This is a genomic window from Gordonia sp. NPDC003585, assembly GCF_040610755.1.
In the GTDB taxonomy this organism is placed as follows: domain Bacteria; phylum Actinomycetota; class Actinomycetes; order Mycobacteriales; family Mycobacteriaceae; genus Gordonia.
Genome location: NZ_JBEXMX010000017.1, coordinates 1 through 57,451 on the forward strand (window position 1 = coordinate 1; position 57,451 = coordinate 57,451).

Consider the following 57,451-nt stretch of genomic DNA (forward strand, 5'->3'; position numbering starts at 1 on the left):
GTCCGACGTTCGCCGGCGGGGCTATTCGATGGCCACCACCGCATCGGGGGTGACCGCGGTGGCCGTACCGGTGTTCGACGGCGCTGGCCGGGTATGCGCGTCGATCGGCGTGCAGGCGCGCAGCGCACGGCTCAACCGGGAGTTGATCGGCCGGGTCGTACCGGTGATGAGGTACACGGCTCGCGCCTTGACGCCGGTGCTGGCGTCGGCCGATTCCGGCAGGACACAGATGGAACAAGTACCGGGGGTGAGATGACATGACCGAGCAGACACCGAAATTGGAACTGCGCGGCGTACGCAAGGTGTTTCCGGCACGGGGCAAGCCAGACTTCCTCGCGCTCGCGGATGTGACCGTTGCCGCGCAGCCGGGCGAATTCTTGGTGCTCGTCGGCCCGAGCGGCAGCGGAAAATCGACGTTGCTCGACCTGATCGGCGGCCTGACCCGCCCGACGGCGGGGGAGATCCTGCTCGACGGCACACCGATCACCGGGCCCGGCCTGGATCGGGGCATCGTCTTCCAGCAGTACGCGCTGCTGCCGTGGCGGACTGCCCGGGCCAACATCGAATTCGGGTTGGAGGCCAAGGGGGTGCGGCGGCGGGCGCGACGGCAGATCGCCGACGAATACCTGGCGCTCGTCGGTCTCACGGGTTTCGGTGACCACTACCCGCACGAGCTCTCCGGCGGGATGAAACAGCGGGTCGCGATCGCCCGCAGCCTCGCCTACGAACCCGAGATCCTGTTGATGGACGAGCCTTTCGCCGCACTCGACGCGCAGACCCGGGAGGGTTTGCAGGACGAGCTGCGCAAGATCTGGCGGGCCACCGGCAAGACCATCCTGTTCATCACGCACGGCATCGATGAGGCCGTCTACCTGGGGAACCGGGTGGCCGTGCTGTCGGCGCGGCCCGGCCGGATCACCGAGATCGTCGACATCGACCTTCGTCGGGAGGGGATCGAGGACCTGCGGTCGTCGGCTCAGTTCCGTGAGTACCGCCACCATCTGTGGCTTGCGCTCCGGGCGCAGCGGGATGCCACGCAGCGGGATGCCACACAGCGGGATGCCACACAGCGGGATGCCACACAGCGAGATGCCGCACAGCGAAATGCAAGTGGTCTGGTGGGAGCGTCGAATGTCTAGCGGCGTGCAGTTGGCTCTGTCCGACAAGCACATCGAAGAGGCGACTGCTGTGCCGGAGACCACGGAGGACTCCGCCGCTGTGGTGGCCGAGGCGTCGGACGATCGAGCGGCGTGGTGGCATCGTGTGTCGTCGGTGGCGGGCAAGGGTGTGCGGGTGTCGCTGGTTCTGCTGGTGCTGGCGCTGATCTGGGAGGTTGCACCACGCATCGGCGCGGTCGATCCCACCTTCCTGCCGCCGGCGTCCACCGTTGCCCAGGCCCTGTGGGAGCTCATCGGCAACGGCCAACTGTGGCAGCATGTGTCGGCCAGTCTGAGTCGCGCCCTGGCGGGCTACCTGATCGCGGTGGCGATCGGGATTCCATTGGGCCTGCTCATCGGCTGGTACCGGCTCGTTGCCCAATGGCTCAACCCGGCGCTCGAACTGTTCCGCAACATCGCGCCGCTCGCATTGCTGCCGGTGTTCGTCCTCGTACTGGGGATCGGGGAGACCTCCAAGGTCGCGCTGGTGGTGTACGCGTGCCTGTTCCCGATCCTGCTCAACACCATCTCGGCGGTGCGTGATGTGGACCCGCTGCTCATCAAATCGGCTCGTTCGCTGGGTCTTTCGCCGGCACGTCTCTTCGCCAAAGTCGTGCTGCCGGCCTCGTTGCCGACGATCTTCACCGGGCTGCGCCTCTCGGCCGCGGCGTCGATCCTCGTGCTCATCGCCGCCGAAATGGTCGGGGCGCAATCGGGATTGGGCTTCCTCATCATGGCGTCGCAGCTCAGCTTCCAGATCCCGGAGATGTATGCGGGGATCGTCGCGATCGCGGTGGTGGGCGTCATCTTCAACGCGGTACTGGTGCTCATCGAACGGTACTTCACGCGGTGGCGGGTCGACCCCGGTCACTGAACCATGTCGAAAGGACAACAACACACCATGTCTCGTCAACTGCATCTGAATGCGTTCGTGCTCGGCGTCGGGCACCACGAAGCCGCGTGGCGGCATCCGCTGACAGATGAGCAACGAGTGCTGGACCCGCGGCACTACATCGAGGTCGCCCAGCTCGCCGAACGTGGGCTTCTCGATTCGGTGTTCTTTGCCGACATCCTCGCGGTGGGACCGAATGTCGCGCGCAACTCGCAGCAGGTGTTCGAGCCGATCACCTTGCTGTCGGCCATCGCCGGGTCGACCCAGAGGATCGGTCTCATCGCGACCGCTTCGACGAGCTACAACCATCCGTACACGCTGGCCCGTGCCTTTGCCTCGCTCGAGCACATCAGCGGCGGGCGGGCCGGATGGAACGTCGTCACGTCGGCGACCGCGGACGAGGCACGCAACTTCGGGTTCAACGGAACTCCCGAGCATGCGCAACGGTATTCGCGTGCAGAGGAATTCGTTGATGTCGTCACCGCGCTGTGGCACAGCTGGGAGTCCGACGCATTACGGCTCGACGTCGATGCGGCGTTGTTTGCCGACCCCGACAAGGTGCACACCGTCGACCACGTGGGCCCGCACTTCACCGTCCGCGGTCCGTTGAATTCGCCGCGTTCCCCGCAGGGTCGGCCGGTGCTGGTGCAGGCCGGGTCGTCGGAGTCGGGTAAAGACCTTGCGGCCAGGATCGCGGAAGTGGTGTTCACCGCGCAGCGCTCTGTTGCCGACGGCACCGCGTTCTACGACGACCTCAAGAACCGTGCGTCGCAGTATGGGCGGGGTCGCGACGAGATCGCCATACTGCCGGGGATCGTGCCGTACATCGGTGACACCGAGGCGCAGGCCCGCGAACTCGAGCACGAGTTCACCACGCTCATCTCGCCCGATTACGCGTTGCGACAGCTTTCGGTCTTCTTCGGGCAGGACCTGAGCGGGATCGCGCTCGACGACCGGTTGCCGCCCCTGCCGCAGGAGTCGGAGATCGAGGGCAACAAGAGCCGCTCGAGTCTCGTGCGTGCACTGGCAGAAGGTGAAGATCTCACCGTGCGGGATCTCATCGGCCGGCTCGGCGGCGGCCGCGGGCATCGGACCCTCGCCGGCACGCCGCAACAGATCGCCGACGACCTCATCGAGTGGGTGGATGCGGGTGCCGCGGACGGATTCAACATCATGCCGCCGTACCTGCCCGGTGGACTTGAGGCATTTGTCGACAAGGTGGTGCCGATCCTGCAGGAGCGCGGGCGTTTTCGTACCGAGTACACGGGTTCGACGCTGGCGGGTCACTACGGTCTCGACGCCGCGGCGCGAGGCGAGGTTCGTGCGGCGTCGCCGGTGACCCGGTAATCCCGGCGCCTTTAAATCGTGCTGCGACAAATGCTGTGTGACAATCAAATCCTGCACTACAAAGGCGTGGTAGCCACTGCACAGCAACCGGAGGGAGAGCCGCGAACATGCGCCACCACGCGATGAACTGGTCGGACGGCTCCCATCACGGCTCTCCTCCCGAAGTTCCCGGATTCCGCGCCTGACCTGCACGATCCAACGTCATTTCTGACGACACAAGGGAACTCCGATGACAATCTCCATCTCTGACTCTGCCCTGCCCACACCCGATCGGGGCGCCGCATCCGATCAGAATGCCGGCACCATCACCTCCGGCGTCGAACTCGACGTCGACGAATTCGGGCCCCACTTCGGTGCCGAACTGCGCGGCATCGACGTCGCGAACGCGTCCGACGACGAGGTCCGGGCGATCCGGCGGGCGCTGATCGACTACAAGGTCATCGTCCTGCGTGACCAGCAGCTCGACGACGCGGCCCATATCGATTTCGGGCGCCGCATCGGGGACCTCACCGTCGGACACCCGGTGTGGGACAGCGGTGACGTCCCCGACGAGGTGTACTCGCTCGACTCCGCCGACAACGGATTTGCCGACGTCTGGCACACCGACGTCACGTTCATGCCCCGACCACCACTCGGCTCGATCCTGCGTCCAGTTGTGTTGCCCCGCAACGGCGGTGACACCAACTGGGCCGACGCCGAACTGGCCTATCGGTCGCTGTCGGAGCCCATTCGTACGCTCATCGACGGCCTGACCGCGGTGCACGACGGCAGCCGCGAGTTCGGCTACTACCTCAAGCAGCGCCGTGGCGGTAAGGGCAACGAATGGGACGGTGCCGAGGTCACCGAACTGACCCCGGTCTCGCACCCGGTGGTGCGGGTCCATCCCGAGACCGGTCGCAAATCGTTGTTCGTCAACCCCGGATTCACCTCGCACATCGAAGGGGTGTCCGACGCGGAGAGTCGAGGCATCCTCGACCTGCTCTACGCACACCTGACCAAACCCGAGCACATCGTCCGACATCGTTGGCGCCTGGGCGATCTCGTGCTGTGGGACAACCGCAACACCGTCCACTACGCCAACCGCGACTACGGAGATTCGCGTCGCGTCATGCACCGCATCACGCTGCGTGGAGATGAGCCCGTCGGGCCGGTTGCCTGACTCGAAGGGTTACGTGACGGACCTCCACCGACCGTCGGAAATCTGTACCTGGGAGGTCGACCAGGTCCACAGTGCACGTGGTCAGACTGAGGCGTACAGGTAACTGACGGGGTGCTGGCCCCCTTTCCTCTTTTATTCAACCAAAGGGTTGACAACGACGTCGCGGAGGCGCAGGCTCGTACTCAACCAAACGGTTGAGTAACGGCACCGGGAGCGAAGCGATCGGGCCGAATGTCAGGAGATGACGTGGCAGACGAGTTGTCCAAGGTGTTCGCTGCGCTCGCAGATCCGACCCGACGCGACATGGTCGCCCGGCTCGCGGTCTCCGACGCGACGGTCAGCCAACTCGCCGAGCCGTACGACGTCAGCATCCAGGCGGTGTCCAAGCACCTCAAGGTGCTCGAGGACGCCGGACTGGTGACTCGCAGCCGTGCGGCCCAGACTCGCCCGGTCCATCTGGAAGCGGAGGTGTTCGACCTCATGACCAAGTGGATCGAGCGGTATCGCCGACGTGCGGAGGAGCGCTACCAGCGTCTCGACGTACTGCTGGCCGAACTGAACGAAGGCCCGTCAGGTGCAGCGCCTGGCGACGAACAACCACGAGCGAAAGGACAGGCGTCATGACCACCACCCGATACCCCGAGGCAACAATCGAGGCGGACAAGGAGGTGCCCATCATCCGCATCACCCGCGACTTCCGGGGCACCCCAGCGCAATTGATGAAGGCGCACACCGACCCCGAACTGTTCGTCCGCTGGGTCGGCCCGGATGCGATCAGCAGCCGGATCATCGACTGGGACGTGCGTGACGGCGGGAGTTGGCGTTACGTCTCCGAACACGACGGCCAGGAGTTCGGCTTCCGCGGCTGCTTCCACACGGTGTCGGACGACAAGATCGTCCAGACTTTCACCTTTGAAGGCATGCCCGACCAGGTCGCGCTCGAGACCCTCTGGTTCGAGGACCTCGGCGACGGCATCACCCGCCTGCATGCTCAATCGCTCTGCGACAGCTTCGAAGCCCGCGACGGCTGGCTCGCCTCCGGCATGGAGGTCGGGGTCAACGAAGGTTACACCGCACTGCAGAAGCTCATCGCCGACGGCGTGATCTGATCATGGCACTGGTGGAACTCTCTGCCGCGCAACGCCATCGGCAGGTGAGTGAGCGCTTCGGGGCCGTCGCGGACTCGGTCTCCGACTGGGACGCGCCGAGCCCGGTCGACGGCTGGGCGGCGCGCGACGTCGTCGGACATCTCGTCGAATGGTTCCCCGGCTTCCTCGCCGGCGGCGGTGTGGTGCTCGCCCCAGGGCCTGCCGTCGCCGACGACCCGGTGGCGGCCTGGGTGGCACATGCCGCCGCCGTCCAGGATCTGCTCGACGGTGACCGAGCCGACGAACAGTTCACCCATCCGATGGCCGGCACCCATCGTCTGGCCGACGCGATCGACCGGTTCTACACCGCCGACGTCTTCATGCACACCTGGGATCTCGCCGAGGCGGCCGGTGTCGACGCCGCCCTCGACCCCGCGTTCGCGCAGCAACTCCTCGACGGGATGGCGGGGATCGAGGACATGCTGCGGGCTTCCGGGCAGTACGGGCCGAGGGTCGAGGTGCCCGACGACGCGGACGTCGTCGTCCGCCTTGCCGGTTTCATCGGCCGCGATCCCGGGTGGCGGGAGAAATAGGGTCGGCACCGATCGCCGGTCGCGGAGTACCGTGGACGAGGTGCCAGAGGAGAATCTCATCACCAACACCTCCCAGACCACCGAAACCCGCCATCCGTCGCCCCGAACCGTCGGTGAGCTGCGCGCCAGCGGCCACATCCAGCGCAGCATCCGCGACGAGATCCGCAACAACCTGCTGACCGCCTTGCGGACGGGCGCCGATCCGTGGCCGGGCATCGTCGGCTTCGAGGGGACAGTGATCCCGCAGCTCGAGCGTGCCCTGATCGCCGGTCACGACGTCGTGATGCTGGGCGAACGTGGTCAGGGCAAGACGCGCATCCTGCGCACCCTGACCGGCCTGCTCGACGAATGGACGCCGGTGATCGCCGGCTCCGAACTCGGTGAGCATCCCTACGAGCCGATCACCCCGGCGTCGATCCGCAAGGCCGCCAACCTGCTCGACGATCTGCCGATCGAGTGGCGTCACCGCAGCCAGCGCTACAGCGAGAAGCTGGCCACCCCGGACACCTCGGTGGCCGACCTGGTCGGCGACATCGACCCGATGAAGGTGGCCGAGGGCCGCAGCCTCGGCGACCCCGAGACCATCCACTTCGGGCTCATCCCACGTGCGCACCGCGGCATCGTCGCCATCAACGAGCTGCCCGATCTCGCCGAGCGGATCCAGGTGTCGATGCTCAACGTCATGGAAGAACGCGACATCCAGGTGCGGGGTTACACGCTGCGGCTGCCGCTCGACGTTCTCGTCATGGCCAGCGCCAACCCGGAGGACTACACCAATCGCGGTCGGATCATCACGCCGCTCAAGGACCGTTTCGGCGCCGAGATCCGGACCCACTACCCGATCGAGCTCGACGACGAGATCGCCGTGATCGAGCAGGAAGCCGACCTCACCGCGACCGTCCCGACCTTCATCACGGAGATCCTGGCGCGTTTCACCCGCTATGCGCGTGATCATCCGTCGATCGATCAGCGGTCGGGTGTGTCGGCCCGATTCTCCATCGCCGGCGCGGAAACCGTTGCGGCAGCGGCATTGCACCGCTCCGCGGTGACCGGCGAGGAGCAGGCCGTGGCGCGGGTCGTCGACCTCGAGTCGGTGATCGAGGTGCTGCGCGGCAAGATCGAGTTCGAGTCCGGTGAGGAGGGTCGTGAGCTGGAGATCCTCGAACACCTGATGCGTAAGTCCATCGCCGACACAGTTCGTGCTCATCTCGGCGGCATCGACATGGCGCCACTGGTGGATGCGCTGGAGAGCGGCGAACCCGTCGTCACGGGGGATCGGGTCACGGCCGTCGACTTCCTCGGTTCGATCCCGTCGGCGGAAACCACGTCGGAACTGCTCGACGACATCGCCGAGCGCCTCGACGCCGAGGCCGACGGTGAGCGCGCGAGCGCCGTCGAACTCGCATTGGAAGGCCTCTACCTGGCCCGCCGGATCGGCAAGGAGGCCGACGAATCTGGTCAGACGCTCTACGGGTGAGGGAGTGAGCATGGCGCGCAAGAGCTTTCATCGATCTCGGTATCAGCGCTACAGCGGTGGGCCCGATCCGCTGGCGCCTCCCGTCGACCTGCGTGATGCGCTTGCCGAGATCGGCGACGACGTGATGGCGGGTGCCTCGCCGCAGCGAGCGCTGCGGGAGTTCCTGCGTCGCGGCACCCCGGACATGCGTGGGCTCGACAAACTGCGCGAGCAGATCAATCGTCGGCGGCAGGAATTGCTCAAGCGCCGCAACCTCGACGGGACGTTCAACGAGATCCGCGAACTCCTCGACCATGCAGTTCTGGAGGAACGCAAACAACTCGCCCGTGACCTCGACGACGACGCACGTTTCGCCGAGATGCAGATCGGCAACCTGCCGCCGTCGACCGCGCAGGCCGTCGAAGAACTCTCCGAATACGACTGGCGCTCACCGCAAGCCCGCGAAGACTTCGAGAAGATCAAGGATATCCTGGGGCGCGAAATGCTCGACCAGCGCTTCGCCGGCATGAAGGAAGCCCTCGAAGGCGCGACCGAGCAAGACCGCCAACGTGTTTCGGAGATGCTCAAAGATCTCAACGAACTCCTTGCCGCGCACAACCGCGGCGAGGACACCACGCAGCAGTTCGACGAGTTCATGGACAAACACGGCGACTTCTTCCCGGAGAACCCCCGCAACACCGACGAACTCATCGACTCGCTGGCTCAGCGCGCCGCCGCGGCCCAGCAGTTCTACAACTCGTTGACGCCCGAGCAACGCGCCGAACTCGACCAGCTCGCCCAGCAGGCGTTCGGGTCACCGGAACTGATGAATCAACTGGCGCAGATGGATTCGGCGTTGCGCGAGGCGCGTCCTGGTCTCGGCTGGGATGACGGGCAGTCGTTCTCCGGAGATCAGCCGATGGGGATGGGGGAGGGTGCGGCAGCCTTGCGCGACATCTCCGAACTCGACGCACTCAGCGAACAGTTGTCGCAGCAGTATGCGGGCGCGCAACTCGACGACATCGACCTCGACGCCTTGGCCCGGCAACTCGGCGACGAGGCCGCCGTGGACGCGCGGACACTGCAGGAACTCGAGAAGGCACTCAACGAACAGGGGTTCTTCGACCGCACCTCCGACGGTCAGCTGCGGCTGAGTCCCAAGGCGATGCGGCAACTCGGTCAGACCATCTTCAAGGATGTGGCCGAACAGCTTTCGGGTCGACGCGGAGATCGTCAGACCCGACGCAGCGGCCTTCTCGGCGAGCCGACGGGGGCCACTCGCGAGTGGGTGTTCGGTGACACCGATCCGTGGGACGTCACCCGCACGGTGTCGAATGCCGTGCTGCGCACCGTGTCCGAGACCACCGAGCCCGCGCTGACGACTGCCGAGATGGCGCGTGAGGGCGTACGCATCGACGTGCGCGACGTCGAGGTCGCCGAGACCGAGACCCGCACCCAGGCTGCCGTCGTGCTCCTCGTCGACACATCGTTCTCGATGGAGATGGAGGGCCGCTGGACACCGATGAAGCGCACCGCGATTGCGCTCAACCACCTGATCTCCACCCGATTCCGCAGTGACGAACTGCATCTCATCGCGTTCGGGCGGTACGCGCGGTCGATCGACATCGCCGAACTGACCGGGCTGCAGCCGCGGATGGAGCAGGGCACCAACCTGCATCACGCGCTGCTGCTCGCGCAGCGTCATCTGCGTCGCTTCCCCAACGCGCAGCCGGTGGTGCTCGTGGTGACCGACGGTGAGCCGACCGCTCACCTCGACCCCAGCGGCGAACCGTTCTTCTACTACCCGCCGCACCCGCAGACCATCGCACTCACCGTTCGCGAACTCGACCACGTCGCTCGTCTCGGCGCGCAGGTGACGTTCTTCCGGCTCGGGGAAGACCCGGGACTCGCGCACTTCATGGATCAGATTGCTCGTCGGATCGGCGGCCGGGTGGTGGCCCCCGACGTCGACGGGCTGGGCGCGGCCGTCGTCGGCGACTACCTCCGCTCACGACGGGGTCGCCGGCGCGGCTGACACTCCCGGTTGGCCTGCCCCTGATCCGAAGAGTTTGGTAAATAGTCCCGCTGAACTGCGGAAATGAGCCCCCGTCGTGCCCGCAAATCTAGGGGAAGAACTTCTTCCCCGGGGTTCATAGTCGTCCGCGAGAATTTTCCGGGGGAGGACTCCAAGGGTAGGGGAAGAAGTTTCTTCCCCTACTTTTGTGGTGCCGGTTCGCGCCGCCGACGATGATGCCGCCGCTGCGCACTCATGGCAACCACGTGGACGGATCGTGCGTCCATGCTCGACGATGACGCGCTTCCCACCTCGGCGGTTGGGTCGCTGATCCGAGAGGTTGGGTAACCGCCGCGGCGACCTGCGGAAATCTGTACCTGGGAGGCTGGCCACGTGCACAGTGCACGTGGTCTGGTTGAGGGGTACAGATTCCCGACGGGGTCGCGGTGCGTTCCCGTGGTCGGGCCAACGCGGTCGCGCTACGCCCTCGCCGACCGCGCACCCACCACCCACAGCACGATGCCGACGACGGTCAGAATGAAACCGAATCCGCCGCCGAACACCGCGAGCAGAATGCCGCCGGCGCTCATGGCGACCACGCCTGCGCTGAGCGCGGGTGCGCCGTACGCGGGGCGGTCGCAGGTGATGGTGTAGGAGCCGCTCGCCTTGATCTCGACGGTGCGGAACGATTCGATCTGTTGACCGTCGTAGCCGAAGTTGGTGCTGACCTCCGAACCTCCGGTGACGTCGGCGGGACCGTCGAAGGTGCAGGTCGGGGTAACGCTGTCCTCGGGGGCGAACAGCTGCAACGAATCTCCATCGGAGAACGTGCGGGAGGCCGTCGTGTCGATGGCAAAGATGTCGTCGGCCTGGCCGGCGATCTTGCTGAACCCGATCACCGCGAGCACGATCCCGGTCGCGACGCAGGCCACGAGGATGATGGCGCCGATCCATGTCATCCACTTGCCGATTCGCTTCATCCGCGACCGGTTCTTCTTCGCCGGGACTGGCTGGAACGGTTGGTACGGGTTGGGGGTGTAGGGGGAAGGAGACGGAACCGGTGGGTGGTACGGGCCGTACGGCGGGCCGGGCGTACTCATCTGTCGTCTCCTGGGTAAGGGTTGTCTCGGGGCCTTATTCTGGGGGCCATTCTCCGGGTTTCCACGGTGGTCGTCGGCCGGAATCGACACTAGTGTCGGGATCGTGACCACTCCCGACCTTCCGTCCGACGACCGTCGCGCGCGTCTGCGAGCCGCCGATGCCGATCGCGAACTGGTGCACGAGATCCTGTCGGCCGCGATGGCGGGCGGCAACCTCTCGCCGGCCGAGTACGAGGAACGCGCCGGAAAAGCCGTTATGGCCAAGACTTTTGGTGACCTCGACGAACTCACCGACGATCTTCCGGTGGCCCAGCTCGGCGTCGCGTTGCCCACCTGGCCCGTGGTCGACACGACGCGCGGCACGCGGGTGACCGGCAGATCGGACAGCCCGGCAATCGTTCGTCATCGGCTCGCGATCATGTCCGGCAGCGAACTCAAAGGGACCGCTCCCGTCGGCGGACACCTGAGTGCGACCGCGATCATGGGCGGGGTTGAGATCGACTTGCGCGAGGTCGAGTTCACCGAGCCCGTTCTGACGATCCAATGCGTGGCGATCATGGGCGGCGTCGACATCACCGTCCCGGAGGACGTGACCGTCGACGTCGGTGGTCTGGGCATCATGGGGGGTTTCGGTGGCGCGAACGCGACTGGCGCGCCTGGCGCACCGACGGTGCGCGTCACCGGTCTGGCGCTGATGGGCGGCGTCGACGTCAAACGTAAGCCGGTCGACGAGTAGGCAACTCGACTCGAGTCCTGGGCCGGTCAACCCGTCAGGCAAGCACCAGCGAGATGATCGCGATCGCCGGGATCGACGCGAGGGTGGTGATGAGCGCGGTGTCGCGCGCGAGGATCTGACCGCGCCGATATCGCGTCGCGTAGACCATCACGTTCTGCGCGCTCGGCAGCGCACCGATCACCACCTGCGCGAAGAGTTGATGCCCGGTCTGGCCGAAGCCCCAACGCGCGACGACGTAGACCAGCGCCGGCATGGCGAGCATCTTCAGGACGGTGGCGAGCGCGATGTCGCGTCGTGGGCTCTCGCCCTTCTTGAACACCGTCACACCGGTCAGGGAGAGTCCAAAGGCGAGCAATGCTCCTGGCACCGAGGCGTTTCCGAGCATCTTGAGGGGTTCGAGTACCGGTGCCGGCGGTATCCAGCCAATGAGCGAGACGACAAGTCCGGTCACCCCGCCGATGACGATCGGATTGGTCAGCGGGGTGACGACAGCGTCGCGCCACAGCGAGCGGTGCGCGCCACGATCGAGCGCCGTGAGGTCGAGGGCCAGGAGCGCGATCGGGGAGTAGATGAGGATCTGGAAAAGCAGCAGCGGCGCGATGAACGTCGCGTCGTCGAGCACGAAGATGGCGATCGGGAGCCCGAGATTCACGCTGTTGACGTACGACGACGACAACGCGCCGATGACCAGCTCCGGAACCGCGCGCCGCAGCCAGAATCGGGCGACGACCACGTAGACCAGCCCGATTGCCAGTGCGCTGCCACCCGCGATGACCAGGGTCGAGGAGAAGATGACCGACAGATCCGAGGTAACAAGCGAATAGAAGAGGAGCGCCGGCGTGCAGACGAAGAACACCAGTCGCGACAACACCTCGTGGGCGTGGTCGCCGAGCAGGCGCGTCCGTCCGAGCACATATCCGATGCCCACCACGATGAAGATGACGGTGAACCCGGAAACCACGCCTGACACCAGCCGAGCTTATTCACTACCCTGAAATCCACATCAATCGGGCGATCGTGGAGGAGGTCAGCGTGACCAACACGCCTGGACAGGGATCGGGCCACCAGGACGACGGATGGGTCTCGCTGAACAAGGACGCACCGGTGCAGCCCGCGCCGTATGCACCCACCGAGTTCTCGCCGACCTATCAAGCCCCGCCCACCTATCAAGCGCAGCCGACCTATCAAGACCCGTCGAGCGATCCGTATCTGGCGGGCTACGGGGCCAATCCGCCGCTTCCGCCGGTCGCGGCGCCGGGGTCCGATGGCTATTACGGGGCGGTGTCGCCGAACCCGTACGGCCAGTACCCACCGACACCCGGGTATCCGCAGTACCCGGCACCGGTGCAGTACGGGGCGTACGGACCCGCGCCGTACGGCTACGGACAACCGATGTCGCAGACCAACGGAAAATCCACCGCCGCTCTCATCTGCGGCATCGCAAGCCTGGTCAGTGTCTTCCTGTTCAGCTGCTTCTCCATCCCGATCTCAGGTCCCACCGGCATCGTCGCACTGGTGATGGGAGTCAAGGCGCGACGCGAGATCGACGATTCGGCCGGCGCGCAGAGCGGCAGCGGCAACGCACTGGCCGGTCTCATCACGGGTGGCATCGGGCTTGCGCTCTCGGTGATCTGCACAGTTCTTCTCATCGCGATCATTTTCGGGACCTACTGAACGACTGATTTCGGCTGCTTTCCGAGGGGGATCGGAACGATCTTGACTAGGCTGTATCCGACGTGCCGCGCCTTGCGGTACCGATCCGTCTGCGCGTCTCGGGGAGCCGCGCGTTTCGAAAGGCCAAGCCGATGACGAACCCGACCGGCGACGACGATCCATTCAAGAAGAAGCCCGCGGATCCCGAATCGTACGAGCCACCCGCCACGCCTTCCGGGGACGCGACGCGAGTGATCAAGACCGGACCGGGTGAGGGGTATCCACCGCAGGGCTCGCCGAGCAGCCCGCCCCCGCCGTCGTATGGCACACCGCAGCCACCCGCCGGTGGCTACGACGCCACCCGGGTCTCGCAGACACCGCCGCCGTCTTACGGATCGCCGTCCACGCCTTCGTCGGATCCGTCGCAGTACGGCGCTCCGCCGTCGTACGGTGCACCGGGCTCGACGCCGTCCTACGGCGCCCCCGGTTCGACGCCCTCCTACGGTGCATCGACGCCGTCCTACGGTGCGGACCCCGGCGCGTCGTCCGACCCGAACGTGCCGCCGTCCTATGGCACGCCGTCGTATGGCACCCCGCCCGCCAGCCCGTACGGTCAGCCCGGATACGGCGCTTCGGGTTACCCGGCAGCAGGCGCACCGGGGTACCCGGCGCAGGCGAAGAACAACCCTCTCGCAATCGCATCTTTGGTGTGCTCGATTGTCGGCTTGGTGTGCTGTGGCCTCACCGCCATCGTCGGCCTGGTTCTCGGCATCGTCGCACGCAAGCAGATCAAGGAATCCAACGGCACACAGACCGGCGACGGGATGGCGCTGGCCGGAATCATCATCGGCGCCATTGTGACCGTGCTGTTCATCATCTACTGGATTCTTGTGTTCGCCGGCGTGATCGGTAGCTTCGCCTTCGACACCAGCACCGACTACTGACAAGCCTCGTTTTGGAGGTTGCCGTCCTTGCCGGGTAGTCTGGTGAGGTTGTGTGACGCGCCCACCGGGCTGCAGGCGCACTGACCAGGGATCATCGCGCCAGCTGATCGATCCCAGACAGACCACCGTAGGAGAAGGGCTCAACCATGGCTGTACCGAAGCGCCGGATGTCGCGGGCCAACACCCGTAGCCGTCGTTCGCAGTGGAAGGCGGACAATCCCGCACTGCAAGAGGTGAAGGTGAACGGCGTCGTGCAGCGCATTCCGCGTCGTCTGGTCAAGGCTGCCCGCGCGGGCGTCATCGACCTGGACCGTCGCTGATCTAGAGCTGCCCGACGGTCGCGCCGCCGACCGTCGCGACAAACGAACCACCGACCGCCCCTGGGCCTTGTGCCCGGGGGCGGTCGTTCACGTGCGTGACCAACCGTTCGGATCGGTCATGGGCTGGTTACGATGACCGGGCACCACGTCGGTGCACCAACCAACGGGGGGACCAATCAGAATGCCCAAGTATTACGGCGGTTCGTCCGGTGATGATTCGTCGCAATGGGAGCCGACCCAGCTGAGCCAACGACCGGTGACGCCGCCCCGCTTGGACAAGGGGACCCCGCCGCTCCCGATGCCGATCACGCCTCCGCCGGTGTCGGGATCGCTGCCTCCGTTGCCCCCGCCGTCGGCTGCTGCGCTACCGCCGGTGCCGGCCTACGGCGCGCCGTCCGTGCAACCGTACGGTGCTCCGTACTACGGACAGCCGGCGTACGGGCCGCCGGTAGTCATTGCCCCGGTGCGCCGGACCAACGCGATGGCGATCACCGCGCTCGTGGTGTCGCTCGCCGGGTGTGGGTGTCTCAGCTGGTTGGGGATCGTGTTCGGCCTCATCGCGCGCAATCAGATCAAGAACTCCAACGGAACCGAAGAAGGCGACGGGCTGGCCATCGCCGGGATCATCATCGGTGCGATCGCACTTGTCGGAATCCTGGCGTACTTCGTCATCAACGTGATCTATCTGGGTCTGGTCGTCGGCGCATCGTCGACGTCGACCGACTACTGATGCGAAGTGTTCGGCGACCACCGCGCTGAACTGGGCAAATGCGATAGTGTCGTGCCGCAAAATCTAGGGGAGGAACTTCGTCCCCGGGTTTCATAGTCGTCCGCGAGAATTTTCCGGGGGAGGACTCCAAGGCCAGGGGAGGAAGTTTCGTCCCCTACTTTTCGTGGGGCGCCTGCTTCTGTCGTCGCGTTCGGCGGAACGCGACGACAGGTGACTGAGATCGGGCCCGTGAGCGAGTGCTTCCGGGAAATACCCGGAGGACCACCGTCAGGGGCCCGATCCTGGCCACCGGCCCGACCAACCTTCCTGCCCCCACGATCGCCGCCGCCGGCCGGTTCCTACTGGGCGATGAACTTGTTGACGGCGCGGTTGAGGAAGTTCGGGATGAACTTGGCCGCGTTGCCCAGCACCAGGGTCTGGGTACCGACGCCGTAGCTGGTCCGGTGCAGCAGCTTGTCCTGGCGGGTGGGATGTACTGACTCCCACACCTTGTCGGCGACCTGCTCGGGCGTGATCCGGATGCCCAGGGTCTTGGTCGACTTGGCGTCGGCGGCGGCCAGCGCGGTCTTGGCCCACAGCGGCCAGATGCTGACGACGCGGATGTCGTCGGGCTCCCACTCGAGTTCGAGCGCCTCGGTCAGGCCGGCGACAAAGAACTTGGTGGCGCTGTACACGGCGATGTCGGGCTGCCCGTAGATGGCCGACGCCGAGGCGATGTTGACCAGGTGTGCACCGGGCGTCGCCTTCAGGTACGGGTGCGCGGCCTGAGCCCCGAGCGCGACGCCGAGCGCGTCGATGTCGATCTGGCGCTTGATCGCGTCCGGGGAGATCTCGGTCAGCGGACCCTCGTGCAGGATGCCCGCGTTGTTGTCGAGGACATCGAGCGTGCCACCCGTCGCCTCGGTGAACTCACCGAGCGCGTGCGCCCACTGGGCCTCATCGCGGACGTCGAGTTCGCCGACGATCCAATCGGGGTGGTTCGCCTTGACCTTGTCGAGGGCGTCCTTGTTGACGTCGTAGACACCGATCGTCCATCCCTCCCGGTCGAAACGCTCCGCGGTGGCCAGTCCGATGCCCGCCGCGCCGCCGGTGATGAAAATCGATGACATATCCGTCTCCTGCCTTCTGACCTGCGTCGATGAGGTCCTCGGTCTAACTTACTCGCCAGTATATTCCTGTGTCTGTTTACTCGGTCGCAGCCCGGTGCTATCTTGACAACAAGCATTGTCATAACATCACACGTTGTCACGATTACTGGAGGCGAATCAGATGACTGCCGCTATGGACCGCACCCACGCCGGTGAGCCTGAGGCGCCCATCGACAACGTCGTGAGCATGCATGACCAGGGCACCCAGGAAGTGTCCGAGCGTCTTCTCGCGTCGGCCGCGCGGCTGTCGCGCAATGCGATGACCGAGATCGACTGGTCGCTGCCGATGGACCCCACCAAGTACGGCTGCAGCCCGGAATGGTCGTCGCTGTACGGGACGGCGTATTGGGATGAACTCACCGAGGAGCAGCGGATCTCGGTGACCCGCCACGAGTTCGCGTCGATCATGAACATCGGCATCTGGTTCGAGATGATCCTGCAGGAGATGGTGATCCGCGACCAGTACCTCGGCGCGTATCACAGCCCCGAATTCCAGTTCGCGCTCACCGAGATCGCCGACGAGTGCCGCCACTCGATCATGTTCGCCAAGGCGTCGGAGAAGATGGTCGGAACCTCCTACAAGCCCACCAAATGGGTTGGGCGCCTGGGTAAACTGTTCAAGCGAACCGCAAGGAACGAGGTCGCCTACGCTGGCATCCTGGTCGCCGAGGAAGTGCTCGACGTCTTCCAGCGTGGGTGCATGCGCGACGACCGGGTCCTGCCGTTCATCCGCACCGTCAACGAGATCCACGTGCTCGAGGAATCGCGCCACATGAAGTTCGCGCGCGAGGAAGTGCGCGAGTCGATGCAGGGTGTCGGCTGGTTCCGACGCCAGTTCAGCGCCCTGTATGTTGCGCTCGGCGCCTACTTCATCGTCTCGAGTCTGGTGCAGCGCAAGGCCTTCGAGGATGCGGGACTCGACGCGGACCGTGCGGTCGCGGAGATGAACTCCAACTCGCACTTCCAGTCGATGGTCCGGTCGAGTTGCGTGCATCTCATGGAGTTCCTCGACGAGGTGGGACTCCTGACCCGCCCGGCGATGCGCTACTACCGGAAAGTGCACATGCTCTGATGTTCGTCATCACTCAATCCTGCTGCAGCGACGCAGCATGCGTCTCGGTGTGCCCGGTGAACTGCATCCACCCGACGCCCGAAGAACGCGGGTTCGGCAGCTCCGACATCCTGCACATCGATCCCGAGGCGTGCATCGATTGCGGCGCATGTGCAGATGCCTGCCCGGTCGACGCGATCTACCCGGCCGACCGTCTCGGCGCCCGCGATCAGGTGTTCATCGAGATCAATGCCGACTATTACAAGAACAACGCCGACGTGAAGTCCGGCTGGGGTCCGGTGAGCTACCCAGAGATTCCGAAGCTCCCTGCGGGACTGCGGGTTGCGCTGGTCGGTACCGGGCCGTCGGGTGGCTACGCGCTGCGCACCCTGCTGGACCGGACCGAGGCGCACGTCACCGTCCTCGACAAGCTGCCAACACCGGGTGGACTCGTTCGTGCCGGGGTGGCCCCCGACCATCCCGGCACGAAAGGGGTGTTGCGTGGATTCGACCTGCTCTACCGCGACCCGCGCGTCACCATGCTCACCAATGTGACTGTGGGCAAGGATATCTCGCCCGACGAACTCGCCGACCACTTCGACGCGGTGTTCTACGCGGTCGGTGCGAGCGAGTCACGTCGCCTGGGTATCCCCGGCGAGGATCTGCCCGGCTCGACGTCGGCCACCGAACTCGTGGCCTGGTACAACGCGGTCCCGGGAGCCGAGCAGGGTCCGCCCATTCGTCGTGGTTCCGACGATGATCCGGCCACCGGTCGGGCGGTGGTCGTGGGAACCGGCAACGTCGCGCTCGACGTCGCACGCATTCTGGTGTCGCCGCCGGAGTTGTTGGCCACCACCGACATCGCCGACCGCGCGCTCGACATCCTGCGGGAACAGAACGTCCACGAGGTGGTTCTGCTGGGTCGTCGGGGTCCCGAGGACGCCGCCTACACGGCAGCGGAATACCGTGCGCTGTCGGAGATCCCGGGCGTCGACGTGGTGGTCCACTCCGGAGGTGACGTGCCCGACCTGACCGGTCCGGCCGACCCGAGTCGTCGTCGAATCGTGTTCCTGTTCCATACCACTCCTGAGTCGATTGTCGGGGATGAGCGAGTGGAATCGGTGAACCTGCGGTCGGGCGAACACCGCCATTCCGTTGCCACCGACCTCGTGGTGCGCTCCATCGGATACCGCTCCACACCGATCGAGGGCCTCGCCTTCGACGACAAGCGCGGCATCTTCCCCAACGTCGACGGTCGGATGACCGACGTTTCCGGCGACGTCATCCCCGGCGTCTACGTGCTCGGCTGGGCCAAGCGCGGCCCGAGCGGCGGCATCGGCGCAAACAAGATGTGTGCACAGGCGACGGTCGAGGACTTCATCGCCGACGCCGCGTCGGGCGCCCTGCGCAGGACCACGCGTAATCCGGGCGAGTTCCAGGCGCTCATCCGACGCCGCGTGCGGCGCGTGATCGGCTACCGCGGCATGCGCGCCATCGACCGTTCTGAACGCCGACGCGGCGCCGAACAGGGCCGCCCCCGTGTGAAGTTCACCCAGGTCGCCGACATGGTCGGTGCGGCGGGGTGGCGCAAGCGCTGACAGTTCGCTCCCCGAGGTGCCTCTCCCGCTGTGGTGCCCCCTCCCGCTCCCGGAGGTGCCCGAGGCGCCAGCCGAGGGATCGAAGGGCTGGTGAGACAACGCTCTCAGCTCACCAACGGGCTTCGAGGCTCGCAAGCTCGCGCCTGCGCCAGCGGGGGCTCTACGCACAGTCGACGCGCGGTGCAGTGAGGGCCTGACAACGCCCCCGTAACATCGCCGCAAGTGGCATTTCACGCGTACTCGGGATAGTGGCGGGTATGTCCAGCACTCCGCACTTCCTCCAGGGCGTGTTCGCGTTCGCCGGGTCCGGGCTCACCAAACCCGGCCCCATCGACCCGGCGCTGACGTACACGGTGCCATCTGGCCTGACGGCGCAGCCACTCTACTTTCGTGGCGGCAACAGCTCCGACGACCTCATCTACGTCACGCTCATGCGCGACGGTTCGCCGATGCGGATCTTCCCGATGGGTGCCAAGTCGTCGGTGAACGTGCCGCTGCGCGTCGTGGAGGACGTCGACCCCGACAGTGTCCTGGAACTCGTGCTCGCAGCGCCGGAAGGCACCAGCGGCGAAGTTGTGATCGACTTCGGGATGGTCACCTTCTGATGCAGCCGTCGAACTGGGATCCGGACGCAGCGCCCAAACGCCGGCTGGTGGTGGTCGGAAACGGTATGGCCGGGGCGCGCACCGTCGAAGAGATTCTCGCGCGCGGGGGCGGCGACCAGTTCTTCATCACGATGATCGGCGACGAGCCGTACGGCAACTACAACCGAATCATGTTGTCGCATGTGCTGTCCGGCGAAACCACCACGGATGACGACGACCTGATGCTCAACCCGATGGCGTGGTACTCCGAGAACGGGGTGACGCTGCATGCCGGCGACCGGGCGGAATCGATCGATCGGTTCGCCAAGAGCGTGCGGTGCGAAAGTGGTCGGATCATCGGGTTCGACGTTCTCATCATCGCGACCGGATCGCACACCTTCTTTCCCAACATGGACGGCCTGCGCGAGCCCGACGGCCGACTTGCCCGCGGGGTCTTCGGTTTTCGCACCATCGAGGACACCAACGGAATGCTGCAGATGGCGACGTCGCGCGATCACGTGAAGGCGGTGGTGATCGGCGGCGGACTGCTCGGTCTGGAGGCTGCCTACGGTCTCAAGACGCAGGGCGTTGACGTCGACGTGGTGCATTCGCCCGGCCACCTGATGAATCAGCAGCTCGACGAGCGCGGTGGTCGGGTGTTGCGCAACAAGATCGAGGAACTCGGGGTCGGGGTGCTCACCGGCAAACGCACGACCTCGGTATTGCGCGCCGACGACGGCACGGTCGCGGGGGTGGGCTTCACCGATGGCGGTTTGCTTCCCGCGGACATGATCGTGGTGACCGCCGGCATCCGGCCCAACGTCGAGATCGCGCGCAGTGCCGGATTGGTGGTCGAACGCGGGATCGTGGTAGACGATCAGATGCGTTGCGAAGACGAGGCATTCATCTACTCGGTGGGCGAATGTGCTCAGCACCGCAGCGAGGTCTACGGTTTGGTGGCTCCGTTGTGGGAGCAGGCGGTGGTCCTGGCCGATGTCATCACCGGCGCGAATCCTGCTGCGGAATATCATGGTTCGCGTCTGACGACGAAGCTGAAGGTCGCCGGCGTGGATGTCGCGGCGATGGGTGTCAAAGGGCCCGAGCGCGACGACGACGAGTTCGTCCAATTCTACGAACCGCGCAGCGGTATCTACAAGAGCGTCGTGGTCCGCGACAACAAGCTCATCGGCGCAATGCTGCTGGGCGACATCTCCAAGGCCAGCTTCCTGACCCAGGCATTCGACGAAAAGGTGCCACTGCCCGACGAGCGCATCTCGATGCTCTTCGACCTCGGAACACCCAGCGCGGCAACGGGTGCCGCCGAGCTGTCCGACGACGTGCAGGTCTGCAACTGCAACGGCGTCACCAAGGGTGACATCGTGGCATGCGTCGCGTCGGGCTGCACCAGTGTCACCGACGTCTGCGCCAAGACCCGCGCCGGAAAGGGCTGCGGCTCATGTAAGGGACTGGTCGCCGACATCGTCGAGCTTGCGGCCGGTGACGCGCTCACCGTCGACAAGTCCGCGGACTGGTACGTGCCATGCATCCCGCTGACCAAACCTGAACTCATCGAAGCCATTCGACGACAGGACCTCCGGTCGGTCACCGACGTGTTCGCCGCGTTGGCACCCGACGGTGAGGACGCGGCCGCCAAGATGCCACTGGCGTCGCTGTTGCGGGTGATCTGGGGCGCGGAGTGGAAACGTGAGCCGGGAGCGTTGTTCGTCAACGACCGTGTGCACGCGAACATCCAGCGCGACGGCACGTTCTCGGTGGTTCCCCAGATGAAGGGCGGCGTCACGTCGCCAGAGCAACTGCGCAAGATCGCGGATGTGGCCGAGAAGTACGACATCCCGATGATCAAGGCGACCGGCGGTCAGCGCCTCGACCTGCTCGGCGTGAAGAAGGAAGATCTGCCCAAGGTGTGGGCCGACCTGGGCATGCCGTCGGGGTACGCCTACGGCAAGAGCTTCCGTACCGTGAAAACTTGTGTGGGAACCGACTATTGCCGGTTCGGTCTCGGCGATTCGACTCAGCTCGGCATCGACATCGAGACCAGATACCAGGGGCTCGAGTCGCCCGCGAAGCTGAAACTCGCGGTCACGGGTTGTCCGCGCAACTGTGCCGAAGCGCTCTGTAAGGACTTCGGGGTCGTCGCGATCGGCGATGGGAAGTGGGAGATCTACGTCGGTGGCGCGGCGGGTGCACACATCCGGAAAGGCGATCTGCTCGCCACGGTCGAGTCGCCCGACGAGGTTGTTCGGTTATGCGGCATCTTCATTCAGCACTACCGCGAGACCGGAAAGTGGTTGGAGCGCACCTACGCGTGGGTGCCGCGGATCTCGATCGAAGAGTTGCGTGCCATTCTGGTCGACGACCGTGACGGTCTGGTCGCCGGGCTTCAGGAGCGCATCGAGGAAGCAGTCGCCGGCTACGTCGACCCGTGGCTCGATCGCGTCGAACCGAAGTCGCCGGCCCAGTTCACGCCTGCGCTACCGCTGTTGCCGCTCCCTGCGGTTCCTGCGCGCGGTGCCCGACCGTCCCCGGAGGTGGTTGCACGATGACCGTCGTGTCGAGCGGAACGGCTGTGGTCCTGGGCCTGATGGAAGACCTGATGGTCGGGGAGGGCCGGGCATACTCGGTCCAGGGCAAACAGATTGCCGTGTTCCGGATGACCGACGGCACGTTGCGCGCCACCGACGCGATCTGCCCCCACAACGGCGGACCACTCGCCGACGGCCAGTTCGACCTCGGCACCATCGTCTGTCCGCTGCACCAATACGCCTTCTCGTTCGGCGACGGAACGTGCCGGAACGGGGCGGTCGGGTCGGTGACGGTCTACCGGGTGGAAGACCGCGACGGCGAGATCGTCGTGTGGTTGTGATCGCCCGGGGTGGATGGCACCTACCAAAAGCGACCACGTACCGCTGCCTGAGGTGTGAGGAGCGCAAGCGACGACCTACGGCTGCCTGAGGTGCGAGGAGCACCCACCGCTGCCTGAGGTGTGAGGAGCGCAAGCGACGAGCCTCGAAGGCCTGGCGACGAAACATCGATAGCCGCCTACCGGCTTGCTTGACCGCCAAACATCGAAAGCTGCCTACCGGCTTGGCGGTCGAACAATACTCCACAACGAACTCGTCGGCGTGTTCTCTGTGGACAACTCGAGCGCGGAAGTTGGAACGACATCCCTTGCGGCCACGATGGTATGATGGGCTACGCATACATCATCGAGTGCGCCGATGGCGTCTACTACTCCGGTAGCACCGTCGATCTCGACAATAGGATGAACCAGCACAGCACGGGCCAGATCGGATACACGGCCAAGCGTCGGCCGCTCAAGCTCGTGTGGGCGATGGAATTCCCGAGTGTGCGCGAGGCGTATGCCTTCGAACGACGGTTGCACGGCTGGTCGCGGCGGAAGAAGAAGGCGCTGATCGACGGAGATTTCAACGTGCTGAAGTCTCTGTCGAAGCGGCGGGGTGGATTGCCACGAAAGCGAGAGTAGAGCGTTGCGCGGCTCCGATGTCGTCTCGCCAGGCCTTCGAGGCTCGTCGCTTGCGCTCCTCACACCTCAGGCAGCGGTAGGGCCGCGCGTGCGCTCCTCGCACCTCAGGCAGCGGTAGGGCCGCGCTTGCGCTCCTCGCACCTCAGGCAGCGGTAGGGCCACGCGTGCGCTCCTCGCACCTCAGGCAGCGGAAGGGCCGCGCTTGCGGTCCTGAGGCAGCGGATGGTGGCGCGTAGGGCAGCGGGTGGGTTTCCGGCAGCGGTGGCTCAGTACACGTCCCGAACGTAGCGTTTGTCGGCGGCGAGGGCCTTGACGTAGGATTCGGCGCTCTTGGCCGAGCGCCGACCATGCTGTGCGACAATCCCTTTGAGAGCGGCGTCGACATCCTTGGCCATGCGCGACGCGTCGCCGCAGACGTAGACGTGGGCGCCGTCGTGCAGCCACTGGTAGAGCTCTTCGCCGTGTTCGCGCATCCGGTCTTGGACGTAGATCTTGCGATCCTGGTCGCGGGAGAAGGCGACGTCGAGGCGGGTGAGCACGCCGTCGGAGAGCATCGAGGTGAGCTCGTCGCGGTAGTAGAAGTCGGTGGCGGAGTACTGCTCGCCGAAGAACAGCCAGTTGGGTCCGTTGTGGCCCAACGCTTCACGCTCGCGAAGGAAGCCGCGGAACGGTGCGATGCCGGTGCCCGGACCGATCATGATCATCGGCGTGTCCGGGTCGGCGGGGGGACCGAAGTGGGTCGACTTGGTGACGTACAACCCCACGTCCTCGGCATCGGCGTGATCGGCGAGGAACGTCGAACAGACGCCGCCGCGCGGGGTGCCGAACATGTTGTAGCGCACGGCCGACACCGTCAGCTGCACTTCCTCGGGATCTTCCAGCGGGCTCGACGAGATCGAATATGACCGTGGCACCAACGATTTGAGCGCAGCAATCCACTCGGCGGCGGTGGCGCGTGCCGGATACTGGGCGAGGACGTCGACGCTCTGTCGGCCCCACATCCAGCGATTGAGTGCATCCTTGTTGCCCGGAGCCACGAGGTCACGCAGCTCCGACGACCCGCTGCGTTCGGCGACCAGACGCACGAAGTCGGGTGTCACCTTCGCGAAGTCGACACGCTCCCGTAGAGCTCGGCGCAGTGTCATGGTGTCGCCGTCGGGAAGGTCGACCATCTCGTTCTCGTCGAGCTTGGTGAGGCTGAGCCACTCGTCGATCAGCGTGTGAGTGTTCAACGGCCAGACACCCAGCGCATCGCCGGTGTCATAGCGAAGAGTGTCCGGAGGGATGCGAAACCCGAAGTTGCGCACGTCTTTCCCCGAACCATCACCGTTGAGTTTGACGTTGCGGGTCAGCGCGGTCACCAGCGGCTGCTTGCGCGAGTAGGCCGGCGCCGTGCGGATCGACGGTGCTGCCGAGGAGTCGGCGGGTTCGCTGACCACCACGACCTTGTCGTCGGTGGCCGTCCCTTCGACAACTGGTCCGTGCATGCTGATCGCTCGGATCACGCTGTCGAGCCAGCCGCCCGCTGATTCTTCGAAGTCCGGTTCGCAATCGACACGGTCGACGATCCGCCGACCGCCGAGTTCGGCGATCTTCTCGTCGAGTTTGCGTCCGTGGCCACAGAAGTCGTCGTAGTTGGAGTCGCCGAAGGCCAGTACGGAGAAGTCGACGCCCGACAGGTCGGGCGCACCCTCGGTGTTCAAGCTGTCCCAGAAGGCGCTTCCGTTGTCCGGTGGTTCGCCGTCGCCAGTGGTGGAGGTGACGAACAGGGTTGTCCCGGAAAGGGTTGCGACGTCGACCTCGTCCATCGATTTCGCGGTGACCGTCCGCCCGGTGTCGGACACCTTGTCGGCCACCGACGTTGCGTAGTCCTCCGCGGCCCCCATCTGCGACGCCCAGAGCAGGGTGACGGTATCCACAGAACTGTCATCGGCAGAAGCGGAATCAACAGGCACGGCCGAAGCCGAGCGCGCAAATCGACCGGCGAGCACCCCGCCGACCCACATCCGTACTTCCTCGCGGATCGGCGCATCGGACGGAATGGTCGGTACACCAACCGGTTCCGCGCCGATCCCGGCGGCAAGCCCGGCCACATACAGCTTCTCGGACGCAGTCAGCTCAGGCGCGGAAATCCCGGCAACGCCCAGAGCGTCGGACAGACTCGAGTGCGGCACTGACATGGACTCCTCAACTACGACGGCGGTTGCGACCTTGGTGAGCGTCACCGCGCAGACCTTGAACTCGGGTTGTTGCGACGCTGCGTCGATGGCGTCCGAGGTGACCGCGTTGATGGCGTAGTGCTCGCCGAACATGTCGTTCCAATGGAATGGCACAAAGCAATTGCCCGGACGTACGCGGTCGGACACCTTGGCGGGCAACACCGCTCGCCCGCGCCGAGACGCGATCTCGACCGTGTCTCCGGTCGACACATCCATCGCCGACGCATCGTCGGGATGCAGTTCGACGAATGGGTCCGGGTTGAGCTTGTTCAGTTTGGCCACTCGACCGGTCTTGGTCATCGTGTGCCACTGATGCGGCAGCCGGCCGGTGTTGAGCAGGAATGGATAGTCGTCGTCGGGCATCTCGACAGGGTCGATGTGCGGCCGCGCGAAGAACTGCGCGCGCCGATTGGGTGTGGCGAAGGCCAGACGCGGCACCGAGCCGTCCGCGGCGTGATGGAGCGTCTGACTCCGACCGTCGTTCAAATAGCGGATCGGATTGCGCGCACCACCGTCGGTGGGGTCCGCATCCGGCGGGCACGGCCACTGCATCGGGGTGCGACGCAGGCCGTCGTAGGTGACGCCGCGAATGTCGTAACCCGTTCGGGGGTTGGCGAATTGCTTGATCTCCTCGAAGATTTCCTCGGCGCTCGAGTAGTCGAAGGCGTCGGCGTAGCCCATCTCCGACGCGATGCGGGCGATGATCTGCCAGTCCGGGATCGCCTGTCCGGGCGGCGGGACCGCGGGTTCGAACAGTGTGAGGTTGCGTTCGGAATTCACCATCACGCCGGTCGATTCGGTCCACAGCGTCGCCGGGAGCACGACGTCGGCGTAGGCGTTGGTCTCGGTCTCGGCAAACGTGTCCTGCGTGATGACCAGTTCGGCGCGTTCCAGCCCCTCGATGACGGTCTTTCGATTGGCCACGGAGGCAACCGGATTGGTGCAGATGATCCAGCACGCGCGGATCTCGCCGTCGGCCATGCGGCGGAACATGTCGATGGTGCCGCCGCCGACGTCGGTGCGCAAGGTGCCGCGTGGCACACGCCACACGTCCTCGACGAAGTCGCGGTCGGAGTCGGAGATCACCGCACGCTGGCCGGGCAGACCCGGTCCCATGTAACCCATTTCGCGGCCGCCCATCGCATTGGGCTGACCGGTCAGCGAGAACGGTCCACTGCCCAGCCGGCAGATGGCGCCGGTGGCGAGGTGAAGGTTGATGAGGGCGTTGGTGTTCCACGTGCCGTGGGTCGACTGGTTGAGCCCCATTGTCCAGCAGCTCATCCAGTTGTCTGCGGTGCCGATCATCTCCGCCGCCCGGCGCAGGTCGGCCTCGGCGACACCGGTCAACGAGGCAACGGTCTCCGGATCATAGGAAGCCGCAAAGTCCGGCATCTGCTCGAAACCGTCGGTGAAGTCGGCGATGAACTCGTCGTCGGTGTGCCCACCGGCGATGAGCAGGTGCAGGATTCCGTTGAGGAGCGCGAGGTCGGAGCCTGAGCGAACCTGCAGGAACAGGTCGGCCTTGTCGGCGGTCGCGGTACGACGCGGATCCACCACAATCAGCTTCGCGCCGGCCTTGACGCGGTCCATCATCCGCAGGAACAGGATCGGATGGCAGTCGGCCATGTTGGCGCCGATGACGAAGAAGACGTCGGCGTGGTCGAAGTCCTGATACGACCCGGGTGGACCGTCGGACCCGAGCGACTGCTTGTAGCCGGTGCCGGCGCTGGCCATGCACAGCCGGGAGTTGGATTCGATCTGGTTGGTGCCGATGAATCCCTTGGCCAGCTTGTTGGACAGGTACTGCGCCTCCAGCGACATCTGACCGGAGACGTAGAGCGCGACGGCGTCGGGCCCGTGCTCGTCGACGATGGTGCGCAGGCGTCGCGCGGTGTCGGAGATGACGTCGTCGAGGTCAGCCGATGCGAGTTCGTCACCGCGTCGAGGACGCACCAGCGGAGTTTCGAGGCGACCACCCCCGGCGAGCATGTCGGCTGTGGTGGAGCCCTTGGTGCAGAGGCGGCCGAAGTTGGTGGGGTGGTCGGTGCGTCCGACGGTCTTGGTGACGATCGGCAGACCACCGTCGTCGGCGACCTGCAGCTTCATACCGCAACCCACGCCGCAGTAGGCGCACAAGGAGTCGACGGTTCCAGCGGTCACGCACTCCAGCGTCGGAAATCGATGTTTCTGGACTCAAAGGACCCGGTTACGCAGCAGTCAACTTGCCCTCACAGCGGCCGCGAGCCCCTGTGCGTACCAATTGAGAACCCCAGGTCAGTCGTTTACGGCGTTGCTCAGCGACATCTCAGTCGTTACGGATAAGACTGTAGGTATGCGCATCCTTGTGGTCGACGACGATCGGGCGGTCCGTGAGTCGCTGCGTCGTTCGCTCAGCTTCAACGGGTATGCGGTGGATACCGCGGGCGACGGAATCGAGGCACTGGAGAAGATCGTCTCCGACCGTCCCGATGTCGCGATCATGGACGTGATGATGCCGCGCCTCGACGGTCTCGAGGTGTGTCGTCGTCTGCGTTCGGCCGGTGACGACCTGCCCATCCTGGTCCTGACCGCCCGCGACACCGTCTCCGAGCGGGTCAGCGGCCTCGACGCCGGCGCCGACGACTACCTGCCCAAACCGTTCGCGCTGGAGGAACTGCTCGCTCGGCTGCGCGCGCTGCTGCGTCGGGCCGCCCCCGAGGACGACGCCGATTCGGAGACGCTGCGCTTCGCCGACCTCTCCCTGGATCCGGTGACCCGCGACGTCGTGCGGGGTGAACGCCACATCAGCCTCACGCGCACCGAGTTCGCGCTGCTGGAGATGCTGATAGCCAACCCGCGCCGGGTGCTGTCGCGCAGTCGCATCCTGGAGGAGGTGTGGGGGTACGACTTCCCGACCTCGGGCAATGCGCTCGAGGTGTACGTCGGCTACCTGCGGCGCAAGACCGAGGCCGACGGTGAGGAACGTCTGATCCACACCGTGCGCGGCGTCGGCTATGTCCTTCGGGAGACGCCTCCGTAGTGGCCGGCGGAAATACCCCGTCCGGGCATCTCTCCGATTGGTCGATGCGCCGGGCGATGCGTTCCGGGCGTGACGAGAACCGCGAGATGCGCGCCCCGATACCCCTCACCCGGGCCGTGTCGTTGCGTGTGCGCGTCACGATGCTGTCGGCGACGGTCGTGCTGGTGTCGGTGAGTCTGATGGCCGCCGCCGCTTACTTCGTGGTGTACCGCGCGATGTACAACGAGGTCGACAAGCAACTCGAGAGCCGGGCCGACGGCATGACGGCGCTGGCCAAGACCGGGTTGCTCAACGAGCGTCCCGAGTCGCTGGTCGCCGGCACGGTGTTCTCCACCAATATCTCGGTGGCCCTCGTCCGGCCCACCGGCCAGACCTATCTCATCGGGCAGGTGCCGTTCGAGAAGGTCGAACGGGACGTCGCACGGTCGAAGAACACGCCCGGCAACAACCGGCAGAGCCTGCGGACCGTGGGCAATCAGCGGGTGCTCGCACGCAAACTCGACGACGGGAACACACTGATCCTTGCGCAGAGTCTGTTGCACACCGACCGGGTGCTCAAACGGTTGGCGTGGGTGTTGTTCGTCGTCGGCTGCGGGGGTGTCGCGTTGGCCGCGCTGGCCGGCACGGCGGTGGCGCGGGCGGGTCTGCGTCCGGTCGCGCGGCTCACCAGGGCGGCCGAAAGAGTGTCGCGCACCATGGATCTCACACCGATTCCGGTGTCGGGCAACGACGAGCTGGCGCGGTTGACGGAGAGTTTCAACACGATGCTCGGCGCGTTGGCCACCTCCCGCGACCGGCAGGCCCGGCTGGTCGCCGACGCCGGCCACGAACTGCGCACACCGCTCACGTCGTTGCGTACCAACCTCGAGCTGCTGATGGCCGCGAGCGAGCCGGGCGCACCGGCCATGCCCGTCCAGGACATGGTGGAACTGCGCTCGGACGTGATGGCCCAGATCGAGGAACTGTCCACTCTGGTGGGCGATCTGGTGGACCTGGCCCGCGAGGATGCGCCCGAGGTGGTCTACGAGGAGGTCGATCTCGTCGTCATCATCGAGCATGCGCTCGAACGGGTTCGACGCCGACGCAGCGACGTCGAGTTCCAGACCAACCTCACGCCATGGTTCGTGTTCGGCGAGGAGCACGGTCTGAGCCGCGCGGTGCTCAATGTGCTCGACAACGCCGCCAAATGGAGTCCGCGGGGGCGAGCGGTGATCGTCGAACTCAATCAGGTGGGCATCTCGACCGCCGAACTGACCGTCGCCGACGCGGGGCCGGGCATTCCGGTGGAAGACCGTGAGCTGGTGTTCGAGCGCTTCTATCGGTCGACTCAGTCGCGGTCGATGCCGGGTTCGGGACTCGGACTCGCGATCGTCCGTCAGGTGTTGATGCGTCACGGCGGTTCGGTGAGCGCGGAGCAATCCGATCTCGGCGGTGCACTCATTCGAATGACTTTGCCGGGTCGGGCGACGCCGGCGGAACCATCGCCGCTAGTGGTTCGTCAGTAGAGAAGGACGGCCGCGGTGATCGACGCCTGTGTGATGACTCGCTGTGGCCGGATCGGCATACCACTAGTGTTGTGCGTGTTCACTGACGTGCCGGTGAAGCATCGGTACCGGGGAGAAAGAGACTGCAGATGACGACTGGCGGTTCGCAGGGTAGCGGCCCGTTCGGCGACGACCGGCCGGAGAACGCCCGGGAGGGCGCACGGCCGGACGACGCCGGGCAAGCCCCGGAGACGGTGTCGGCACCCCAGGATGGGCCGTCGGAACCGTCGACGCCTGCCTACGGCCTGGACAAGGTCACCGGGTCGGAATCCCCGACCGCCGCGGTTCCGGGTTCGGAGGCGGCCACTCGTGCCCACGGAACCAACCTCCCGCCGCGTCCGCCGCAGGACTACAGCGCACCGCAGTACGGAACTCCTGGCACACCCGGCAACGAGGCACCTGGCGCCCCCAGCTACGGACACCATTCGCGGCCCGGCGGTTACGGCCAGCCCGATCCGAATCCGTTCGGCCAGTCAGGTCCCGCGCCCGCGTACCGGCCCGGCCCGACGCACGCGTTCGGCCAGCCCGGTCCTACTGCTCAGCCCGGTCCGACGCCCCAGCCCGGTCCTGCCCAGCCAGACCCGACGCACGCGTTCGGCCAGTCGGGTCCCACCCAGGCCTATGGCCAGCCCGGTCCGACGCACGCCTTCGGCCAGCCCGGCTCGACGCCGCCCGGCACCCGGCCGGAAACCGCAGGTCTGGCACCGGTCGGCGATCCGTACGGCGCACCCGAGCCAGCGAAGAAGAAGCGGTCGGGCGTCGGCAAGACCCTGCTGGTGATCGGTGCCGTGCTGCTCGCACTGGTGGCCGGTGGCATCGGCGGTTTCCTCAGCGCCAAGGTCTTCGACTCCGACAGCGACCTCGCGTCCAACAACCGGCCGCTCGGCGGCGACAAGAGCACCGACCAACCGGCCGCGCCCCCAGGGTCGGTGCAGGACGTGGCGGCCCGCGTCCTGCCATCGGTGGTGTCGATCGATGTCACCGAGGGCAGCCAGTCGGGTGAGGGGTCGGGCGTCGTCATCGACTCCAATGGCGTGATCATGACCAACAATCACGTGATCAGTGCTGGTGGCAGCCGTCCCGCGAGCCAGGTGACGGTGGACTTCTCCGACGGCACGCGCGCCCCGGCGCGGGTTCTCGGCGCCGACCCGATCTCCGACATCGCCGTCATCAAGGTCGAGCGCACCGGCCTCAAGCAGATCGACATCGGCACGTCGAGCAACCTCGCCGTCGGGCAGGACGTCATCGCGATCGGGTCGCCGCTGGGCCTGGCCGGCACCGTGACCACCGGCATCATCAGTGCGCTGAACCGTCCGGTGTCGACGTCGCGGGAGGGCGGCACCGCCTCGGTGATCGACGCCATCCAGACCGACGCCGCCATCAACCCGGGCAACTCGGGTGGTGCGCTGGTCAACGCGCGTGGTGCGCTAATCGGTATCAACACCGCCATCGCGACCCTCGGCGGCAGTGAACAGCAGCAGACCGGCAGTATCGGCCTCGGTTTCGCGATCCCGATCGACCAGGCGTACCGCGTTGCGAAGCAGCTGCAGGAGACCGGTAAGGCGACCCACGCAGGCATCGGTGTGACGGTCCGACCCAACACCGACCCGAACAACCCCGGCGCACTGGTCAACGACGTGACCCAGGGTGGCCCGGCCGACGACGCCGGAATTCCGAAGGGCGCGGTGATCACCAAGGTCGACGATCGCGTCATCACGTCCGGTGATGCGCTGGTGGCGGCGATCCGTTCGTACGCGCCGGGCGACCAGGTCACCGTCGAATACACCTACCAGGGGCAGACCAGAACCGCGCGTGTGACGCTCGCCGAACTGCCCACCAGTTGATTCCAGATCCACGTTCGAGCTCTCGAAAGGTGTACAGATGACCGCCGATTCCGCTTCCCGCTTTGTGACCGACACGGCCGACACCGGTGATGTGGATCCGGCCGACGTGGTGGCCGCCGATGCCGCTGCCCGCGAGTTCGTGGCGCGGCACCCCGACGGTTCATCCGAGGTGACCGGCGAGGTCGGTCGGGCGCTCGTCGTGGTGGTCGACGACGAGGCCGCCCACGGGGACGACCATCGCCTGCTCGGCCCGCTGGTGGGAGAGTTGTTGGCGGAGGCCGGTTTTCACGTCGACGCGACCGTGGTGGTGTCATCGGACGAGATCGAGATCCGCAACGCGCTGAACACCGCGGTGATCGGTGGCGTCGACCTCGTCCTGTCGGTCGGCGGCGTCGGCGTTGGGGCCCGCGACGTGACCCCGGAGGCCACCGAACCCCTGCTGGATCGGCGTCTGGAGGGCATCGAAGAGGCCGTCCGGAGTTCCGGGCTCGCCGCGGGCGCCACCGACGGTGGCCTGTCCCGCGGTCTCGCCGGCATCTCGGGTCAGACCCTCGTCGTCAACATCGCGAATTCCCGTGCCGCCGTGCGCGATGGCATGGCGACTGTTGCACCGCTGGCCAAGTTCGTCATCGAGAGCATCAGCGAGTTCTGACTCCTCGCTCCCAAACCCGCCCACCGCTCCCAACTGCTGGTTGAGGAGCCGCAAGCGGGAGCCACCCACCGCTCCCTGAGGTGCGAGGAGCGCTAGCCGCCGGGCTGAGGAGCCCCATGCGAGGTACGAGCACGGAGCGTCTCGAAGTCGACGAGCCTCGAAGGGCTCGCGACCCGACAATGTCAGCAACCACCGCCCCAACCAACGATTTTGTCGATCGATAGATTCTTGACGAAAACGTATGCGTGCGACGACGATCGGGCGTAATGGAGTGAACAGTGGGTGAAGAGTCAATGCCGAGTAGTGCCGATCACACTGAAAAACCGGGCGTGAGCAGTGACGCTAACGATCGTTCGCGCGGTGCACGGCGTCGTCGGATGCGCGACGATGTCTTCGGAATCGACCTTCCCGACACGACTTCGGACGAGCGTGACGAAGATCACAACGGGCACTCGCGAGAATGGTACGAATCACAGCGTCCGCCTCATTACGAGTGACGCATATATGTTCTGACATGCCCGCAGCAGCGTGTTTTCCTTCCGTTAACATTTCCGAATCTATCAATGGTGAATGTCCGATTCGCGATCGCAAGTACGGCGTTACGACACGGCTGATTCCTCCTGTTGCCGGTACAGATATCGACCCGATAACGTTCGCGTCGACAACGCTCGGTGCCCAGTGTCGGGAACCAGGGGGGAGTCCTGCGATCTGTCGCGAGTGACAACGCAGCAGTGACCAGGGTTCACGAAACCTTGCCTTCTTCTAAGCCATGCGTAAGACCCGGCTTAGCGGATACTGTGAGGCTTCGGGGACGACCCAAGGGTCATCAACTTGTGGATGCGCATGCATTCACAGGAGAACAGCCGAATCCTGTGAGAGGGAACGAATGAGCAAGTTCAGCAAGCTTGGGCTGCGCCGCGTCGTCGGCGCGGCCGCCATCGCGTCGGTGGCGGCCCTGGGCCTCGCCGGTATGGGGGCAGGCGACGCAGCTGCCGTTGCGCTGCCGAATGGTTACAAGAAGGCCACCGGTGTCGACGGTGAGGTTGTGCAGACCTGGCGTACCGCCGAAAGTGCCTACGCGATCGGCACAGTCGCCAACAACCCGACCGCCCGCGGATTCGTTCTCTCGGGCAACTACCAGGCCAAGGGTTCGGCCGGTGTCAACGGCAACATCGCCGTCAAGTACATCGTCGGTTGCCAGGTCGATGTCAGTGGCCTCGAGCTCGGTCTTGGCGGCGCGCTTACCTTTGGTTTGGAGAACGTAGTGTCCGGCTCGCTGACGTTGCCGCTCTCGCCGGGCCAAGTGGCAGTAGTGGACGTCACTGACAAGGACTTCAAAGCCGGCAAGGCGATGAGCATTCAGCTGACGCAGCTTTCCTTCAAGCTCAACGGTTGCGCGGGCTACGCCTCGGCGCGTTCCGCGGTCAAGGTGATCGCTGCCAAGGGATACAACACCGACGATGGCACCGTGAATGGCGAGGGTACCCTCATCCAGTCCACCCTGTACGGCAAGCCCTTCAGCATCAACTGACCGGGCGCAGATAACACTCACTCTCTGATTTATCTGCCCTGAGCAGATCGATATTCCACGAAGGGGAATCATGAAGAAGAACATCACCCGCCGTGTGGTCGCAGGCGCGGCCATCACCGGCGCTGCCGTGATGGGTATCGCGGGCCTGGGCGACGCTCCGGCCCACGCGGGCAAGCTGCCCGGCGGCACGATCACCAAGACGCTGGCCGATGGCACCAAGGTCACCGTCACCCTGTTCGACCAGTACGCCAACTACCAGCGCGCGGTCACCAATGTCCAGACCTCGCGTGAGGTGTGGGTGACCGGCAAGGTGCGCGTCACCATCAACGGCAAGCAAGCAGACGGCGGTTCGATCAAGGTCGGCTACGACGTGGGTTGCCAAGTCAGCTTCACCGCAGAAGGTGGCGGGTTCGGTGGCGCCGACGTTGACCCGGCGAATGGCAATGTTGCGCCCAACGGTGACACCGGTGTGAACGGAACTGTCAAGCTGGGTCCGGGGCAGGTCGGCACCGTCTGGGTCATCAACACCACGTCGGGCGACAGCACTGCCTACAAGGACTACGAGGTCAACGACTACACCTTCAAGGGCAACAAGGGTGGCGTCGTCTACAGCCAGGAGAAGTTCGGCGTCGATGGTTGCGCCGGCTACGCCGCGGCCCGTCCGCGCATCCAGGTGACCGTCTCCACCGATTCGGTGAAGAGCATCACCGTGCTCAACGGCAAGCCGTTCAGCCTCGGCTGATCTACACCAGCTCTGACCGAAGGGCGGGAATCCGAAAGGGTTCCCGCCCTTCGGCGTATCTGCACCCCGATGATCGAGCCGCTACACGCTGATCGAGCCGGCCCTCTCGCGCTGATCGAGCCGACTCCGAACCGCTAGGCGAGGCGTCGTGTCGAGATCACTGCAGTTGAGCTCGGCAAAGTGGTCTCGACACGCTTCCTCGCCCCAGGGGGCTCGGTAGCGGCTCGACCAGCGTGGAGCGCCTGGGCTCGGTAGCGGCTCGACCAGCGTGGAGCGCCTGGGCTCGCTAGCGGCTCGACCAGCGGTGGGGGCTTCGACCCGATCTGTGAGGGCTTTGGCTCGGCCCGCGGAACACAAACGGCTCGGCCGGCGATAGGAGAGTGGAGGCTCGACCACCATCGAGCCTGGGCGCCTCGTGCGCAGTTGCTGTGCCTTCGCTGGATAGGGCCTGCTGGCTTGGTGTTCAGGATCGACCGGCGGATAGGCTGCGAAGGTTGGGCGCACACGAACAGCGAAGGTGAGGGAATGGCCGGCTTGCGGAAGTCTCGATGGAGCGTGACTCCCGAACCGGACGAACTCTACGAAACCGAGGCTGAGTTCGACGGCGCGGGTGAAGTGGTCTCGACACGCCGCCTCGCCCAGGGGCTCGGAGGCGGCTCGACCAGCGGTGGGGACGAGGGGTCGGGTGAAGTGGTCTCGACACGCTTCCTCGCCCAGGGGCTCGGTAGCGGCTCGACCAGCGAGGTTCGCGACGGGCTCGACGACTACGACGACCGCCCCACCCCGCTCAACGTCATCACCACGATCCGCCGCTTCACGCCGCTGCTGAAGGGGGAGCGGTGGAAGCTGGCCGTCGCGATCCTGCTGTACCTGATCGAGGTCGGGACCACGGTGGTCACGGTCGCGGTGTTCGCCTACATCGTCGAAAACGTGTTGATCACAGGTGATCTCCAGGCACTCGTGGCGCCGATGATCATCTGGGTGAGCGTCACGCTCCTCGGTTCGGCATTGTCGTACGCGGGCAACGTGATCGGTGGCGGCGTCACCGAGAAGGTGCTGCTGCGACTGCGCGACCAAATGTATGCGCACACACAACGATTGGCGCCGCACACCCGATCCCGCTTCGACACCGGCGACCTCATCGCCCGACACAGCTCCGACGTCGAGGCCATCGACAGCTTGCTCTCGTCGGGGATGATCTCGGCGGTGGTGGCCATCGTCAGCCTCGTCATCTACGCGGTCGCCGCGTTTGTGACCGCATGGGATCTCGCCCTGCTGGCCGTGATCCTCGCGCCGCTGCTGTGGGTGATGGCGCGCTGGTTCGGCGTCGTGGTGAAGAAGGCGTCGCGGCGTGAGCGGCATGCCAACGGCCGGATCAGCACCCTGGTCAACGAGGGTCTCACCAATTCGCTGGCGATCCAGTCCGACAATCAGGTCGGCCGCGACCGCCTGCGCGTTCTGCGACAGTCACGCATCTGGCGCAACGCTCGGATGTCGGAGATCAAGGCCAACGCCGCCTTCTCCGAGGCCGTCGGCATCGTCGAGGTGCTGTGCATGATCGCCGTCCTGATCTTCGGCGCGTGGCAGATCTCGGTCGGCGACGCGACGCTCGGCACACTCATCGCGCTGACCGGCTACCTCGGCTACCTGTACCCGCAGATCCAAACTCTCGGCGGGCTCGTCGTCGACGTCACCGCCGCTACCGCCAGCGCCGAACGCGTCGCCCAGGTCCTCGACGCACCGATCGGCATCACCGACGCCGACGACCCGGCACTCGACGATCCGACCGTCGTCGCCGACGCCACCGATGCCGACGCAGAGGCGATGCTCACCGCGCCGATCGCCGGCCCCGTCTCCGACCAAGCAGCCGTCACGTTCCGCGACGTCGGCTTCAGCTATCCGGGATCGGGGCATCGGGTGCTCGACCACGCCGACCTCACCATCGACGACGGCGACTTCGTCTCGATCCTGGGCGCCAGCGGCGCGGGCAAGAGCACACTGACCTATCTGCTGCTGCGGTTCTACGACCCCGACACCGGCTCGATCACCCTCAACGGCAACGACATTCGATCCCTCGGGCTACCGACCCTGCGCGCGCACATGGCCGTGCTGCCGCAGCAGGTGGCGCTGTTCAGCGGGACGGTCGCCGACAACATCGCCTACGGCCGTCCCGAGGCCACCCCCGAGCAGATCCGCAAGGCCGCCGCGTCTGCGGACGCCACCGAGTTCATCGAACGAATCCCCGGTGGCTTCGACGCGAAGCTGGCCGAGCGTGGCGTCAACCTGTCGGGCGGCCAGCGGCAGCGGATCGCGCTGGCGCGTGCCTTCCTGCGCGACACCCCACTGCTCATCCTCGACGAGCCGACCACCGGCCTCGACGGTGCGACCACCACGCGCATCCTCGAACCGATGGTCCGCCTGGCGAAGTCGCGCACGACGCTGCTGATCACCCACGACCCCCAGGTCGCGGCACTGGCCGACTACACCGTCGAGGTCGACGGCGGCAGGCTCCTGCGTCGCTGACCTGCCCTGAAACGACGAATCCCCGTCGCCGAAGCGACGGGGATTCGAAATCACACGACCGGCGGGTCAGCTGCCCCACCAGAACGGCCACGGACGCGGTCCGCGACGACGCGGCGGGGGGCCGGGACGGCGACGGCCATGCGGGGGGCCACCGCGGCCGGGTCCGCCGGGTCCGCCGGGACCACCGGGACCGCCAGGTCCGCCGGGGCCACCAGGTCCGCCGGGGCCACCAGGTCCGCCAGGTCCGCCGGGGCCACCAGGTCCCCTACGTGGGGGCATAGCTCTCTCCTTTTTCCGGACGTCGTCGGAAGTGACAGGCGTCACGATAGGTTGATCGCCGATTCATCATCGGACGTTACGAACGCTAACTGCGGAGAGGGTGCGCCTCAAGGACATCTGGACATGTCGGGCCACTTTCGTCCGATCGGACGGCACCGTGTGGAACCTACTGCGGCGCACGGAATGTCGCCCGTCCGATCAGTGACCTGGCTTTCTGCCAGTTTCCTGTGAGTTTGCTGCCGAAACCTGCGCGCTCGCTGTGAGTTTCGATCAGGTTCGGTCGTACCACCCAGATTGGAGAGAGAAAGGCCGAACGCGACCCTGCGGAGTCGGGGGTACCGCAGGGCCGCGCTCTCGAAAATTGGTGACGCGAAGTCAGCTTCCGAAGAAGCCGAACGGCCACCGACGCGGACGGGGCTCCGGGCGCCGACGAGGCTGCGGGCGTCCTCCGGGACGACCCTGCGGCTGGCCACCACGGTTATCGGGACGCTGCGGCTGCTGTGGCATGTGTTGTACCTCCGGTTGTGTCTGTACTTCGTCGGACTCAACTGAAGGTAGGAACCGAACCTGGACGGTGGCTGCCGGTGTCGCTGTCAGTCGGCTGTGGGTCCGGGTCTGCACGCTCCCACCGCTCCCTGAGCGAGCAAGCGCAAGCGACGCCGTTTACCGCTCCCTGAGGTGCGAGGAGCGCAAGCGACGAGCCTCGAAGGGCCTGGTGAGAGAGCGTTTCCGAGCCCTTCGAAGCTCGCTCCGCGGGTCCTGAGCAGCGAGCCGGCGAGTGTGCCGAAGGGCGCACCTCAGGGAGCGGTGGTGGCGAGCGGTGGCCCAGCTTGGTGGTGGACAGACACAAATCGGCCCCCGCGGTGTGCGGGGGCCGATCTGTTGTCAGCGTGAGTGACGTCCGGGCGCGTCCGGTGGGAAGTCACCGGGGTACTGCGTGCCGGGACCCGATCCGGGCGGCGGTCCTTGAGGCCCGGGCGGCGGGTAGTTGCCGGGCGGCGGGTAGTTACCCGGAGGTGGGTAATTGCCGGGAGCCGGCTGCGGCGTCGGATACGGCGGTCCGCCGGGTCCGCCCGGCCCACCGAGCGGTCCGGGCGGGGGTCCCGCCGGAGGTCCGGTGAGCGGTGCCTGCGGGCCCGAGGGTGGGCCTGACGGCGGCTCGTACGGTGCGGTCGACGGCGCCGGAGGCGGTTGCGGGGCGTCGGGCTTCGACGTCGAGATGCGCTGTGTGGCTCCTGCGGCCGCGCCGGCCGGTGCTCCATACAGTGGCCCAGACGGTGGTCCGGATGGGTCGGACAGGTGGTCGGGCAGGTCGGCCTCGGCTTCTGCCTTCGCCGGGGACGCACCCTCCGGATCGAGCAGATCGCGGATCTCGGTGAGCAGCGCGACCTCGGTGACCTCGGACTTCTTGCCGAAGCCGCCCAGTTCGGCGAGCTTGTTGTACGGCATGATGATGATGAAGTACACGACGGCCGCGATGATGAGGAAGTTGATGATCGCGGTGATCACAGCGCCGATGTTGACGAACGTCGACGGATTGTCGGTGATCTGGAAGCCGAGCCCCTGAGCGGCGTCGCTGCCGATCGGGATCGAGTTGATGATCGGCTGGACGATGCCGTCGGTGAACGCGGTGACAATCGCGGTGAACGCTGCACCGATGATGACCGCGGTCGCCAATTCGACGACATTGCCCTTGAGTATGAAGTCCCTGAATCCCTTGAGCACGGTGTGCGGCCTCTCCTTGGTGATTTCCCGCTCTTGTTCTCGGTAATTCGAATCTCTAACGAGTTCCTGAATTCGATGTGTGACACCGAACTTCCAAACCCTATCCAGGATCGTAAACGAATCGCGCTTCTTTGCAGCGAATGCGCGATATGTGTCGGGTACCTCGCCGGGTTGAACGCGCCCGACCGGTGGCTCGGCGCGAGCGCTCCCTGGTGAGATGACAATGTCGTGTCGCCAGGCCTTCGAGGCTCCTCGCTGCGCTCGTCGCACCTCAGGCAGCGGTGGGGGAGTCTGCGCTCGTCGCACCTCAGGCAGCGGTGGGGGAGTCTGCGCTCGTCGCACCTCAGGCAGCGGTGGGGGAGTCTGCGCTCGTCGCACCTCAGGCAGCGGTGGGGGAGTCTCCGCTCGTCGCACCTCAGGCAGTGGTGGGGGACTCTGTGCTCGCGTCAATGCAGCACCACGGCAAGCGGTGCGTCGAGTCCGACGGCGGCGACGCGGTGCGCCGACGATTCGTTCATCGCGAGCAGTACGGGACGGGTCGCAGTTCGGGCGGCCAACCCACCTCCGGCACTCTGCGTCGCGGGGAGCGCGACCACCGCGCCGCGCGCCAAGACTTCCGCGTCGGGCGACAGCACGTCGACCACGTCGCCCGAACGCAGCAACGCGGTCAGGGCGTCGTCGGCGAGGTGCACCGGGACGAGCCGGGCGTCGTCGGAACCGGTGAGCGCAGAGGGCAGGCGTGGCGTGAGGAGTCGGGCGTCGGTGACGATCTCACCGATGCGGACCGGCCCGGCGATCATGCGTCCGATCCCGGCGTCGGCGCTGGTGAGCGCACCGTCGGGGACCAGCGCCGCAGGAACGCGCACCACCAGCACATCGTCGGCGGTCAGCGGCTGGCCAGGCCGCAGTTCATGGGCCGCTGCCAGCACCGGACGTTCGCCGCTCGTCCGGTGTCCGGCGAAACCGACGCCCACGGCGACCGCGAGCAGCGCTATGGCTGCGGCGCGCCGGATGAGCACGCTGCGCGTCCAGCCTGGCCGCAAGGCGTGCCGGAGCCGGTCGCGCCATCGGGGAGCGAGTCCGGTCCGAGTGGGACGACGCAGAGAAGGCATGCGACGACACTAGGTTCGCGCCGACGCACCGAGGGCCAACCATCCACAGGTGCTGCGAAACCCCCGCTGACCTGTGGATGACCTGCCCGGTTCGAGAATGTCGCCGGCGTCGGGGAGAATGGTCCGCGGTGTGCCGGGAAGTCTGGTCGGCCTCCGGCAGCAGAAAGTGCCGGAGAATGCCACCGACGACCCCAATGGAGGATTCATGTCCGACCAGCAACCCACCGGTTCCGACCTCTCGCCACCAGGCGAGTCGACGTCGGACACCTCGCCGTCGCGCACCGCTCAGCTCAAGCGCTGGGCAGCCCTCGACACCACCAGCGGCGCCTTGCTGCTCACCGCCGCCACGATCGCCGTCGTCTGGGCCAACTCACCCTGGCGGGACAGCTACCAGGATCTCCTCGAGATCGAGTTCGGCCCGGCGGCCCTTCATCTGCACCTGTCGCTGGCCGACTGGATCGCCGACGGCATGCTCGCCATCTTCTTCTTCGTCGTCGGGGTGGAACTCAAACATGAGTTCGTCGCCGGCACCCTGCGCGACTTCAAGCTCGCCGGGGTGCCCATCGTCGCGGCCCTCGGCGGCATGATCGTCCCGGCGGCCTGCTACGTCGCCGTCGTCGGCATCGGCGACCCCGAAGCGCTCGGCGGCTGGGCGATCCCCACAGCCACCGACATCGCGTTCGCGCTCGCCGTCCTCGCCATCTTCGGCCGCGGACTGCCGGTGGCGCTGCGAACGTTCCTGCTCACCCTCGCCGTCGTCGACGACCTGCTCGGCATCACGGTGATCGCCACCTTCTACACCGACACGATCAACCTGCCCGCCCTGCTCGGCGCACTGGTGGCGGTCGCGGTGTTCGCGGTGCTCGTCCGGATGGCCCGACGCTGGTGGCTGCTGCTGTTGCCGGTCGCGCTGACGGCGTGGACGCTGATGCACGCTTCCGGCGTCCACGCGACCATCGCCGGTGTGCTGCTCGGCTTCTCGGTGCCGGCCGTCGCGATCCGCGGCGAACGGATGCCGCGCACGGAACTGTTCGACGAAACCGTCCGGCCCTACTCCGCTGCGCTCGCCCTGCCCGTGTTCGCCTTCGCCGCAGCCGGGGTGACCGTGGTCGGCACGTCGGGCATCATCCAGCCGGTGTCGATCGGCATCATGCTCGGACTCGTCGTCGGCAAGGTGGTCGGCGTCCTGGCATTCACGGCATTGATGGTGCGCTTCACCCCATTACGACTGCCCGACTCCATCGGCCTCCGAGACCTTCTGCCCGTCGGCATGCTGACCGGCGTCGGATTCACCGTCGCCCTGCTGATCGCGGAACTGTCGTTCGAAGTGGGCAGCGACTCGCACGCCGCCGCCGCGAAGGCCGCGATCCTCGCCGGGTCGGTGGTGTCGGCGGCAATCGCCGCCGTCCTGCTGAGGTGGGACGCACGTCAGTTGCGTGATCCCGACATGAACCGTGACGGCATTCCCGACGTCGATCGCGACGTCATCGGCGGCTGATCTAGGCGGCCTCGGGGCCCTGCGCTCCACCGGCTCCCGCTCACCCTTTTCGCTCCCGCTTATTAGATCCAATAAGCGGGAGCGAAAAGGGTGAGCGGGAGTTCTTTCCCAACTTTCAGTGCCACCCGGGTGGCGTTGGGGTCAGGCCGTCAGGCCGAAACCGATTCCTTGCGTTCGTCTTTGGGTTGGTAGCTCTCCCAGAACGACGCGCCGACGATGCCGAGCGCGATCGGATCGAACACGGGATCCTTGCCCTGCTTCTTCTGGCGTTCGTAGTCGCGTAGCGCCTTGAACGCGGGTTGCTGGAGGATCAGGATGCCGACGATGTTGAGCCAGGCCATCAGGCCGACGCCGATGTCGCCGAGCGTCCAGGCTTCGGTAGCCGTCGACACCGCACCGATCGCCACCGACACCAGGATCAGGCCCTGCAGCAGCATGGTGACGTTGGTTCCCACCGTGCTGCGCAGGGGCTGGATGTATACGGTCGACGCCTTGCCGAGCAAGAACCGCAGATTGGTTTCGGCCATGTAGTAGTAGGCGATGATCGTCGTCAAACAGAAGAAGGCCAGTGAAATGGCGACGAACGACGAACCCGCGCCGCTCCAAAGGGTGTCGAAGCCGGCCTGGACGAACGTGGGACCCACCTCGACGCCGTCGTCAAGCAGCCCGCCGTCGGCGATGACGGCGCCGGAATCGGACTCGCCCTCGAACACGCGGTAGGCCCCGGTCGACAGGATGAGGAATCCGGTCGCCGAACAGATGAACAGGGTGTCGACGTACACCGCGAACGCCTGCACGAGTCCCTGCTTGGCGGGGTGCGACACCTCGGCTGCGGCCGCCGCGTGCGGGCCGGTGCCCTGGCCGGCCTCGTTGGAGTAGATGCCGCGCTTGACGCCCCACATGATGGCCGCGCCGATGATCGCACCGAATGCCGAGTCCAACCCGAAGGCGCTGCTGAACACCATGCGCACGACGCCGGGAACCTCCGAGGCGTTCATCGCGACGATGACGATGGCCAGGACGATGTAGACGATCGCCATGAAGGGGACCACGATCGACGCGAACGCCGCGATCCGCTTGACGCCACCGATGATGATGAACGCCAGGACGATCACCATGCCGATCGCAGCCCAGTAGGTCGAGATGCCCCACGCGTCGTTCATCGCCACTGCCATCGAGTTCGACTGCACGCTCGGGAGCAGCAGCCCGCAGGCGAGCACGGTGACCGCGGCGAAGACGAGGCCGTAGACCTTGAAGTACGGCGCCGCCTTGGTGTGCGCCAGTGCGCGGCTGAGGTAGTACGCGGGACCGCCGCGGTATTCGTTGGTCAGGCGGTCGCGGGTCTTGTAGATCTGGCCGAGGGTGCACTCCACGAACGACGTCGACGCCCCGAGGAACGCGACCATCCACATCCAGAACAGCGCACCCGGTCCGCCGAAGGCGATGGCTGTGGCGACGCCCGCGATGTTGCCGGTGCCGACGCGGCCGGCCAGCGACATCGTCAGCGCCTGAAACGACGAGACGCCGTCGGGGGAGCGTTCACCGTGCAGCATCACCCGGATCATCTCCGGGATCTGGCGTACCTGCACAAACCTGGTGCGCAGCGAGAAGAACACCCCCGCTGCCAGGCAGAGGTACACGAGCGGATTGCTCCAGATGTAGCCGTTGACGGTGTCGAGAAAATCGGTCATGGGAACGTGCTCCGGGATCGGGTGCTGGGTCTCATGGCACGGGGCTCCGTTGTCCGCCGCCGACCTTTACCATTCCATGACCAAAGGATGTTCGCGACGCGAACGGGTGGAGAACCGAACAGGTTGCAACGACACTCGGAAAACGAGCGTCATGGCAACCGGAGTTCACTCGCACGGCGCACCGTCGGACCAGCGGCTTAGCACTCGGAATGTTGGAGTGCCAAAATCGGTTACACTTGTCAGCGATTCACTGACTTCCGGAGGTTTCGGTGCCCACTTATTCGTATGCGTGCACGGAGTGCGACAACAAGTTCGACATCGTCCAGTCGTTCTCGGACGACTCGCTGACCGAATGCCCGCAGTGCACCGGACGCCTCCGCAAGCTGTTCAACAGTGTCGGCATCGTCTTCAAGGGCAGCGGCTTCTACCGCACCGACTCCCGTCCCGGCTCGTCCTCCTCGGACAGCTCCTCGAGCGACAGCTCGTCGTCGAGTTCGGAGTCGAGCTCGACGAAGTCCGATTCGAGTTCGAGTAAGTCAGAGAGCAGCAGCTCGTCGAAGTCCGACAGCAGCTCGTCGAGCTCGAGTTCGACCACCAAGGCTGCTGCGCCGGCCTGATCAACCAGGTCTGAAACCCAGCTAGCCCAATGCCCCGAACCCGCCCTCTGGGGTGAGTACCCAGCCGACCGGTACGTCGTACGGTCCGGCGGGTAGGGAGTCGACGAGCTCGTCGTCGTAGATCACCGCGACCACGTCGGCGGTCAGTCCGGTGAGCGTGCGGTCGTAGTAGCCGCCACCACGGCCCAGTCGGACGCCGGACTTGTCGACCGCGAGCGCGGGGACCAGGATCACCGACGCCGCACGGATGGCCTCGGCGCCCAGGCGCGAACCGGTCGGCTCCCACAGCCCCCATCGCCCGCGGGCCAGCGACTGCTGGCCGGTGTAGCGGGCCCAGTCGAGGCGGTCGGGTTCTCCGGGTGGGACCACCGGGATGAGGACTGTGACGCCGCGGTCCAGCAGGGCGTCGAGCATCGCCAACGAGCCGGGCTCCGACCCCACCGGCACGTACGCGGCAACCGTCACGTCGTATTCCAGGCGGAACGGCGCCGCGTAAATCCATTCGGCGAGGTTGGCCGCAGCCTGCTCGCGCGCAAACGGGGACATGCGGGCCCGATGCTCGGTGCCCTCATCCCGTAGTCGTCTCTTCAGAGTCCGCAACCCCGACCATCCCTCGCGCAGATCCCGATGCTTCTCGAACCGGACTGTAGCCGATCGCACACCGCGTCGGACCCGCTACCGCCGGGAATTCACCTGTTCGACGGAGGTGACTTGCATCGTGACGACAGGCTTCTGACAGCGAGCTGTCCTAGGGTGGTGACCATGACGTCCAGCACGCAAACCGACGAGTTCACCGAGTACGAAGCCGTACCGAACACTCCGCCGATCCCACGCACCGCCGTCGTCCCCGCGGCCGGTCTGGGTACCCGATTCCTGCCCGCCACCAAGACGGTGCCCAAGGAATTGCTGCCGGTCGTCGACACCCCCGGCATCGAGCTGGTCGCCGAGGAGGCCAAGGCCGCCGGCGCCGAACGTCTGCTCATCGTCACCTCGCCCGGCAAGGACGGCGTCGTCGCGCACTTTGTCGAAGACCTGGTGCTGGAGAACACGCTGGCCAAGCGGGGCAAGGCCGCGATGCTGGCCAAGGTGCGCAAGGCGCCGTCGCTGCTCGAGGTGGCGTCGGTGGTCCAGGAGAAGCCGCTCGGCCTCGGACACGCCGTCGGATGTGTGGAGAAGTACCTCGACGACGACGAAGACGCCATCGCGGTCCTCCTACCCGACGACCTTGTCCTTCCGGGCGGCGTGCTCGAGGTCATGGCCCGTACACGTCAGCGACGCGGCGGGTCGGTGCTGTGCGCGATCGAGGTACCCGGAGACCGGATCTCCGCGTATGGCGTGTTCGACGTCGAGGAGTTGCCCGACGCGCACAATCCGAATGTCAAACGTCTCAAGGGAATGGTGGAGAAACCGGACCCCAAGGACGCTCCCTCGAACCTCGCGGCCGCCGGACGCTACATCCTCGACCGCAAGATCTTCGACGCCCTGCGCCGCATCGAACCCGGCGCCGGCGGCGAGCTGCAACTCACCGACGCCATCGCACTGCTCATCGCAGAAGGCGAGCCGGTGCACGTCGTCGTGCATCGCGGCACGCGTCACGACCTCGGCAACCCAGGCGGCTACCTCAAGGCGGCCGTCGACTTCGCCCTCGACCGCGAGGATTACGGACCCGACCTGCGGGAGTGGCTGCAGAAGCGGCTCGCAGAGGGCTGAGGACATACCACGACTGGTATAAACTCTGGCTGTGGATCGCGCGGAATTGAGCAGACGAACACGGCAGCGTCCATCGGTTCTGCTCAAGAAGCATCGCGACGAGATCATCGAGCTGGTCGCCGCTCATCGGGGCTCGAACGTCCGGGTATTCGGTAGCGCCGCAAGCGGTATCGACACCATCGACAGCGACCTCGACCTCCTCGTCACCTTTCTTCCGGACACGCACCTGGGTGAGGTGGGCATCTTGATGTCGGAGCTCAGCGACTTGCTCGGTATCAAAGTCGACGTGATCAGCGAAGGTGCACTCACTGATGATCGGTTCTCTCGGCGCGTACTCGCCGACGCTGTGTCGTTGTGAGGCGGTGTCCGCCGGCCACCTCCCGGTGGAATTCCGGAACGCCTATTCCGGCCAGCCGTGGGATCTGGTCATCGGCATAGGCAGCACCAATCAGCTCTACGAAACGTCGTGCGCTCAACAGGATTTGCAGTGCTCGTCCAGAAGTACTGCAGTCGATTGCGAATTGATGCCCTTGAGCGTGTCTAGGATTCAGGGCGACATCGGAACGCTATTTCCCGGAGGACCGAGCGCTGCGACCCGCACCACGTAACAACCCGCTGGGCGGACCGACGGCCGCTGATGCCCGCGACTTGATCGCTTATCTCGACGCCACGATGCCGGGCGACGATCTTTCTGGTGAGGAGCGTGCTGCCGTTGTGCGTTGGCAGGGATTGGATCGCTTCTACGAAAGGGTCCAAGCGATTGAACGCGAAATCGACCCTCCCGCCGACTACGAGGCCGAAGAGGTGCGCGACTTTCTTGAGGTTGTGATTCGGCGCCATCCGATCGGTCGCCGTGCGATGGCGTGGCGCGGTATCCGCGACGCGGGGTCGGCTTTGGGCGTCGCGGGCCATGAAGTCGAACAATTGGTCGACCGAGTAGTGCGTGTAGGCGGTTTCTTGGCCACGTCGCCGTTGCGCTCGATTGCTTCTTCATTCACGGTTCCTCCGCGTGATCCCCTCGTTCTCCGTCTGATCGTGCCGGCCGGCACTGGGGTGTTGTGGGTGCCGCCCGCTGGAGTGCCTGCACTCGCTGAGCAGTATGAGCTGTTGATGAGGTCATCGGCCCTGTATATCCTCGGGGTGAGCAGCGGAGAAGATGGGACTCCCGAGCTGACGGCAGAGTTGCGGAGGTGGGACGATGGCGATCATGAATGAACGAGTGCAGGACGACAGCGTCTTTCTGCACTCTGGGGAGCCGCGCCCAGCGCCTCAGTCATTGGGCGCACTGCTGGCCTGCCTTCGTCTCGACTACGCCGACATTGCCGCCCAGCGGGCTGGGCTGCGGCGTTGGCTCGACGACAACGAGCCGTCGAAACGCTTGATGAGCAGCATCGAGCGGCAGGGATTTGGCGACCTGCTGACCTGACAGTCGGTAGCGGTCCGCGCGCCTGCGTCGTACCCTCCGCTCGAACCGCTACAGTTTTCGCTGTGCTGTATCCGGTGAGAGTGCGGTGAAATGCGTTCGGTCGAGGATCATCTGACCCTGGTGACCGCTGCTGCCGTGGCGCCACGGCCGGTGCGGGTGGCGATCTCGGAGTCGCAGGGTTTGATGTGCGCCGAGGAAGTGGTCACCGAGCTGCCCATGCCCGGGTTCGATCAGGCCGCCATCGACGGCTACGCCGTGCGGGCCGTCGACGTCGGGCTCGCGGGCACCATCGCACCCGAGGACATCGAGGACTTCGACACCGCCGGAGCCGAATTGGTGGACCTCGAGCCGAATGAGCCGATGATCGTGTCGTTGCCGGTGGTCGGGGAGATGGAGCCGGGCACCCGCACGCCGACGAGACTGCAACCGCATCAGGCGGTGCGCGTCGAAACCGGTGCGCCCATGCCCACTCTCGCCGACGCGGTGGTCCCGCTGCGCTGGACCGACGGCGGCGAGCAGAAGGTCAAGATCGGTCACGCCGTCGAGAGCGGCGACTACGTCCGACGCGTCGGCGACGACGTGCAACCCGGTGACGTCGCCGTGCGGTCCGGGTCCATCATCGGTCCCGCCCAGGTGGGACTGCTTGCGGCGGTAGGACAGTCGCGGGTGATGGTGCATCCCCGGCCGCGCCTGTCGGTGATCTCGGTGGGCAGCGAACTAGTCGACATCGACCGCACCCCCGGGCCCGGCCAGATCTACGACGTCAACAGCTACGCGCTCGCCGCCGCCGCGCGCGACGCCGGTGCCGACGTGAATCGCGTCGGCATCGCCGAGCGCGAGGCGTCGCGGATGCGGGAAGTGGTTGAGGCGCAACTCATCCGGTCGGAGATCGTGGTGATCTGCGGCGCGGTGGGCGGCAGCGCGTCGCGCGCCATCGCCGACGCCCTGGCCGACCTCGGTGATCTCGAGATCGTGCGCGTCGCCATGCATCCGGGTTCCGTGCAGGGCTTCGGCCGGCTGGGGCGAGACGAGGTCCCAACGTTCCTGCTGCCCGCCAACCCGGTGAGCGCGCTCGTCACGTTCGAGGTGATGGTTCGACCCCTCATCCGCATCGCCCTCGGCAAACGGCAACCCATGCGCCGCGTCATCAAGGCACGCACCATCGGACCGATCGCGTCGGTCCAGGGTCGTAAGGGCTATCTACGGGGACAGCTTATGCGGGACGAACGGTCGGGGGACTACTTGGTGCAGGTGCTCGGCGCGTCGCCGACCGGGTCGTCGCACCTGCTCGCCGAACTCGCCGAGGCAAACTGCCTGATCATGGTCGATCCCGAGGTCGACGAACTCGGCACCGGCGACGAAGTCGACGTCGCGTTCCTCGCGCAACGCGGCTGAGGTTTGCCTTTCACCGCATAAACTCAACTCTTGTGTTCAGGTGGTTGAGCGGTGAGCAGGCCAGTCCGGGGTGGCCGGCGACCCTCGGTCCGTTGCGTTTGCCCGCGGGAGCGGTGAATTTGCGGCCGGTGAAGCTTCGCGACGGCAAGACGTGGAGCGAACTGCGCATCCGCAACCAGAATTCGTTGCTGCCGTGGGAGCCGACCGGCGTCGGAAGCTGGGCCGACCGTCACCAACCGAGTTCGTGGCCGCCGCTCTTCGCGATCCTGAAATCCGAGGCCAAACGCGGCACCATCCTGCCATTCGTGATCGAACTCGACGGTGTGTACGTGGGGCAGCTGACCGTCGGCAACATTCAGCGGGGCGCGGTACGGACCGCGTGGATCGGCTACTGGATCGACGAGGTGCACGCGGGCAAGGGCATTGCGACCGCGGCTGTCGCCCTCGGCGTCGACCATTGTTTCGGCGTGGTCGGGCTGCACCGGCTCGACGCAACGGTTCAGCCGTCGAACGTTGCGTCGCAAAAAGTCTTGAGCAAGGTCGGTTTCCGTCAGGAAGGGCTGCTCGAGCGGTACATGGACGTCAACAAACGCTGGCGCGACCACCTGCTGTTCGCGTTGACCGTCGAAGAGGTGGCCGGCAGCGCCGCCGAGACGCTGGTGCGGGCGGGTCGGGCGAGCTTCCGCTGATGAGCCCACTGGAGATCGTGGTCCGCGGCAACGCGAGCGGCAGGTATGCGCCGGAGTTGGCGGTCGTGGGTCTTGCGGTGCGCGCCGAGGACAACGACAAGGCGACGGTCCGTTCCGCCGCAGCCGCCGCGCACGCCTCACTCACCGAGGCGCTCGCGTCGTTGGAGGCCGACGGTGCGGTGACGACGTGGTCGAGCGATGCCGTGCGCGTCTACTCCCACCGCCCCTACGATCCGAGCGGTAAACGCCGAGAACTCTTGTACACCACAAGGATCGGGGTCGAGGCGACGTTCGTCGACTTCGAGAAGCTCTCCGAGTTCGTCGATCGATGGATCGGCGCCGACGACGTCGAGGTGAGTCGGGTGTCGTGGGCCGTCACCGAGGAGAACCGGCGAGCGTTCGAGCGAGATCTGCGTCGGCTGGCCGTCGACGACGCCGTCGACAAGGCGCAGGCGTACGCCGACGCGGTGGGACGCGGACCGGTCGTGGCGACGCAACTCGCCGATCCCAACATGCTCGCCGAACCGCGACCGATGCCGATGATGCGCGCGGCCGCACCGATGGGCGACACCGGCCCGAGCATCGAACTGCGACCCGAGGACATCGAGATCGTCGTCGCTGTCGACGCACGGTTCGCTGCGGACTGAGTTGCGCTGGCGGCTTGCCCACCCCGCTGCCTGAGGTGCGAGGAGCGCTAGCCGCCGGGCTGAGGAGCCCCATGCGAGGTACGAGCATGGAGCGTCTCGAAGTCGACGAGCCTCGAAGGCCTGGCGAGCCGACAATGTCCTCTCACCCGGGCTTCGAGGCTCTCGGCTGGCGCCTCGAGCACCTCAGCCAGCGGGGTGGCGCCCTCCGGCAAGGGGGCGGACCATCGAGCGGGGTGGTGACTCAAGGTAAGTTCGACATCACAAATTCGCGATGCGACAGAGACGGGGGACAGATGATGAAGTTGCGTGTGCTTGCGGGGGTCATGGCCATCGGTGCGGGGGTGACGAGTGTCGTGGTGGCGACACCGACAGCCGACGCCGCGCCTGCGCCGTCGGTTCGGGTCTGCGCGTCGTGGTTCGACGGTCGGCCCTACCACGGCGGCGTGACGCTGGTGAATCGCAACTGGTGGGAGATCGGCCGTACCCAGGGGACAACCGGCAACGGCTGCACCGTTTTCCGGAACGTACGGCCGCTCACCACCTACCGGGTGCTGGTGAACACCGAGATCAAGCCCTGCAGTCAGGCGTTGCGGCCCGACGGCAGTTGGTACAAGACCGGCACCAAACGCGACGCGGTCGGTTCGTCGCGGTGGCAGACCACACCACGACACGGGCAGGTCGACCTCGGACGATTCCGGGTCAACATCTCAGAGCAACTCTGTCAGTGAGGTAGCGCGGTTTCATGGCGGTCTTGCTGAGAGGCCGCTATGAAACCGGCCGACTTTGCTCTCCCTCGGCGCGTCTGCGCAGGACCCGCGGTGATCGGCAATAGATTGTCGAGTGAATCCGTGTGACCAGAGTGAAAGAAAGGGAGAGTCACCATGCCCAACTCTGTACTGTGGGTCTGCCTCGTCGCGGTCTGGCTCTTCGTGCTGGTCCCGATGGTGATCAAGGGCCGGCCGCAGATGCTCAAGTCCACCGACATCGCCCGCGCCACCCGACTCCTGCATCGCGGCGGAACCAAGACCGCGACGCCGCGTCGACGTGCCGTCGGGCGCCATCCCGACAACCCGTCATGGTCGCGCAAGACCAAGGAAGAACGACTCAAGGCGAAGCTCGGCGACGCCGCCGAATCCGACGCCGCCGAATCCGACGAGGTCGATTCTGACGCCGCTGATTCGGACGACGAGAAGGTCGAGTCGACGACGGTGCAGCGGGCCTCCGCCGAGGCTGTCGAAGCACCGGTGGTCGACGACGCCGATCTCGACGAGGATTTGGAGGCCGATGAGCCGGCCGACGCCGAGGCTGGGGCCGAGGACGCTGAAGACGCCGAGTACGAGGACGAGTACGACGAGGACGCCGAGTACGAGGACGACGCCGACTACGAAGATGCCGAGTACGACGAGGATTACGACGACGAAGACGACTACGAGGCAGAGTCCGAGTACGAGTCCGAAGACGACGACCTCGACGAGGACGAGTACGACGGCTACTCGCGGTCGGCACACGAGGACGACGATGTCCGTGCCGACGATGCCGAGGATGCGACCGAATCCGAGACCGCGCAGCGCCCAGAAGCCGGTCGGGGAAGCCGCGTGCGTGGATCCACCCGCAGCAGTGCGTATTCCATCGAAGACAAGGGTCGCGACCTGCGCTACCGCGAACGGCAGCGCGTCACCATCGGCCTCCTGATCCTGGTGCTCGCGGCAGTCGCCGGCGGGTTCGCCTTCGGGTTGGCGGGCTGGGTCGCAACCGGCGTGACCGCGACACTGCTTCTCGGCTATCTCTTCTACCTACGACGCGCCACCAAGACTGAGCAGAAGATCCGGGCTCAGCGCGCCACACGGGCTCAGCGGGTGCGCCGTCAGGACGCCGAGCGGCGTCGTCGTATGGAGCAGACCCCCGAATTCGCTGCTGCGCCACCGCCTCCCCGGTTGCGCCGCCCCGGCGGTGCCGTGGTGCTCGAGATCGACGACGAGGACCCGGTGTTCGAGCATCTGCCGCCGTTCCAGCGTCGCCGCGTGATGCGCGAAGAGCCGGAGTATCGTCGCGTCGGCTGAGTGAGCGAGGGCATTTCGCCAATCCGCCGACAATTCGGTCCCCATCGACTTGACTGGTTTGTGCACGACCGCTGCCAGTCCAGCGATGGAGGCTCAGGATCATGCCGAAGCCAAAGCCGGTGCGCGTCAAGCACGTAGTGGCGACGTTGTTCGCCGGGGCGTGTGTGACAGCCGCAGCCCTTCCCGCCCTGGTTGGCGGTGCCCATGTGTCTGTCGAGCCGCCACCGGGCAGGTCGGCTTCGTCGGCCCCGCGCCGATCGTGGTGGTGTCCAAGAAGGTCGTCGTGCCGCGCTGGGCCGTACCGGCCGCCCCGGTTGGTCGCGAAACCACCTTGAACACAACGATTTCGACCGTGCCAACCTTCGACGACGGCGCGCGCACCTACGCGCGGTCCTCGACAACCCGATCCAGATTTGTCGACGGTCGATGGTGGTCGGTCACGGCCGCGACGGTCGGCATGCTCTCGAGTGACGGCGGATGGAAGTCGGTGAGCGCCACGACCGCCCGGTCGGCGACGGTCGACGATCAGGTGCTGTCGATCACCACGACCGTCGCCACTCCGGTCGCCGGAGATGCAGAATCCCTTTCCGTCACCACCACCACCGCTCGGCCCATGTTCGGTGACGGTGGCTGGTTGTACGGCAACGGTCGGGACGCCCTGGTCGTCAACCCTGACTGCACGAGCAACTGCGTCGGCGAGGACGGCGGACTGCTCGGCGGTGACGGCGGTGACGGTGCCTTCGGCGGTGCGGGTGGCAGTGCCTGGCTGTTCGGCAATGGAGGACGCGGCGGGGACGGTCTGAACGCGGTGTACGACAGCACCGGACGGTGGTGACGGCGACCAATGGTGGCGTGGGCGGCGACGGCGGACTGCTGAGCGGAAGCGGCGGCGACGGCGGCTGTGACATGCAAACGTCCGGGGTACTCGACGCCATCGCCGGAGACGGCGCCATCGGCGGTGCCAGCGGATTGTTTGGTGGCAACTCGGGCCGCGGAGGCGACGGCGGCGATGCGTACGCGGCCTACGGTGACGCCTTTGCGGGTGACGGTGCCGACGCCGGTTCGCGCATCTCGGATCTCAACTTCTTCGGTGACAGCGGTGGCGGCGGCAACGGCGGCGACGCCACAGCGGTCAATGGCAACGCGACCGGCGGAAATGGCGGAAATGGCGGCGACGCCAAGGGCGGTCACACCACGACCGGCGGCAAGGGTGGCAACGGCGCTTACGGCGGCTTCATCGGCAATGGGAACGGCGGCAACGGAGGGAACGGTGGCAACGCCGACTCCGCCGACACGAAGACCGGAACGGCGAACGGCGGAAACGGCGGAAACGGTGATGATGGTGGCGTGGTGGCCGGCAATGGTGGTGACGGCGGGAACGGCGGAAATGCCAACGGCGGCAACAAGAACAACCCCGGAAACGGCGGCGACGGAGGGAACGGCGGCGTCGGGGGCAACGGTAACGACGGTGACGGTGGTGACGACAGCGGGAGCTGACGAGTGAGGTGCTCCTGCGTCGATCACCAGCAACGCTCGTGTAGCACCGAATCAGCGCTACGCTGATGCATGGCGAATCTGACGATCATAGTCGACGACGAGACGCTGAAGCGAGCCCGGATTCGCGCCATCGAACGTGGTGAATCGGTGAATCAGTATCTGGCGCAACGTCTTGTCGAGTATGCCGACGCGGACACCGCACGTTCGCGTCGGCAACGGGCGGCCGCCGACTTTGTCGATTTGTCCCGCGAGTTGAGTGGCAGCTCCGAAGGTGCCGGCTGGACACGTGAAGAGCTGTACGACGAGCCGCGCAAGGCGCAGCGGTGACCGTCTTTCTCGACACCAACCTCCTCGCGTATCAGTTCGACGACAGTCTCCCGGGTAAGCAGTCCCGTGCCCGCGAGGTGTTCGCCGCACATGCCGCTGACGCGGTGATCAGCACACAGGTGCGTGTCGAATTGCACTCGGTGCTGATCCGCAAACTCGGTCGGTCGCGGTCTGAGGCTGCCAGAGTTCTCGACTCGTTGCCGCTTGACGTCATCCCCGCGGATGCCGAACTTGTTCGGGTGGCTGCGCACACCGCCGCACGACACGAGCTGTCGATCTTCGACGCGATGATCCTGGAAGCGGCTGTCCGCGGTGGGTGCGACGAACTCTGGACCGAGGACCTGGCGGACGGCGGCACTCTGCGGGGAGTGCGTGTCGTCAATCCGCTGAGCTGACGTGCGTTTGCCCAACTCGAATCTGTCGGGGCCTTCCGACAACTAGAATCGCTGTACCGAGCATCCTCCAGTGCCTCATTGGGGAGGACACGATGCAGACGACGACTCGTCGGCCTTGGACGCTCATCTGCGCTGCCCTGTTGATGGCGGCGGTCGTCGGAATCTCGATCATCTGTGCTCCGGCGGCGACCGCCGAACCCCGACAACCCACACTGCCGTTCGGCACGCCCTGGTACACGGTCTGGGTCAACAAGCCGAACGCCCAACCCGGGTATGTCTTTCTACACCACCGGAATGGCGGTCGCGCTTCCGATCCAGCTCGACCTCTCGCTGTTCCCACAGACCCGACCGGCCAACATCATCGCCGACAAGTCCGGGCGTGAAGTGTTCCGCTACACCCCGCCGAGCGGTCAGCTGGTCGCCGACTTCCGCGCCCAGACGTACCGGGGCCGCAAGGTGCTCACCTGGTGGCAGGGCGACGGAACCAACGGCATCGGCTCGGGCGTGCACTACATGGCCGACACCCGCGGCCGCATCATCAAAAGGGTCACAGCGGGTGCCGGATTGACGTCGGACCTGCACGAGTTCCAGCTCACCCCGGACGGCCGGGTGCTGATCATCTCGTACGTGCCGGTCCCTGCCGACCTCACCCCGGTTGGCGGGCCACGCAACGGCACACTGTTCGACTGCGTCGCCTCGGTCATCGACGTCGCGTCCGGACGAGCACTGACGCGCTGGTCGACGCGGGCCCACGTCCCCTTCACCGAATCGACGATGCCCCTCGCGGCGGGTAGTTCCACCTACGACGCCTACCACATGAACTCGGTCTCGCTCGATCCGTCCGGAAACCTGCTGATGTCGTTCCGGAACATCAATGCCGACATCCGCACCGGCAGGGTGAATTGGCAACCGGGCGGCAAACATCCGACCCTCGCCATGGGTCCGGGAACCTCGATCGCCGGGCAGCACGACGCCCAGTTCGCCGACGCCAACACGGTCCGCGTGTTCAACAACAAACGAGGACGGCAACAATCAGCTCGGCTATTCGAGCATCAAGTGGATCCGGATCGATCCCGCTCGCCGCACGGCCCGATTAGTAGGCGCCACAACGCACCCCGCCGGTCTTGCCAGTTTGGCGATGGGCAATGCGCACGGCCTGTCCAACGGCGGCGTCTTCGGTGGCTGGGGCTCGTCACCACACATCTCGGAGTTCTCCCGCTCGGGCGAACTCGTCTACGACGCCACGCTGCCGGTCGGGACGTATCGCGCGTATCTTGGCGCCTGGCCGTGAGTTTCGGTGGCAACGAGGCTCTGCGCCTGGGTTCGGGGCGTCAGCAAACGTCCACCCGGCACCGAATCCCGGGTGCGCGTGACAGTTTCGCGTCTCGAGTAAGCAGTGAGGCTCCAAGATGCTCGGCGAGACCATTGGGATCCAGCCACAGCGACACCAGGACCGAAGCGTCCACCACGAGAGTCGTCAACTGCGGTCGGTGTCCAGGTCCTCGAGAATGTCGTCGACGGTGGTCGCCGGATTGGCGCTCGCCGAGGCGCGAGCATCAGCGAGCCAGTCCTCCAAGGTGGGCTGGGCGGCAAGGCGCTCGAGTTCGGCGATCAGGTACTCCTGCAGAGACCGCCCTGACCGTGCCGCGCGATCGGCGAGCACATCCCGCGTGTGGTTCGGAACGTGGCGAATCGTGATCGACACAGGCATGCATGCATTTTAGCGGCACCTTCGGTGGTCCTTCGTGATGATGCCGCCGTGCGCATATCGTGGGTCGGACGTAGGCAAAGCAGTGGAGCTGTGTTGGCGGCGGCAAAGCACGTTCCGCGTTTCGACGAATGGGCGAGGATGAGCGACGACACACAGCGACGGCGCATCGGCCGCAACGACGCACCCGTCGAAGAAGAACTCGAACGCAGTTTTGAGGCCGTGGTCACCGAGGGTGCCGAACGCCTGCATCGCACAACGCGCGCCGTCATCATCACCGGACTCTTCGGCGGGATCGAGGTATCGGTCGGCATCATGGCGATGCTTGCCGTGCTCCACGAGACCGGAAATCACCTTCTCGCCGGCGTGGCCTTCTCCATCGGACTCATCGCCATCTACCTCGCGCACAGCGAATTGTTCACCGAGGACTTCCTGATGCCGATCGCCGCAGTCGTCGCGCGGGACGGCAGGCTTCGTCACCTGGCCAAGCTGTGGGTCGGCACGCTCGCGGCCAACCTGGTCGGCGGCGCGATCATGATGTGGATCGTGACCCGCGCGTTTCCCGAGTGGAGTTCGACGCTGGCCGAATCGGCCGAACACTTTGTCAACGCCCCCCTCAATCTGCAATCCATCTGCCTGGCGGTGCTCGGCGGGAGCACGATGACCCTGCTGACCCGGATGCAACAGGGCACCGATTCGCCAGTCGCGCGGATCATTGCGTGTGTAGGTGCGGCCTTTCTACTTGCCGGCCTCCAACTGTTCCACTCGGTACTCGACTCGCTGCTCATCTTTGGCGGCATCTTCTCCGGAGCCGACGTCAGCTATGTCGATTGGCTCGGATTCGTCTGGTACGCAGTGCTGTTCAACATCGTCGGCGGAGTCGTCATCGTGACATCGCTGCGGCTCTTACGGACGAAGGAACTGGTCGAAGAAGAGCGCAAGGACGGCAGTAACTACAGCGACGGGTGAGATCGATCGTGGTCACCCAGGTCAACATCGCGCTCAGCGATCTGTTCAAGCGCCGCCAACGTGGTCAACGTGTTCGACAACAAAGAGCATGGCAACAATCAGCTCGGGGGTACCGCGCGTGTCTTGGCGACTGGCTGTGAGATTCGTTCGCCTACCATGTGATCTTCCTCGGTCGAAACCCTTGGCCCGCTCGACGGTATGTCCGGAGATGGTGACTGACCTGCTGTGTCGCCAGGTTGATTGACACCTATAGTCGGATGTCATGGACCTACAGGCGTCGCCACCCTGGTCGGGCAAGAAGCTCGCGCAGTTGGGTGCGGCGCTTGTCGCTGTGTGCCTGCACCGCCAGATTGTCCGACCTACGCACAGGTGATGGAGTGGAACCTTGACCTGTGCGCCGAAGTGGCGGCAACCATCCTTGCCTCTGAGTGGTCGAGCTACACAGGAGAATTCGATGTTGCAGCCCGTGCGAAGACGATTGACACCCTGCGAGACAAGCTGATTCGCGAGTCGCACCTCCGTCTGAACCAGGTTCAGGATCTCGCGGGCGTTCGCGT

Annotated in this window: 54 protein-coding genes and 1 pseudogene; 46 read left to right on the forward strand and 9 right to left on the reverse strand. The window is 65.9% G+C overall.

The annotated features are described in order from the left end of the window. The 10 genes from ABZW74_RS06500 to ABZW74_RS06545 form a co-directional block, all read left to right on the forward strand. On the forward strand, positions 1-256 hold a 256-nt coding region (locus ABZW74_RS06500; protein ID WP_355275058.1), incomplete at its 5' end, for an IclR family transcriptional regulator C-terminal domain-containing protein. Position 257: 1 nt separating this feature from the next. Beyond that, positions 258-1,139 (forward strand): ABC transporter ATP-binding protein, encoded by an 882-nt coding sequence (locus ABZW74_RS06505; RefSeq protein ID WP_355275060.1) that lies wholly within the window; start codon positions 258-260, stop codon positions 1,137-1,139. Beyond that, complete coding sequence (locus ABZW74_RS06510; protein ID WP_240856366.1) at positions 1,132-2,031, forward strand: ABC transporter permease; 900 nt, start codon at positions 1,132-1,134, stop codon at positions 2,029-2,031. The genes ABZW74_RS06505 and ABZW74_RS06510 overlap by 8 nt, the downstream gene beginning before the upstream one ends. Before the next feature lie 27 nt (positions 2,032-2,058). Further along, the gene (locus tag ABZW74_RS06515) at positions 2,059-3,396 is read left to right on the forward strand and encodes an LLM class flavin-dependent oxidoreductase (RefSeq protein WP_355275062.1); all 1,338 of its coding nucleotides are present in this window, start codon (positions 2,059-2,061) and stop codon (positions 3,394-3,396) included. A 229-nt stretch (positions 3,397-3,625) separates the two neighbouring features. After that, positions 3,626-4,555: a TauD/TfdA family dioxygenase gene (locus tag ABZW74_RS06520; protein WP_355275064.1), complete on the forward strand. Its 930-nt coding sequence runs from the start codon at positions 3,626-3,628 to the stop codon at positions 4,553-4,555. A gap of 246 nt (positions 4,556-4,801) precedes the next feature. Beyond that, a complete protein-coding gene (locus ABZW74_RS06525) occupies positions 4,802-5,179 on the forward strand; it encodes a metalloregulator ArsR/SmtB family transcription factor (RefSeq protein ID WP_240856369.1) in 378 nt (125 codons plus the stop codon). Then, positions 5,176-5,664 carry an SRPBCC domain-containing protein gene (locus ABZW74_RS06530; RefSeq protein ID WP_240856370.1) on the forward strand — a complete coding sequence of 163 codons (489 nt, stop codon included), beginning with the start codon at positions 5,176-5,178 and terminating at the stop codon, positions 5,662-5,664. The genes ABZW74_RS06525 and ABZW74_RS06530 overlap by 4 nt, the downstream gene beginning before the upstream one ends. Positions 5,665-5,666: 2 nt before the next feature. Next, positions 5,667-6,236: a maleylpyruvate isomerase family mycothiol-dependent enzyme gene (locus tag ABZW74_RS06535; protein WP_240856371.1), complete on the forward strand. Its 570-nt coding sequence runs from the start codon at positions 5,667-5,669 to the stop codon at positions 6,234-6,236. 31 nt (positions 6,237-6,267) lie between these two features. Continuing rightward, entirely contained in the window at positions 6,268-7,713 is a 1,446-nt protein-coding gene (locus ABZW74_RS06540; RefSeq protein WP_240856372.1) for a sigma 54-interacting transcriptional regulator, read from the forward strand. A 10-nt stretch (positions 7,714-7,723) separates the two neighbouring features. Further along, a complete protein-coding gene (locus ABZW74_RS06545) occupies positions 7,724-9,727 on the forward strand; it encodes a VWA domain-containing protein (RefSeq protein WP_355275068.1) in 2,004 nt (667 codons plus the stop codon). A gap of 458 nt (positions 9,728-10,185) precedes the next feature. On the opposite strand, the gene ABZW74_RS06550 is transcribed toward ABZW74_RS06545, so the two are convergent. Next, a complete protein-coding gene (locus tag ABZW74_RS06550) occupies positions 10,186-10,806 on the reverse strand; it encodes a hypothetical protein (protein ID WP_355275070.1) in 621 nt (206 codons plus the stop codon). 103 nt (positions 10,807-10,909) lie between these two features. Between ABZW74_RS06550 and ABZW74_RS06555 the strand changes: the two genes are divergently transcribed. Then, a complete protein-coding gene (locus ABZW74_RS06555) occupies positions 10,910-11,542 on the forward strand; it encodes a DUF1707 domain-containing protein (protein WP_355275072.1) in 633 nt (210 codons plus the stop codon). Between the two features lie 34 nt (positions 11,543-11,576). Here the strand turns inward: ABZW74_RS06555 and ABZW74_RS06560 are convergent, their stop codons facing one another. Then, a complete protein-coding gene (locus tag ABZW74_RS06560; protein ID WP_355275074.1) occupies positions 11,577-12,512 on the reverse strand; it encodes an AEC family transporter in 936 nt (311 codons plus the stop codon). Between the two features lie 62 nt (positions 12,513-12,574). Between ABZW74_RS06560 and ABZW74_RS06565 the strand changes: the two genes are divergently transcribed. The 4 genes from ABZW74_RS06565 to ABZW74_RS06580 all read left to right on the forward strand — a co-directional run bounded on the left by ABZW74_RS06565 (position 12,575) and on the right by ABZW74_RS06580 (position 15,189). Next, positions 12,575-13,216 carry a DUF4190 domain-containing protein gene (locus ABZW74_RS06565; RefSeq protein ID WP_355275076.1) on the forward strand — a complete coding sequence of 214 codons (642 nt, stop codon included), beginning with the start codon at positions 12,575-12,577 and terminating at the stop codon, positions 13,214-13,216. A gap of 131 nt (positions 13,217-13,347) precedes the next feature. Further along, complete coding sequence (locus ABZW74_RS06570) at positions 13,348-14,139, forward strand: DUF4190 domain-containing protein (RefSeq protein WP_355275078.1); 792 nt, start codon at positions 13,348-13,350, stop codon at positions 14,137-14,139. Positions 14,140-14,285: 146 nt separating this feature from the next. Next, a complete protein-coding gene (rpmF, locus tag ABZW74_RS06575; protein WP_240856379.1) occupies positions 14,286-14,459 on the forward strand; it encodes a 50S ribosomal protein L32 in 174 nt (57 codons plus the stop codon). Positions 14,460-14,640: 181 nt separating this feature from the next. After that, positions 14,641-15,189, forward strand: a complete 549-nt coding sequence (locus ABZW74_RS06580) for a DUF4190 domain-containing protein (RefSeq protein WP_355275081.1) — start codon at positions 14,641-14,643, stop codon at positions 15,187-15,189. A gap of 338 nt (positions 15,190-15,527) precedes the next feature. On the opposite strand, the gene ABZW74_RS06585 is transcribed toward ABZW74_RS06580, so the two are convergent. Continuing rightward, positions 15,528-16,298, reverse strand: coding sequence for an SDR family oxidoreductase (locus ABZW74_RS06585; RefSeq protein WP_240856381.1), 771 nt, complete (start codon positions 16,296-16,298; stop codon positions 15,528-15,530). Between the two features lie 160 nt (positions 16,299-16,458). Between ABZW74_RS06585 and ABZW74_RS06590 the strand changes: the two genes are divergently transcribed. From ABZW74_RS06590 to ABZW74_RS06615, 6 genes are all read left to right on the forward strand, one after another. Continuing rightward, complete coding sequence (locus tag ABZW74_RS06590) at positions 16,459-17,409, forward strand: diiron oxygenase (protein WP_355275083.1); 951 nt, start codon at positions 16,459-16,461, stop codon at positions 17,407-17,409. Continuing rightward, a complete protein-coding gene (locus tag ABZW74_RS06595) occupies positions 17,409-18,986 on the forward strand; it encodes a 4Fe-4S binding protein (RefSeq protein WP_355275085.1) in 1,578 nt (525 codons plus the stop codon). Before ABZW74_RS06590 ends, ABZW74_RS06595 begins: the two co-directional genes overlap by 1 nt. Positions 18,987-19,243: 257 nt before the next feature. Next, positions 19,244-19,591: a molybdopterin oxidoreductase gene (locus tag ABZW74_RS06600; RefSeq protein WP_355275087.1), complete on the forward strand. Its 348-nt coding sequence runs from the start codon at positions 19,244-19,246 to the stop codon at positions 19,589-19,591. Then, positions 19,591-22,134 carry a nitrite reductase large subunit NirB gene (nirB, locus tag ABZW74_RS06605; RefSeq protein WP_355275089.1) on the forward strand — a complete coding sequence of 848 codons (2,544 nt, stop codon included), beginning with the start codon at positions 19,591-19,593 and terminating at the stop codon, positions 22,132-22,134. The genes ABZW74_RS06600 and nirB overlap by 1 nt, the downstream gene beginning before the upstream one ends. Next, positions 22,131-22,454 carry a Rieske (2Fe-2S) protein gene (locus ABZW74_RS06610; RefSeq protein ID WP_240856386.1) on the forward strand — a complete coding sequence of 108 codons (324 nt, stop codon included), beginning with the start codon at positions 22,131-22,133 and terminating at the stop codon, positions 22,452-22,454. Before nirB ends, ABZW74_RS06610 begins: the two co-directional genes overlap by 4 nt. 324 nt (positions 22,455-22,778) lie before the next feature. Continuing rightward, entirely contained in the window at positions 22,779-23,075 is a 297-nt protein-coding gene (locus tag ABZW74_RS06615; RefSeq protein WP_355275092.1) for a GIY-YIG nuclease family protein, read from the forward strand. Positions 23,076-23,341: 266 nt separating this feature from the next. Here ABZW74_RS06615 and ABZW74_RS06620 read toward each other — a convergent pair whose 3' ends face one another. Continuing rightward, entirely contained in the window at positions 23,342-27,454 is a 4,113-nt protein-coding gene (locus ABZW74_RS06620; protein ID WP_355275094.1) for a bifunctional nitrate reductase/sulfite reductase flavoprotein subunit alpha, read from the reverse strand. Between the two features lie 172 nt (positions 27,455-27,626). Between ABZW74_RS06620 and ABZW74_RS06625 the strand changes: the two genes are divergently transcribed. The 7 genes from ABZW74_RS06625 to ABZW74_RS06655 all read left to right on the forward strand — a co-directional run bounded on the left by ABZW74_RS06625 (position 27,627) and on the right by ABZW74_RS06655 (position 37,149). Next, complete coding sequence (locus tag ABZW74_RS06625; RefSeq protein WP_355275096.1) at positions 27,627-28,313, forward strand: response regulator transcription factor; 687 nt, start codon at positions 27,627-27,629, stop codon at positions 28,311-28,313. 44 nt (positions 28,314-28,357) lie between these two features. Continuing rightward, positions 28,358-29,818, forward strand: a complete 1,461-nt coding sequence (locus ABZW74_RS06630) for a HAMP domain-containing sensor histidine kinase (RefSeq protein ID WP_355275152.1) — start codon at positions 28,358-28,360, stop codon at positions 29,816-29,818. 128 nt (positions 29,819-29,946) lie between these two features. After that, positions 29,947-31,701 (forward strand): trypsin-like peptidase domain-containing protein, encoded by a 1,755-nt coding sequence (locus tag ABZW74_RS06635; protein WP_355275098.1) that lies wholly within the window; start codon positions 29,947-29,949, stop codon positions 31,699-31,701. A gap of 37 nt (positions 31,702-31,738) precedes the next feature. After that, positions 31,739-32,353 carry a molybdenum cofactor synthesis domain-containing protein gene (locus ABZW74_RS06640; RefSeq protein WP_355275100.1) on the forward strand — a complete coding sequence of 205 codons (615 nt, stop codon included), beginning with the start codon at positions 31,739-31,741 and terminating at the stop codon, positions 32,351-32,353. A gap of 886 nt (positions 32,354-33,239) precedes the next feature. Continuing rightward, complete coding sequence (locus ABZW74_RS06645) at positions 33,240-33,884, forward strand: MspA family porin (protein WP_355275102.1); 645 nt, start codon at positions 33,240-33,242, stop codon at positions 33,882-33,884. A gap of 70 nt (positions 33,885-33,954) precedes the next feature. Continuing rightward, positions 33,955-34,626 carry an MspA family porin gene (locus ABZW74_RS06650; RefSeq protein ID WP_355275104.1) on the forward strand — a complete coding sequence of 224 codons (672 nt, stop codon included), beginning with the start codon at positions 33,955-33,957 and terminating at the stop codon, positions 34,624-34,626. Positions 34,627-35,151: 525 nt separating this feature from the next. Next, positions 35,152-37,149: an ABC transporter ATP-binding protein gene (locus tag ABZW74_RS06655; protein WP_355275106.1), complete on the forward strand. Its 1,998-nt coding sequence runs from the start codon at positions 35,152-35,154 to the stop codon at positions 37,147-37,149. A gap of 1,164 nt (positions 37,150-38,313) precedes the next feature. Here the strand turns inward: ABZW74_RS06655 and mscL are convergent. Together mscL and ABZW74_RS06665 are read right to left on the reverse strand one after the other, a co-directional pair. Further along, positions 38,314-39,153, reverse strand: a complete 840-nt coding sequence (gene mscL / locus ABZW74_RS06660; protein ID WP_355275108.1) for a large conductance mechanosensitive channel protein MscL — start codon at positions 39,151-39,153, stop codon at positions 38,314-38,316. Positions 39,154-39,599: 446 nt separating this feature from the next. Further along, positions 39,600-40,265 (reverse strand): SAF domain-containing protein, encoded by a 666-nt coding sequence (locus ABZW74_RS06665; RefSeq protein ID WP_240856394.1) that lies wholly within the window; start codon positions 40,263-40,265, stop codon positions 39,600-39,602. Between the two features lie 205 nt (positions 40,266-40,470). Here ABZW74_RS06665 and nhaA point away from each other — a divergent pair, with 205 nt between their 5' ends. After that, positions 40,471-41,763: a Na+/H+ antiporter NhaA gene (gene nhaA / locus ABZW74_RS06670; protein ID WP_355275111.1), complete on the forward strand. Its 1,293-nt coding sequence runs from the start codon at positions 40,471-40,473 to the stop codon at positions 41,761-41,763. 149 nt (positions 41,764-41,912) lie between these two features. Here the strand turns inward: nhaA and ABZW74_RS06675 are convergent, their stop codons facing one another. After that, positions 41,913-43,454, reverse strand: coding sequence for an alanine/glycine:cation symporter family protein (locus tag ABZW74_RS06675; protein WP_355275113.1), 1,542 nt, complete (start codon positions 43,452-43,454; stop codon positions 41,913-41,915). Between the two features lie 269 nt (positions 43,455-43,723). Between ABZW74_RS06675 and ABZW74_RS06680 the strand changes: the two genes are divergently transcribed. Further along, positions 43,724-44,071, forward strand: a complete 348-nt coding sequence (locus ABZW74_RS06680; RefSeq protein WP_355275115.1) for an FmdB family zinc ribbon protein — start codon at positions 43,724-43,726, stop codon at positions 44,069-44,071. A gap of 21 nt (positions 44,072-44,092) precedes the next feature. Here ABZW74_RS06680 and ABZW74_RS06685 read toward each other — a convergent pair whose 3' ends face one another. Further along, entirely contained in the window at positions 44,093-44,671 is a 579-nt protein-coding gene (locus ABZW74_RS06685) for a 5-formyltetrahydrofolate cyclo-ligase (protein ID WP_355275117.1), read from the reverse strand. Between the two features lie 162 nt (positions 44,672-44,833). Here ABZW74_RS06685 and ABZW74_RS06690 point away from each other — a divergent pair, with 162 nt between their 5' ends. The 15 genes and pseudogenes from ABZW74_RS06690 (at position 44,834) to ABZW74_RS06760 (ending at position 55,508) form a co-directional block, all read left to right on the forward strand. Further along, on the forward strand, positions 44,834-45,781 hold the full coding sequence (locus ABZW74_RS06690) for a UTP--glucose-1-phosphate uridylyltransferase (RefSeq protein ID WP_240856399.1): 948 nt from the start codon (positions 44,834-44,836) through the stop codon (positions 45,779-45,781). Positions 45,782-45,812: 31 nt separating this feature from the next. Continuing rightward, positions 45,813-46,139, forward strand: coding sequence for a nucleotidyltransferase domain-containing protein (locus ABZW74_RS06695; RefSeq protein ID WP_240856400.1), 327 nt, complete (start codon positions 45,813-45,815; stop codon positions 46,137-46,139). 290 nt (positions 46,140-46,429) lie between these two features. Beyond that, the gene (locus ABZW74_RS06700; RefSeq protein ID WP_240856401.1) at positions 46,430-46,996 is read left to right on the forward strand and encodes a hypothetical protein; all 567 of its coding nucleotides are present in this window, start codon (positions 46,430-46,432) and stop codon (positions 46,994-46,996) included. After that, positions 46,980-47,207: a hypothetical protein gene (locus tag ABZW74_RS06705; RefSeq protein WP_240856402.1), complete on the forward strand. Its 228-nt coding sequence runs from the start codon at positions 46,980-46,982 to the stop codon at positions 47,205-47,207. The genes ABZW74_RS06700 and ABZW74_RS06705 overlap by 17 nt, the downstream gene beginning before the upstream one ends. Positions 47,208-47,297: 90 nt before the next feature. Continuing rightward, on the forward strand, positions 47,298-48,602 hold the full coding sequence (gene glp, locus ABZW74_RS06710) for a gephyrin-like molybdotransferase Glp (protein ID WP_240856403.1): 1,305 nt from the start codon (positions 47,298-47,300) through the stop codon (positions 48,600-48,602). Positions 48,603-48,634: 32 nt separating this feature from the next. After that, complete coding sequence (locus ABZW74_RS06715; RefSeq protein WP_240856404.1) at positions 48,635-49,291, forward strand: GNAT family protein; 657 nt, start codon at positions 48,635-48,637, stop codon at positions 49,289-49,291. Further along, on the forward strand, positions 49,291-49,938 hold the full coding sequence (locus ABZW74_RS06720) for an SIMPL domain-containing protein (protein ID WP_355275120.1): 648 nt from the start codon (positions 49,291-49,293) through the stop codon (positions 49,936-49,938). The genes ABZW74_RS06715 and ABZW74_RS06720 overlap by 1 nt, the downstream gene beginning before the upstream one ends. A 293-nt stretch (positions 49,939-50,231) precedes the next feature. Beyond that, complete coding sequence (locus tag ABZW74_RS06725) at positions 50,232-50,666, forward strand: hypothetical protein (RefSeq protein ID WP_355275122.1); 435 nt, start codon at positions 50,232-50,234, stop codon at positions 50,664-50,666. Positions 50,667-50,819: 153 nt separating this feature from the next. Next, positions 50,820-51,998, forward strand: coding sequence for a gephyrin-like molybdotransferase receptor GlpR (gene glpR, locus ABZW74_RS06730; RefSeq protein WP_355275124.1), 1,179 nt, complete (start codon positions 50,820-50,822; stop codon positions 51,996-51,998). Between the two features lie 352 nt (positions 51,999-52,350). Continuing rightward, complete coding sequence (locus tag ABZW74_RS06735; RefSeq protein WP_355275126.1) at positions 52,351-52,833, forward strand: hypothetical protein; 483 nt, start codon at positions 52,351-52,353, stop codon at positions 52,831-52,833. Next, entirely contained in the window at positions 52,830-53,495 is a 666-nt protein-coding gene (locus ABZW74_RS06740; protein WP_355275128.1) for a hypothetical protein, read from the forward strand. Before ABZW74_RS06735 ends, ABZW74_RS06740 begins: the two co-directional genes overlap by 4 nt. A gap of 69 nt (positions 53,496-53,564) precedes the next feature. Next, positions 53,565-53,822: a hypothetical protein gene (locus ABZW74_RS06745; protein WP_355275130.1), complete on the forward strand. Its 258-nt coding sequence runs from the start codon at positions 53,565-53,567 to the stop codon at positions 53,820-53,822. Further along, positions 53,819-54,217, forward strand: coding sequence for a PIN domain-containing protein (locus tag ABZW74_RS06750; RefSeq protein WP_240856409.1), 399 nt, complete (start codon positions 53,819-53,821; stop codon positions 54,215-54,217). The genes ABZW74_RS06745 and ABZW74_RS06750 overlap by 4 nt, the downstream gene beginning before the upstream one ends. Positions 54,218-54,511: 294 nt before the next feature. Further along, positions 54,512-55,201: pseudogene (locus tag ABZW74_RS06755) on the forward strand (arylsulfotransferase family protein); the annotation flags it as partial. Positions 55,202-55,355: 154 nt separating this feature from the next. Continuing rightward, a complete protein-coding gene (locus ABZW74_RS06760) occupies positions 55,356-55,508 on the forward strand; it encodes a hypothetical protein (RefSeq protein WP_355275154.1) in 153 nt (50 codons plus the stop codon). 186 nt (positions 55,509-55,694) lie between these two features. Here ABZW74_RS06760 and ABZW74_RS06765 read toward each other — a convergent pair whose 3' ends face one another. Continuing rightward, on the reverse strand, positions 55,695-55,928 hold the full coding sequence (locus tag ABZW74_RS06765; protein WP_355275156.1) for a hypothetical protein: 234 nt from the start codon (positions 55,926-55,928) through the stop codon (positions 55,695-55,697). 138 nt (positions 55,929-56,066) lie between these two features. Here ABZW74_RS06765 and ABZW74_RS06770 point away from each other — a divergent pair, with 138 nt between their 5' ends. After that, positions 56,067-56,894, forward strand: coding sequence for a formate/nitrite transporter family protein (locus ABZW74_RS06770; protein WP_355275133.1), 828 nt, complete (start codon positions 56,067-56,069; stop codon positions 56,892-56,894). The last annotated feature ends 557 nt before the right edge of the window (positions 56,895-57,451 follow it).

Coding starts and splice junctions, on each gene's coding strand:
- nhaA (WP_355275111.1), top strand. CDS start 40,471: ATGTCCGACCAGCAACCCACCGGTTCCGACCTCTCGCCACCAGGCGAG.
- ABZW74_RS06590 (WP_355275083.1), top strand. CDS start 16,459: ATGACTGCCGCTATGGACCGCACCCACGCCGGTGAGCCTGAGGCGCCC.
- ABZW74_RS06760 (WP_355275154.1), top strand. CDS start 55,356: ATGGGCAATGCGCACGGCCTGTCCAACGGCGGCGTCTTCGGTGGCTGG.
- ABZW74_RS06595 (WP_355275085.1), top strand. CDS start 17,409: ATGTTCGTCATCACTCAATCCTGCTGCAGCGACGCAGCATGCGTCTCG.
- ABZW74_RS06550 (WP_355275070.1), bottom strand. CDS start 10,806: ATGAGTACGCCCGGCCCGCCGTACGGCCCGTACCACCCACCGGTTCCG.
- ABZW74_RS06770 (WP_355275133.1), top strand. CDS start 56,067: ATGAGCGACGACACACAGCGACGGCGCATCGGCCGCAACGACGCACCC.
- ABZW74_RS06505 (WP_355275060.1), top strand. CDS start 258: ATGACCGAGCAGACACCGAAATTGGAACTGCGCGGCGTACGCAAGGTG.
- ABZW74_RS06615 (WP_355275092.1), top strand. CDS start 22,779: ATGGGCTACGCATACATCATCGAGTGCGCCGATGGCGTCTACTACTCC.
- glpR (WP_355275124.1), top strand. CDS start 50,820: ATGCCCAACTCTGTACTGTGGGTCTGCCTCGTCGCGGTCTGGCTCTTC.
- ABZW74_RS06665 (WP_240856394.1), bottom strand. CDS start 40,265: ATGCCTTCTCTGCGTCGTCCCACTCGGACCGGACTCGCTCCCCGATGG.
- ABZW74_RS06580 (WP_355275081.1), top strand. CDS start 14,641: ATGCCCAAGTATTACGGCGGTTCGTCCGGTGATGATTCGTCGCAATGG.
- ABZW74_RS06645 (WP_355275102.1), top strand. CDS start 33,240: ATGAGCAAGTTCAGCAAGCTTGGGCTGCGCCGCGTCGTCGGCGCGGCC.
- ABZW74_RS06625 (WP_355275096.1), top strand. CDS start 27,627: ATGCGCATCCTTGTGGTCGACGACGATCGGGCGGTCCGTGAGTCGCTG.
- ABZW74_RS06745 (WP_355275130.1), top strand. CDS start 53,565: ATGGCGAATCTGACGATCATAGTCGACGACGAGACGCTGAAGCGAGCC.
- ABZW74_RS06650 (WP_355275104.1), top strand. CDS start 33,955: ATGAAGAAGAACATCACCCGCCGTGTGGTCGCAGGCGCGGCCATCACC.
- ABZW74_RS06600 (WP_355275087.1), top strand. CDS start 19,244: ATGTCCAGCACTCCGCACTTCCTCCAGGGCGTGTTCGCGTTCGCCGGG.
- ABZW74_RS06765 (WP_355275156.1), bottom strand. CDS start 55,928: ATGCCTGTGTCGATCACGATTCGCCACGTTCCGAACCACACGCGGGAT.
- ABZW74_RS06705 (WP_240856402.1), top strand. CDS start 46,980: ATGGCGATCATGAATGAACGAGTGCAGGACGACAGCGTCTTTCTGCAC.
- ABZW74_RS06675 (WP_355275113.1), bottom strand. CDS start 43,454: ATGACCGATTTTCTCGACACCGTCAACGGCTACATCTGGAGCAATCCG.
- ABZW74_RS06535 (WP_240856371.1), top strand. CDS start 5,667: ATGGCACTGGTGGAACTCTCTGCCGCGCAACGCCATCGGCAGGTGAGT.
- ABZW74_RS06545 (WP_355275068.1), top strand. CDS start 7,724: ATGGCGCGCAAGAGCTTTCATCGATCTCGGTATCAGCGCTACAGCGGT.
- ABZW74_RS06655 (WP_355275106.1), top strand. CDS start 35,152: ATGGCCGGCTTGCGGAAGTCTCGATGGAGCGTGACTCCCGAACCGGAC.
- ABZW74_RS06585 (WP_240856381.1), bottom strand. CDS start 16,298: ATGTCATCGATTTTCATCACCGGCGGCGCGGCGGGCATCGGACTGGCC.
- rpmF (WP_240856379.1), top strand. CDS start 14,286: ATGGCTGTACCGAAGCGCCGGATGTCGCGGGCCAACACCCGTAGCCGT.
- ABZW74_RS06515 (WP_355275062.1), top strand. CDS start 2,059: ATGTCTCGTCAACTGCATCTGAATGCGTTCGTGCTCGGCGTCGGGCAC.
- ABZW74_RS06570 (WP_355275078.1), top strand. CDS start 13,348: ATGACGAACCCGACCGGCGACGACGATCCATTCAAGAAGAAGCCCGCG.
- ABZW74_RS06725 (WP_355275122.1), top strand. CDS start 50,232: ATGATGAAGTTGCGTGTGCTTGCGGGGGTCATGGCCATCGGTGCGGGG.
- ABZW74_RS06530 (WP_240856370.1), top strand. CDS start 5,176: ATGACCACCACCCGATACCCCGAGGCAACAATCGAGGCGGACAAGGAG.
- ABZW74_RS06610 (WP_240856386.1), top strand. CDS start 22,131: ATGACCGTCGTGTCGAGCGGAACGGCTGTGGTCCTGGGCCTGATGGAA.
- ABZW74_RS06510 (WP_240856366.1), top strand. CDS start 1,132: ATGTCTAGCGGCGTGCAGTTGGCTCTGTCCGACAAGCACATCGAAGAG.
- nirB (WP_355275089.1), top strand. CDS start 19,591: ATGCAGCCGTCGAACTGGGATCCGGACGCAGCGCCCAAACGCCGGCTG.
- glp (WP_240856403.1), top strand. CDS start 47,298: ATGCGTTCGGTCGAGGATCATCTGACCCTGGTGACCGCTGCTGCCGTG.
- ABZW74_RS06640 (WP_355275100.1), top strand. CDS start 31,739: ATGACCGCCGATTCCGCTTCCCGCTTTGTGACCGACACGGCCGACACC.
- ABZW74_RS06720 (WP_355275120.1), top strand. CDS start 49,291: ATGAGCCCACTGGAGATCGTGGTCCGCGGCAACGCGAGCGGCAGGTAT.
- ABZW74_RS06630 (WP_355275152.1), top strand. CDS start 28,358: ATGCGCCGGGCGATGCGTTCCGGGCGTGACGAGAACCGCGAGATGCGC.
- ABZW74_RS06635 (WP_355275098.1), top strand. CDS start 29,947: ATGACGACTGGCGGTTCGCAGGGTAGCGGCCCGTTCGGCGACGACCGG.
- ABZW74_RS06690 (WP_240856399.1), top strand. CDS start 44,834: ATGACGTCCAGCACGCAAACCGACGAGTTCACCGAGTACGAAGCCGTA.
- ABZW74_RS06520 (WP_355275064.1), top strand. CDS start 3,626: ATGACAATCTCCATCTCTGACTCTGCCCTGCCCACACCCGATCGGGGC.